This window comes from Bartonella birtlesii IBS 325 (assembly GCF_000273375.1).
In the GTDB taxonomy this organism is placed as follows: domain Bacteria; phylum Pseudomonadota; class Alphaproteobacteria; order Rhizobiales; family Rhizobiaceae; genus Bartonella; species Bartonella birtlesii.
This window is the reverse complement of record NZ_CM001557.1, coordinates 81,069-138,739: the sequence shown is the minus strand read 5'-3', so window position 1 is coordinate 138,739 and position 57,671 is coordinate 81,069. Positions and strand designations below refer to the sequence as shown.

Sequence of the window (57,671 nt, the reverse complement as noted above, 5' to 3'; positions counted from 1 at the left end):
GATGTTTGTCTGCTGATGAGCGTTTAGGATGTTGAGGAGGTTTTGAGAGGCTTTGCTGTCTTTGCATGCTTTTCTCTTGTTCTGGAGATTGTATATTGCGTTTTTGTTCTGTGTGAGAAGTAGGTAAAATGCTCTCTTGTGTCTGTTGGGTAGGTCTTTGGGGTGTTGTTAATGTGCGTGGTTTAGCACCAAGCTTCTCCCATTCAGTTTGCATGACAGTTTCAACAGCTTCCTGATGTTTGTCTGCTGATGGGCGTTTAGGATGTTGAGGAGGTTTTGAGAGGCTTTGCTGTCTTTGCATGCTTTTCTCTTGTTCTGGAGATTGTATATTGCGTTTTTGTTTTTCTTCTTGGCTTTGTAAGATGTGCTCTTTTGCATGTTTTACCGCCTCGGCATAACCTTCAATAGCTTCACCCAGACGTGTAAGAGCATTTTCAGCCTCTTTTCGGGCTTGATTTTTTATGCCAGAAAAATTGCGACCAGCAAGTTTCCCAAACGTGTGAGGGTGTGTTGTCACTTGCCATGAGAGCTCTTCTCCCATGGCAGGAGATTTGTGCACTTCTTCAAGTCTATACTGCAAAATACGTGGATCACCAAAAGCAATTGTGCACCAATAGACGATTTCTGCGTGACAATATTGGACTGCTGTATTGCTTTTGACTCTACGTACAATTTCTTTGTGTGAAAGAGTTGTCTCTTCTTGTTCAGCTTTGCGTGGCTTTTGTAGATCTTTAGCTATTTGCTTGAGATCGAGCGAATTCTTATGGTGTACCTGTCCTGCCAGATGTCCATGCAAAATGTTTTCTTTTGCCTGCTTTACAACCGCAGCATAATTTTCAAGAGCAAGACACAGGGATGATATGTTTTCTTCAGCCTCTTTGCGTGTTTGATCTTTTATGCCGAAAATTTTTTTCCCAGCAAAATTTGCAACGAGTTTAGGATTTGCTGCAACTTGCCATGAAAGACTTTCTCCGAGGATAGGATTTTTTTCAATTTCTTCAAGTTTTTTCTGAAAAATATCTTGGTCGCCATAAACAGTTTGAGATAAAGTTCTGATTTCGTCTTTACAGGTTTGGACCAACGGATTATTTCTAATTTTTAAGATTATTTCTTCTTTCGAGAAAGCTGTGCTTATTCTTGCTGAAGCAACCGTTGTGTATATAGTTTCCTCTTTTTGAGTGATCGTACCACGTCTTTCTCTTTTTTTTGTGGGAAGCGGTGTTTTTATGGTCATTTCTGCATATATGGGTTCGCTCTCCTGTGGTGCTGCATTGTTTTGCGTCCTGTTTTTTGCCTGCGTTGGTTGTTGTCTTTGTAGCGCAGGTTTATCGTAGAGAGATGCTTCTGGTTGTTTTTGCTTTACAGAATTGCCTCTCATACGTGGTGGTTTTTGCGGAGCAGGTATTGCGTATACTCCTTCTCCCTCTTGTGTTGTTGTAGGGTTTTGCGCCCTGTTTTTTGCCTGCGTTGGTTGTTGTCTTTGTAGCGTAGGTTTATCGTAGAGAGATGCTTCTGGTTGTTTTTGCTTCACAGAATTGCCTCTCATACGTGGAGGTTTTTGCGGAGCAGGTATTGCGTATACTCCTTCTCCCTCTTGTGTTGTTGCTTTGTTGAGTAATTCTCTATCTCTTGCACGTGGTGGTCTTTGTGGGGCAACTCTTACCTGAGCTGTTTGGTTCTCTTTTGTTGTTGTGTTACTTTGTTGCCTTTCTCTTGCACGTGGTGGTCTTTGTGGAGTAACGCTTATCTGAGCTGCTTGGCTTTCTTGGGTTGTTGTATTGCTTTGTGTTGTATTGCTTATGTGAGACGTTTTTGGTGGAGTAACTCTTGCATGGGTGATATTTTCTGGACGTTTGGGAAGAGGTGGTTTTTGAGTGTTTCTAGCGGGAGGTGTTGCTGTAGATTGTTCATGTTTTTTTTGAAATTCTTCTACCATGCGTGCTACAGAAGGGGAGAGTTGTCTTTTTTTCATGCAAGTTTCCTTTCAAGCTATCTCAAATATTTGCTTTGAAAATCTTTTTGTGCATTCCGCACCTTTAATTTTTTTAGAGAATGTCTCATTGAATGATTTCAAAAGGCTTTGTGTTGTTTGTATAGTCCATGATTGATATTTGTTTTCAATCATTTAAGGTGATTATTGGTTATAATGATTATTGAAAGATTTTTGATACAATCTTCCACTCTCTTAGTATGAACTCTTTTGCTTTTTTGTGATAACTGCACAAAGAAACAAAATGAAAAACTCAAACTTATGCATTTTTAGCTGGCAAAGGCCATTGCTTTTGATGTTGCAGCTTTGCGCAATCGCGTGTCTTGCGCTTTTTCAGGCGTCTGTGTAGAAGCTTCAGTGGTTTCGGGATGCTTGATTGCCGCTAAACCTTCAGACAGTTCAGAAGACCGTGATAAGTTTTGCGCTAATTCAGCAGATGATTCACTGTGTTCTTGTGATATGGATTGGACTTGTAAAAAGCTTTCTTTTACTCGTTGTATAGTGTTTGCATAATTGTCAACGGCATCAAGCAGATGTGAAAGACCTGATTCAGCATGTTTGCGTGCTTTGTTTTTTAAACCACACATATTGACACCGGCATAACGCCCAATAGATTGCGGATAGGCCGCAAGTTGCCATGTGAGCTCTTCTGCCATAGCTGGATTTATAAGCAACGCTTCAGTTTGTGATTGCAAAATATCAGATTTGCTAAAGACTATATCGCACCAATGGTCAATTTGTGCTTTGTGTCTTTTGACCATAGGATGTTGTCGCGTTTTGTCAGCAATTTCATCATTTGAGAGGGCTTCTTTCCTTAAATAAGGGTGATATGGTCTTTGTAAAATGGTGGCTACTGCATCACTACCCAGTGCTTTTTCATAAAAATTGAGCTCTGCTTGTGGAGTTATAGAGAAATTCTCTCTTGAATTCTTTATAGCCTCTACATAACAATTAACAAGGCCACAAAGAGTAGAAAGACCTTCTTCGGCATGTTTGCGTGCGCTACTTTTCATACCAAAAGCTTGCATGCCAGCAAATTTATGAATGCTTTCAGGATTTGTTGCAATTTGTGATGATAAGCCTTCTCCTATAGAGGGATCTCTTTGAATTTCTTCAGTTTTCTTCTGTAAAGCATGTGGATTGCCATAAACAATTCCGCACCAATGTTGAATTTCTTCTTTATATGAGGTTATTAATCGGCTGTGTTGTAATAATCTTGTAATTTCTTCCTCTGAGAGAGTTATGGTTGTTTGGGATATAGTTGTTGTTGCAGAGGGGCCTTCTTTTTCGAGAGAGGAAGGGGAATGTTTTGTTTTTTGTGAGGAAACTACGGTGTGTCTTTCAGAAGTATTCTTTACAGACAATCCTTGTTCGACCTCTCTCCTGTTAAAAGAGGCTGTTTTATCTCTTGGCGTGGATTTTGTGGAAAGGTTTTCTGGGGATACCACTTTTGTGGTGGCTTCTTCATAGGGGTTTATCTGTTCTTGTACTGAAGGGGAGGGAAAAGAAGAGGGTTTATTTTTTTTCATGCACATTTCCTTTCAATATTTTGAGAAAATCTCTTTGGTGCATTCTCCACCTTTCATTTTTTATTAAGGAAAGATATTAATTTGAATGGCCTCCAAAGATTTATACTATTCATAACTCATGTAATTGATATTTATGTCTTTTATACAGTTTTTTTGTGAAATTTTATCAATAAGTTATACAAAATTTCTGAAGCTTTTTTGATGTTTTTTTGTTGCATCTCATAACAGCTCTTGGCGCAATTGCTTTGTTACAATCGCGCCAAGAAATTAGCTGAAAGGCAAAAATTTATGTGTTTTTACATACACATGCTTACATCGCAAACGCCATTCCTTTTTCGGTTTTGGGGCTATGTCTGCGCTGTGTTTCCTGCTCTGGAGAACCCTGTTCTCTTTCTTTTCCACGACGGTGATGGTGATGATGTTTATGTTCCTGCTTTTCTGGGCTTGCTTCTCTTTCAGGACCACGTTGTCTTTCCTGCTCACGGGTAAAAGCCTTGTGTAGCTTTTGTGCAGTAACTACATGTCTTTCGAAGGCTGAACAAAGATGTTGAAATTCTTCTTCAGCTTCTTTGCGACCTGAGCTTTTTACCCCAAGTAGTTTGTGACCGGCAAGTTTCCCAGGACCTTCTGGATTTTCTGCAAGGTCCCATAAAATTCTATCTCCAGCTTGAGGATTTTCTAGAACTTTAGAGAGTTGCCCATTTAAAGCATGTCGGTTACCATAAACAACTTGACATCGTTCTTGAATTTCCATGACACCATACTGAAAATTTTGGTCTTTCAAAAGCTTCGAAGTAACTTCATCTTTTGGGGTTTGTGGAGGAGGTGTCGTTCTTCCTGCGCCACTAACCCCTTGGTAGATGAGATTTTCTTGTTGTAAGGGACCGTGCTCATCCCGTGCACCTAAGCCAACGGTTGCATAGATAGATTCTACCGGTTTTTGTGGGGAACGCCCACCTTGTGCACCAAAATCAATCTCTGCATAGGCGGACTCCATCTGTTTTTGGGGATTTCGTCCATCCTGTGCTCCATTACCTACCATGTCGTATTCTGGCCATTGGCGTTGCGTTACATCACTTACTGCATAAGGACTTACCAGTGGTTTTTGATTGGGCCTATGCGGTGGTGTTGCATAGGCACTTTCTGCAGCACCTTCTGGTGGCCTTTGCGGTGCATAGACGGCTTCTGGTTTGGTTCTAGGGGATGCATAAACAGTTTCTTCTTGTTGAGAAGGGCGCTGTTCTTTGGGGGGTTTATTCACTTTTGCGTAGAGGGCTTCTGTCTCAGATTCTCCTAGATTTTGTTGTTCAAAACGTCTTCTTAGTTCATCTACATTGGTAGAAGGGGATGGCTGGTGTTTTTTCATGCACGTTTCCTTTCAATATTTTGAGAAAACCTCTTTGGTGCACTCTCCCCCTTTATATTGTGCTCGCTCTATACAAAGGAAGATATCCATTGAATGACCTCCAAAGATTTGCGCTATTCATAAAGCAGGGTAATCGATATTTATGTCTTTTCTACAGTTTTTTTGTGAAATTTTATCAATAAGTTAAATAAAATTTTCAAAGCTCTTTAGGATGATTTTTTGTAACGTTTTAGAACAATTTTGGCGCGATCGCGATGAAAGCGCCAAAGAATAGAAAAAGTCAAAGCGGTTTTTTGTTTAACCGGTAAGAGCCATTGATGAAGAGCGACTCATTTTAAGGGATCGTACCTGACATTGTGCTTCTTTGGTGAGCTGTAAGGTGTTTGCAATCTCTTTTGCTTTGCTTTCTGATACACCAATTAGGTAAGAAAGTTTTGTGTGGTCTTTTTGCTGTATGGCTTGACGTTCTTCTGCTGATAAACGATTTTGTAGTTGGCGCGCATAAACATGGAGTTGTCTTTGCAGTGTAGGAGAATGAGACAAGGCCTCTCTTTGTTGTTCTGGTGGTAAGGCAAAAAGGTTTTGTAAGTCTTTATTTGGTTTTTCAATAGATTGGCCTACACGATTTTGTTCTTTTGTGTGTTTTTCTAAAAGTGTATCCTGTGTTTGTCGTACTGTCATCGCATAGTTTTTAAACATTTCACAAAGCTGTGAAATATGTTCTTCAGCTTGTCTGCGCTCTGGACTCTTTATGCCAAGCATTTTGAACCCTGCAAATTTACAGATTGATTGGGGATGCTGGGCAATGTGCTCAGCAAATACACGACCCAAGCTTGGATCCGCATTTACTAACTCTATTTTCATGTTTAAAACTTTAGGATTGCCGTAAACTTTTTTTGATAAATGTTCAACGTTTTTTTTACTGGCTTCAATAAGGGGGGCAGCAGAAACTTTTGCAAACAATTCTTCTTGACTGAGAGGTGCTAATGTTTCTTTTGGAATGAGTATGTCTTTTAAATTTTGTACATTTGATTTTTCAAAGCAGATAGATGCACCGTTTTGTAATGTCTTTATTTGTTCTGGTGAGAGATCATTTTTGTCGCCGACGACAAAAACACCATCAACCTCGATGATAAAGCCCTCTTTTGTCATGCCTCTATAGATGCCATTATAGGTTTCACCTTCTTTTGCTGCAATCACAATGTGGTTATTGATTTCTTCAAGTCCAGCATTTTTCATATGAGAGATAAATTCTTTTAAAAGTAATGCTTTTTGAGGATTGGTCACATCCTCAAAAAGATGCCGCATTGGTTGCGGATTATTTTGTTGCATTGCGGCAACACAGGCATGTGTTAAGCGTTCTTTTGTTGTAAAAGAAAAGTCAATTTGATGGCCAGCGGCCTGTCCAAGTTTTTCCATAAACGTTCGCTGTACACGTCCGTTGCCTTTTCTAAAAGGATGTGCATGGTTGAGAATCATAAAGACTTCAGCAGCATTTTCAGCAAATTCTTGGCGTGATAAACCGCGTAAATTATTCTTTGTATGCAGCATTCGTTCTAATTGTTTAAGCTCTCTTTGAATCTGTGGACCGATGGCAAAAGGAACTTCATGACCTTTAGGGCGCATTGCTGGCATACGGGCGATGGTCCCATCTTCAAATGTAAAGGACTGTTCGCGAGTTTTGCCTGCCCACTCAAAACTTTTGTAGAAGAGACTCCAGTGAATTGTTTTCAGATAAGCAGTATCAAATTTTTGTGGTAGGGGTTCATAACGAAAATTCACAGCTGCTCTTGCTGCATCATGGGCACAGCGTGTATACAGTTTTTGGGGATCTTTTATACCATATTTATTTTTTAATGTGTTGCTATTTTTATATAGATAATTTTGCTCTAACATATATTCTCTCCTTATAGGATAGGGTGATTGATGAAAGTGTGCTGAACTTTTTGTTTGAAAATCCCCCTCACATATTCTTTTGAGATCTTGAGCATTGGATGAGGGAAAAGAGTTGTCTTCAAAAGCTTTTTGATAGAGTTCTTAAGACATAGATATGATTGATATGCATTGTTTGGTGGTGAAGAGAGCGTTTGATAAAGAATATTGAGCTTGGTAAACACAAATATAATAATACCATTCAAGGACTTTTTCCCCCCACATTTTTCTTTTTGGATCATGCGGAAATTCCTTGCTTATGGGGTTTTATGAAACAGAATTTTTGCTCTTACCCTTTGATGTTGTTGTTCTTGTTTTGATGCATAGTCTCCATAGGGAGATAGTTTTTAATTTTTCTGTGCTTTAGGAGCAAAACGGTCCTTTTCAGTAGCCCTAGCATCCTTTTCCCTCCTAAAATAGATCACTCGACTACATCGTAAAGGGGGTGTCTTTGCATGAGAATCATTTATTCATCTTGGCACATCTCTTGCACAATTTCGTTGGGTAAAATGAGCGCTCTTTATATAACCATAACCCAAAGGTCTACTTTATTTAAGACAAACAAAACATGTTTTTATAGTTACTGTCAGCTGTAATCGTGGCGTTTAAAAGAGCACTAATAATTACTTGTTCAATTATTTTAGAGATGGCATGCATGTTCTGTGCAAAATTACTGGTAGGGCACTTAAGTGATCTATTTTTGCATGGATGATAAGAATATGAAAACATTTCTTCTACATGGATGTTCAGATCAAGATGGGTGTTCAAATTAAATATAAGGTTGCATATTTTTTAACTGGCAATAGAGAGCGTATTTGAGCGAGCGGTTGCATATGTGTGGGCTTGTTGATGGGTTTCTTTGGCTTTTTGAACAGTGTTGGTAATTTCTCGTGCTTTCTGTTCTGATACGCCAATATTTTGGGCAAGTGTTTCATAATCTTTATTTGTGATCGCACTCCATTCGTTTGATGAAAGACGATATTCTAAACTGCGTATAAAAGTGCGAAGTTCTTGGTATAACTGAGAAGATTGAGACAAGGCTTCTCTTTGTTGTTCGGGTGGTAAGGCAAAAAGGTTTTGCAAATTTTGACTGGGATTTTCTACCGTTTTTCCAAGACGTTCTTGTTCAATTTTATGGTTTCGAGTGATTATATTATAGGTAGCTTCTACAGTGTAGACATAATTCTCAACGGCAAGAGAGAGCCCATCAAGATAATTTCGAGCGTGTATACGTGCGGGATTTTGTAGACCGCATATACTGAAACCTGCAAGAGGCAAAACAGAGCGCGGTGCCTGTTTAATTTGATGGGCAAATTGTCGGCCTAATTCTGGATTTTTAATAATCTCTTCTATCTGTTCGTTTAATGCGTTTGCATTACCATAAACGGCTTTTGCGTGTTCTCGGACTTGCTTTTGAGCTTTAAGGACATAGCTATTCAATGCAACTGTTCTGGCACATTCACTTTTTGTGAGAGGCGCTAATGTTTCTTTTGGAATAAGCGTGTTTTCAAGCTCTTTGTTTTTGGGGGTGGTAAAGGTAATGATATCGCCGGATTTTAATGATTTTAATCGTTCTGGTGTGAGATCATCTTTGTTACCAATGATGTAAGTCCCTTGCACATCGAGCACAAAACCTTCTGAATAACAACCTTTATAGGTTCCCATATAGGTTTCTCCTGCTTTTGTTGCCATAACAAGGCGATTATTCACATCGCGTCCTGTATTGTTGATGTGGTCCATAAACTCTTTTAAAAGACGTATTTTTTCTGGATTGGATATATCTTCAAAAAGGTCTTTCAATAGTTGTGTATTGCCATATTGTATTGCTTCGGTACACACAGCCACCATGCGTTTTTGTGTGGCAAGTGAAAAGTCAAGCTGATATCCTGCGGCTTTGGCGAGATTTTCAAAAAAAACTTGTTCTGTGTGTTCATTGCCATCTATAAATGGATGAATTTTGTAAAGAGAATGAAATAAGCTCGTTGCCTCCACGATAAATTCTTCGCGCGTTAGACCTTGTAAATTATCTTTTTCGGCAAGGGTTTGCTCTAATTTTTGTAAGAGTTTGGGGATCTCTTCACTGGTTGCAAAATCATTGCCCCATTCCATTCTTTTCATTTCTGGCATGGCGGCAACGCTACCATCTGCAAATGTGAAAGGAATATGGCGCAGATGTCCAGCCCATTCGAAAGTATTTTTAAACAATTCTTGATGGATATGACATAGATAAGCACCATCAAAATATTCTGGTAGCGGCTCTTCACGCAAACTGATTTTGGCTTGTTCTATGTCATGGGAGGATTTTTCCAGAAAGCGTTTTAAATCCGTTTCTCCATATTTATTTTTGAGTATTTGGGTACCGGGATAGATATAATGATGGGGTGAGGAAGAAAGTGTATTTTTTGTTTTTGCTTTTGGCATTGTTACATTCCTTATAATGTTACACTTTTCATGAGAGTGTGTAGAACTTTTTGTTTGAAAATCCCCCTCGCATATTCTTTTGAAATCTTGAGCATTGGATAAGGGAAAAGAGTCGCCTTCAAAAACTTCTTGATAGGGTTCTTAAGACATAGATATGATTGATATGCATTATTTGGTGGTGAAGAGAGCGTTTGATAAAGAATATTGAGCTTGGTAAACACAAATATAACAATACCATTCAAGGACTTTTTCCCCCCACATTTTTCTTTCTGGATCATGCGGAAATTCCTTATTTGTGAGGTTTTATGAAACAGAATTTTTGCTTTTACCCTTTGATGTTGTTGTTCTTGTTTTGATGTATAGTCTCCATAGGGAGATAGTTTTTAATTTTTCTGTGCTTTAGGAGCAAATCGGTTCTTTTCAGTAGCTGCTAACATTTCTTTTCTTCTAAAGTAAACCGCTCGACCACATCGTAAAGGGCGCTGTCCTTGCATAAGAATAATTTGTTCATCTTGGCGCATTTCTTGAATAATCTCATGGGGTAAAATCAACGCTCTTTGTTGAGAATTAATATTGTAAGAGCTTTTTCCCAAAGACAAACCTCTTGATTTACTTGTTCCGGTTACTTCAACTGTCATTTGACCACAGCGCTCTGAAATATCTTTGGCTGTTTGGAGATCTTTGATGGCGGCATAACTTACAAAGGAGCAACTTTCAAACCATGATCGTGCTCCTGCTTCTCCAAAGTGATTGACTAACTGACCAGAGGATTGATAAAAGAGCATCAAGGATGTGCCATATTTACGACCGCGATCGCGTGCTTCTTCTAAAATGTTCATATAACCAAGAAGATCCACTTCATCCAAGACAAACAAAACACGCTTTTTGTAATTTCCGTCAGCTGTAACCATTGCATTGAGAAAGGCACCAATAATCACCCGTCCAATTGCTGGGTAACTGTTCAAAATGCTTGCGGGAAGGTTGAGAAAAACATCTGTATTGCCATTTGCAAGATCCGATGATGAAAAGTCATCTCCACAAACAAGATCAGCGTAATTGGATAAAGAAAGCCACTGGGTGTCTTTTGACGCAGTTGTGTAGACTCCTGAAAAAGTTTGGTCTGCCATTTCTGTAAAAATACCAACCATTTCACGAATGAAAAGAGAAGGTGTTGTTTCCTGAATCATGCGCAATTGATTTACAACAGCCGTTTCTGACTGAGAGAGGATGGTGCGCAAAGTTTTTAAATTGCGTTCACTTTCTTCATATTCATCAGAAAATATAACATGTGCAAGAAGAGCGGTTAAAAGATTATGCGCTTGTGTTGAAAAATATTCTGCTGAAGAATTCTCTGATTTTTTATCTGTAATAAGTAATTTGGCAAAACCCACAATATTTGCTTCACGCTTTGTGCGTGGTACGCTATCATCTAAAAGCCAATCGAGTACATTAAAATTTTTTGTTAGAATAGAATTGGGGTCGAGAACAATAACATTTCTATTATTCATTTTTTTCCGCGCAAATCTGACCATTGGTGCAATTTCTGTTGAAGGGTCAAGACAAACAATAGAGCCTGGATAGGTTAAACATGTTGGAACGACTGTACTTGTCGTTTTATATCCACCAGAACCGGCAAAAAAGATCATGTGCGTTGAACCAAAATCAAGATTAAAGCTGAGCAAAGGTGCTTTTCCACCTTTCCCCCATGTTGTTTTATCACCAGGTGCAAACGGAATATTGCGTACGCTATCTTGATCAACACGGTATCTTTCACCAACAACAATTTGACCGTTGGCAGGAAAGATTTTCGCCGCATCTTTTAAAGACATCCATGAAGCATCACCCAAAACACCTTTTTTTGCACGTTTGACTTTGCTTGCACGCGGAGAGATTGTTATGAGCTGAACTGCTAAAAGAGTAACGCCGATAATAGTACCAAAGACAACCATTGGATCCATGAACTTTAGAGCATAGCCCCAACTTATCCCTTGTTGGCCAACATAGGGGCTTAAACGTTTTATTTCACCGCCAATATGATAGAGGGCAGTGATGCCAAAAAAGAGAGCTGAGATAAAGGTAATCCCTTTACGTAGATGCAGTTTTTGTGAGAAGCTATAAAGCAGTGATACGGTAGCAACCAGTACCAGTACCAATAAGGGCTCTGAGCGAAGATACCAATAAAGTTGCTTGGTTTGCAATCCATTTGTGACAAATAACAACAAATGAGGGACGAGAAATATTACTAGAGTGCCTAGAGCAATTGGCGCTAAAATAGTTGCCAGTTGTGTCTTTGTGTATTTCATTCTTGTCTTACTTTCGATTTTCTCTAGAAATGACGTGTGCTCTTTGCAAAATTACTGGTAGGACCCTAAAATCGCTTTTTTCATGAGTGGTGAAGTATCAAAATATTTCCACTCATGAATAATGTAAATGAAGGTAAAATGTCTTATAGTTTTAGCTAGCCATAGCAAGCACATTTGAATGATTGAGTTTACGTTCTTGGGTTTGCTGGTAGACTTCTTTGATTTTTTGAATAGTGTGTGTAATTTCTTCTGCTTTCTTGACCGATGTGCCGAGAGTTCGCGCGAGCGTTTCACAGTCACCATTTCTGATCGCTTTATGCTCTTGTGAGGAAAGACGCACATTAACGTTTTTTATAAGATTGCTAAGTTCTTTTTGAAGAAGAGGATTATGCGTTAAAGCCTCTTGCTGCAATTCTTCTGGTAGACCAAAGAGATTTTGCAGCTCTTGGCTCGGCATTTCTACCGATTTTGCACGGCAATTTTGTTGTTCTTGATGTTCTTGGGTGATTTCTTTTTTAGCATGTTTTACCGCATATGTAAAATTTACAATTGCATTACAAAGAACATCAATATGATTTTTAGCGTTTGCACGTGCTTGATTTTGAAAGCAAAAAAGGTCGATCCCTGCAAGACGAGAAACAGAGTGAGGAGCTTTTTCAATCTGATTGGCAAGGTTTTGGCCAAAGTTTGGATTTTTAATAATCTCCACCATCTTTTCGTTTAATGCTTTTGAGTTACCATAGACAATTTTTGCACATTTCTGGATTTGGTCTCGAGCAGTGTGGACACAGGCATCTTCAGCAATCTTTTCGGCAAGCTCATTTGCTGTCAAAGGGGCTATTGTTTCTTTTGGAATGAGCGTGTTTTTTAACTCTTGTTTTTGTGGGACGGTGAAGGTAAATCTATCACCGGGTTTTAATGTTTTAAGTTGTTCTGGTGTGAGATGTTCTTTATTGCCGATGATGTAAGCCCCCTTCACATTGCAAGCAAAGCTATTAAAACCAGCACCTCTGTATGTCCCTGTGTAAGTTTCACCTTCCTTTGTTACCATAACAGGACGATCATTCACATTGCGTCCAAGCGCTTTCATGTTGTCTGTAAATTCCTTTAAAAGGTGAATTTTTTCTGGATTGGAGATATCTTCAAACAGATGTTGCATAGGTTCTAGATCGCCTTTTTCTGCTACTGCAATACTGGCGAGCATCATGCGTTCTTTGGTGACAAGCGAAAATTCAAGTTGATGGCCTGCGGCTTTGGCAAGATTTTCAAAAAATGCTCGTTGTGTGCGTCCATTGCCTTCTCTAAAAGGGTGAAGTTGATTGAGAGAGTTAAATAAGCTTATTGCTTGAAAGTTAAATTCTTCACGCGTTAAACCTCGCAAATTATTTTTTTCTACAAGCGTTTTATCTAATTTTTGTAGACCTTCTTGGATTTCATCACCCAGTGCAAAAGCATTTTCCCATCCTGTTCTTTTCATTTCTGGCATGGCGGCTGTGGTGCCATCTTCAAATGTAAAGGGGACATGGCGAAAATGTCCTGCCCATTCAAATGTATCTTTAAATAACTGGGAATGAATATGGCATAGATAAGAACTATTAAACTGTTCTGGCAGAGGAGATTCACGCAGATTAACCATTGCTTTTGCTGAATCATGCGAGGTTTTCTCTAGAAAGGCTTTGAAGTCTTTTATTCCATATTTGTTTTTGAGTGTCGTGGTATTTGGATAGACATAATGATGAGGAGAAGTTATTTGTATATTTTTTGTTTTTGCTTTTGCTTTTGGCATTGTTACCTCTTTATAATATTGCGCTGTCCATGAGAGTGTTAAATTCTTCTAGTGAAATATTTCCTTTGGCATATTCTTCCAAAATTTTGAGCGTTTTGGAATGAAGCATTATTCCTTCAAGCGCATGGCTGTTTATGGTGGCGTCAACAGTTTCACGGCGCTGCTGTAGTTCTTCTGCTGTTATCGATAAAAGATTTTCTGTTGTCTTTGTTGGCATTTATTCTTCCTTTCTAGCTTTTCAAGGACTGCCTTTAAAAAGCCTTTTTAGTAGACCTTATTTCTCTTTAGTTACCACCAAAGATGTTGCGTTGTTTGAATGGATCATAATAGATTTCCGTGACTTTAAATTTTCCTTCAATCCGTTTACATTGAATGATAATATCAATCATTGAAATCAATAGACCGCGAATATCATCACGTTCTAAATCGCTTCCTCCCTCACTTTCTTTGACCAAAAGAGTCATTTGTTCAAAGGCAGCAAGAGCTGTTGAGGCATGAACCGTGGTAATTGAACCAGGGTGTCCTGAATTGACATTGCGGATATAATAAAAAGCTGTACCATCTCGAAGTTCTTGTAAAAGAATGCGGTCAGGGCGCATGCGTAAAGCAGATTCAAGCAATTCTTTGGGGCCAACAGAGGCTAAGCCTTGCCGGTCTTTTGAATAAATCATAGAAACATGATTGGGTTGAGAGACAACCAATTCTTGCGTATCTTCAATGGTGATAATACGCTCATCATGAGGAATTTTGGCGATTAATGCTTTGGATAATGTTGTTTTGCCAGAACCGGTTTTTCCAGCAATTAAAATATTTTTTTGGCATTTTACAGCCTGATTTAAAAAGGAGACAAAATCCTTATTACAATAGGCAGTTGCTAATTCATATTCGGTGTTTTTGAGCTCGTTAAAACGTGAAGGGTAATCATTTAACGGTGTAAATGACACTTGTTCACACAGGGAAAAGAGATCTTTGTTGGCAAGATCTTCAAGAGAAAAACTTTGCGAGGAGGGTTTGCGAATTGTCATACTAATCGTATCTTTTTCTACCGCTGGTGGAATGACAATTTGAATACGCTCATTTCCTGGAAGAGTCGCAGATAATATGGGATTTTTGTCCGATATATTTTGCTTAGAATAAGACGCAACAACTTTAGCAATCCCCATAAGTTCATGAAAGGAGAGAGATGGTGCTTCTATGGTTTCCCATCCCTTAACCCCTTCAATCATCACTTGATAGGGACGATTGATAACAATTTCAAAAAGACTATCGTCTTTTAAAAAAGCACTGAGTGGTTCGAGTTTTGTTAAAACAATTGCAATGGTTTCATCGTTCAAGCTGTGCAAGTTCTGATTCATTTTAGCGTCACTGCAGAATTTTTATAAAAGTTTTTTGAAAGGGCACGATTGGTAATCTGTTGTTTTTTTCGATGATTTTCAATTTATAAACATTGGAAAAATCTAAATCGCGGGCAACAAAAACATTAACCATTTCTCCTTGGTTTTTGGTCAATGTTGGAGGAATATTGGCGTAATTTTCTGTGAGAATATTTGCAATATTTTCTCCCGAAGAGGCTGTTTCAGCAGAGCTTTTTTCTGGACCTTTTAAGAAACGGCCTCTTACATAGCTGGTTGCATCTTTTACAATCGATACAAGAAGCGCAGAACCAATCCTCTCGAACCAATGATTATCAATATCTCCATCCATACCAGAACGCCCTAAAGCGTCTGTTGCTGGTGAAGCAAGTGTGATAATGATACCATTTGGTGTTTTGGCTCTATTCCAGAGCACAAAGAGACGATTTTGCCCCCTTTTTAATCCAGCACGATATTCACCAATAATTTGTGTACCTTTATCAAGGAGAACAACGCGTCCGTTATCTGACAAAATATCTCTAGAAACAATACAACTGGTAAATCCTGGTTGATCACTGCTGATTGCCGTTTCTAAGATACAAGGGATAGAAGCGCCCATGGCAATAATGTAATTACGATCGCCGAGGATGGACGCGCGAATACCGCTAAGGGTGGTGGGCTTGAGAAGATGATTAAACTGCTGTGCTGTTTTATCAGGTTTGTTTTCTTCTTGATTCAGTAAAGCATCCTTATTTGCTGCTGTGGTTGTGGTGGTTTGATGGGGGGTTGCATAGGCGAGTACAGGAGCACGTTGTGCAGCTTCTAAGAGTTTATCATCATCGGATTTTGGTGATTTATTTTTGGTGTTGGTAATTCAACTTTGGGTAATAAAGCGTTATTTTGTGAGGGCTGTTCAAGAGCTATAGGCTTTGGCTCTGCTGGGCGAAAAAATTCTGTTTGCTTAATAATTCCTTCTTTAGGAGGTTCAATAGCTTGTTTTTTATCTGTTGCAAGCGTTGAATATGCTAAATAAAGGCAGACACTGAAAAGAATTACAAGAGCTATTGCTTTGCCCACATTGCCTTGTTGTTTTTTGCCTTGCAAATTTGTTATCGTATCGCGATCATTGATGCTTTTTTCATCCATTGTATTATTCATGGCTGTTTCCTATGTTCACTTTACGTTGTACGGATGGGGATGTTGTACCGGTTTCGGGGTTAATCCCTGCAGGCACAAAATTTTTATTGAAGATACACAATACGTCATTGCCACGGCGCAAAGTGAATTGCGCAGCTGTAGCATGAACTATGACCTGATTTCCTTTAATCGATTTTGGAACGAGAGCTTCTTGCCCATCACGTGAGACAAGATAAATAGCAGGGATTTCAGTATTGCCTAGAAATGTAAATGTTGTTGTTTTACCGTTGTCATAGACAGAAGTAGGTTCAATGAGGGGTGAGCCTTGTGCCTCATAAGCCCAATTTCGTGGTCCAAAATTTTCATGAATATTTAAAACGTCATTAACAACATTTTTCTCGCGCTGTGCGGCTTTTTCTGCTTCTGCTAATTTTCGACGCAAGGCTTCATCTTCTGGATAGCGAAACTTTACCAAAAAATATGTCTCATTACCTGCTGAAACATCTCCTTCACGCACTTGTAGTTCAAATTGGTAGGAGCGTTTTGTCGCATCTTGGCGGGTTGTGACAATTTGTAAATTGGTAACAGGTTGAACTTCGCGCGGTTTGAGAAAAACAAAGTGGCCGGCTGGTGCAACTTGCCAAGCAACAGAATTACCAATTCCCACATAAGTCACTTCTTCATCATCGGCAAATTCCAATTGGACCGAAGAACGAATAGAACCAATGATTTTTGTGACATTGTATGGGTCATAATTGATAAATCTAATGCGATTGTCTTTGCGTGCACTCACAGGCGCAGTTTCTGCAAATGAGAAAGCTGTATGATAGCTTATCGCGATAATGAATGCTAAGATTATATGAGAGAATCTGATCATTTTATCACCTCTGGATCGGAGCGATATTCCGATACTTGAAAGCCAAGTGGGTTGATTAAGCGGTCTTTTGTTGAAATGCGTGCATTAATGTAGGAAAAATTTAAGATCGAAACCCAATGGGAAATATTCTCTTTGCCATTTAGTTCTCTGACCGTTTTATAATAACGTACTTGAATAAGATCTTTGCTTAAGAAGGAAATTGATTTTATTGCAACCGTGACGGTCATGTTTTGATAGATATTTTGCGGACTTTCTGGATTGTTGCCTGCATACCATCTTGCAAAACGGTTTTGTTCTTCTGGTGAAGATAAAAGAGAGATCAAGCGAAAATTGTTTTCTGCCTCTGCGGTTTGAAAGCCTTCACGTGCACGAACATATTTGCTAGCAAAATAGCGCGTTATCGCTTCATCATAGTTATTGGGAGATTCCTTTAATGCACTAACCGTATCAACAATGCCTGTTGAATTATCAATACGAATAACAAAAGGCTCTACAGTTTTTAAAGGTGCTAATGCTGCTACAGCCAAGGCTAAAGCAATTGTCATTAAGCCAAAAAGTATTGTCAAAGCCATAGAAACTTTCATCCGTACACGCATGCTATGCATGCGATCAATGTCGAATGAGCGTGCTTCTTTTATATATTCATCAAATTCATTACTTTTCACGCGCGACCTCCAAGGTTCTATGAGAGAATGTTTCTTGGTTTATGGAATTTAATGAGGCTGCTTTTAGTGTCACGTCTGCTGTCGCTTGTTCACTTTCCAGTGTGTTGAGGATAATTGGTGTCGTAACAGGCTTTGCGATTTTTTCTGACAGAATTATACCTTTATTCTCCCAATCCCATTTATCCTTATTTAAAGCACGGGTTTGTTTGCCATTACAGCGTGGTGGTTTTTTGGGGCCACTTAGAGAAGCACAGCCAGTAAGGGCGATTGTAAGGATTACAAAAAAAGTTATTTTTCGCTTCATTTTTTGAACTCACAAATACTTTGGAATGCAATGCATGGATGCTTTCGTTTTGAATGATTTCAAAAAGCCATGCGATGAAAGAGTTTGATTGGTTTCATGAAATCAAGCACATCAATTGTTGTATGCAATATGAGCATGGGGCGTGCGCTTTTTAGCGCACGCAAGGTAAAAACAAGAATTTTGCTTTCTTTTAGGAAGCTCTGATTAAAATCCACCACGACCTCCAGCTCCCATTTTCGCCGCCTTTGCAGCACCTGCAGAACTTGCCGCTTTGCCTGCGTAACCTTTTGCACCAGAGAGGTATGAAAGTGCGCTTTTTGCTGCATTTCCACCAGATTTAGCGCTATTGCTAATCATGTTGACAATTTGTCCACCTGAAGAGACACCAGCAGTAAAGTATGGTCCACCAGCAGCGAGAGCAGAGGCAATGCCAGGAAGTGTACGGAAGAGAATCGCTCCTACGATTGAGATCACAACAACAGGAGGGAAAAGGTAATAGATTGAATCATATGAGTCTTTGAGAACGTGTAGAATAACTTTGCACATAATGGTTCCAAGCATGATTACCAGAACCTGCAAAACGGTAAAGTTAATCAATGTTGTAATCCATGCATCGGTGAATTTTCTGGTTGCATTGAACAAATAGAGGCTAATAAAGAGAGGGCCAAGACCTATAATCATGACAAGTGCAACCTGTGCAAAAATTTGCACAATAAAACCACCTATACAAAAGATAATAACAGCTAAAATCATTAAAGAACCAAGGATGCCGACAAGTATCTTTTCCAGGAACCAAGCTTTCGATAAGACTTCTTGATAACGTGTAGTTGCCTGTAACAAAATGTAATCAAAAACATTAGAACCAGTAGAATTGCTGTTGAGTGCATTTCCAATAGCGTTCACTAAATCATTGAAGAAAATATCTTTGACATAGATATTGAATGTGTCTGCGTTGGTTGCCATGGTTGTTACCACAATGATTTTAACAACGTTATTGAGAAGGCTATGCATAGAAAGAGCAACCCGACCAGTCATAACATTATAGCCATACAGAAAGATAAAAATGATCGAAGCGAGATTCAGTGGAGCTGAAATAGCAGAAGATAAATTACTCACTGTCGAGTTCATTACATTATCAAGTGGAGCTAAAATATATCCAGAAATGTTTTCAAAGGGGGCTAAACTAAAGTTTGACATTAGAATTCTCGAGTTTTTCTCTTAATTTTTCTACCATTTCTTCATGTTTTTTCTGTGCTTGTTCTTCATGGATCTCCTCTATTGTTTTTTTATTTTTTGTTTCAATCATAGAAAGAGATTGGAGTTTTACGATATCTGTCTGAAGCCTTGCTTGAAGAAGGGAGAGCCTTATTTGAAGTGCTTGAAATTCTTCAGGTTTAGTTTCCGCTTTTGATTTAATATTTTCAAGTTGTTGATTTATATTTTCAATTTCTTTTATGTTTTCAGCTGTAGACGTATAAATTGATTCAGCTGTTTCTGATCTTGTGGTGTCTGATTTTTGTGTGCTTTCTAATGCATCTTTATAATAGCCATCAGCAATTGGTGCTGTTTGTGACGTTGCATGAGAGATGAAAGATAAAGATAATAGTGTAATTAAGCCATATTTTTTCATTGTTTTTCTCTCCTTTTATGAAAAATGGGCAGCCATTTTTGGGGATCTGTTCCATATTCGCTGATGATTTGGTTCATGAGTTCGATATTTTTGGTTGTGCCGCTTAAAACGGCGATCTCATCATCCATTCCGCGTAAGTTAAGTTCTGCAACGACGGAATTTTGTCCCTGTTTGATAAGAAAACGACGGGATTCTCTGCTTAATTCTGACTGTATCAGTTCAAATTCACGCTCAGTTAGTTTGAAATCTTCAACATAGTCACGATAATTTGCTTTTTGATTGGGAAAAAATATTTGCGTGGGACATTGCTCGATGATCGTGTGAGCAATTGTTGAATTTAAAGCATCTTTAGGACTTTGTGTAGCAAACAGCATCATGCCATTTTGTTTACGGATTGTTTTGAGACGATCTTGTGCAAAAGCTTTGAAGGAATCATCTTCAAGTGCTTTCCAGAATTCATCAATGACAATAATAATGCGCCGCCCATCGATAAGATCAAGGATACGGTGAAATAGATACATCATTAAAGGGCGACGAATTTCCTCATTATCTAAGAAATCAGTCATGTCATAACCAATAAATTGGGCATCTAAATTGAGATCATCTTGATCGTTATCAAAAACCCAACCTAATGCCTCACCTTTAATCCAAGGTTGTAACCGTATAGCAATCCCTTCTTTTGAAGTGTTATCAAAAAACAATTGGAGAGCAGCAAGAGAACGTTGCGCCCGGGGCAAGCTTTCTAAGGAATCGATAGCGTTGCTGATATCTTGTCGCTCTTCTTCTGTTACTGTTTGTCCTTCAGCTGTGACGAGCTTTAAGATCCAATTACGAAGAAAGATTTTATTTTTTTCTGTGTATTTCAAGCCTTTTAAGGGTGCGATACCGGTGGGTTGCCCGTTTTTTAATGGTTTATATTTTCCACCTCCTGCACGCACAAAAATCTCTGCACCTTGATCTTTGTCAAAAAAAACCATTGTTGGATTGTGTTTTTGTAATTGTGCGAGAAGAAAATTCACAATTACTGTTTTACCAGATCCTGATGGACCGCATACAAAGGTGTTACCAAGATCACCATAATGAAAATTAAAATAATAAGGTGAACCAGCTTGGGTTTTCAGTAATGCTACAGCAGATCCCCAAACATTACCTTCTAATTTGCCAATAGGAAAGGAATGAAAGGGTGATAGGGCAGCAAAATTCCTGCTGGTAATGGCTCCAGAGCGTGCTCGATAGCTGAAATTTCCAGGTAGTTGTGCCCACCATGCAGCTTCTAGTCCTAAATCCTCTCTAGCAATAACAGCACCACCATTGGTTAAATGCGAACGTGCTTTGGAAAGATTTTCTGCTAATATTTTAGGATGATTTGCAAAAACAGCCAAAGAGAGATGATGTTCTCCCAAAACAAAACGATTTGACTCTAAATCATCTAAAGCTTCATTAAGCGCTTCAATTTGTGAGCTGGCACGATCAGCCGTATTAATCATTTGATTTTGTTTGCGGCCCATAATGGTGCTGGCAGCTGCTTTGCTTTTAAAGACAAAAGATTGTGTTAAAATAAATTCAAAAGGGGCTGTCAGCAATTCATCGGTCATGCCAGGGCGGGTTCTTGAGGGATATTCTTTCCAGCCAAATATGCCAACAAAGCGTTCATTGCTTTCATGGCGAATTTCTATGATCTCTTTACCGAAAATAACACGATCTGAATAAATCGTTGAGGCAATAGTACCAAATGTAAGGGGGATACGCTCCCTTCTACCACCTACTAACTGATGAAGAAATTCACTTTGTTCAGAAAATAAAATACCTTCATGTTCATAAATGGACAGCATTCGTGCATCATAGGCTTCTAAACCGTGTATAAAATCTTGGCTTAACTCTTCAATTTTGTGAATAGCATCCTGATCTGGTTCAGATTGCGTCTTTTTAGCTTTTGCTAAACGCTGGAAAAATAAAGCAAGTTGTTCGGTTTTATCTGATGCCGGATTCCAAAGCAGTGAAACGAACAGATCATTTCTATAAAGCTCTTGCGAAATCATTTTCTCTTTATATTTTTTATCTAATGTTGCTGCAAAAGATGAAAAAAAACGCCCCTCTGGATAAATTGTTTCACGACGGCGAATAATATGAGAATATAAAGCAACACGTTCATCAGCAATATTCTTTAAGAGCGTGTTTAATTGATTGTGTAAAGAATTCAATTGATCGATATCTGCAGTGTCAAAATTTACGCCTTCAATGGCAATCACTGTCATTAAACAACGTGAATTTAATGCAACAACGTGTTGATTGATATGGCGTATATAGGGAATATAATCTTCAGGCAAAGTTTCCCGTTTCATGATTGACGACTGTTTCATCTGCTCAATTCCTTATAAGTACGAATAAGGCGTAAGGGGGACGTTGATCCTCCTCCCCATCTATTGACATTTTTTTGTTTTCCTCTTGTATTGAGCCAGGCAAATAACACACGAAACTGATTGTGATCGTATTTTGTTACTTCACGCAAAACAAAGTGCATGCCAACACCAAGACCAAGCATGGAAAAACCGCTTGTGAGAATAAAAAGAATGGTGGTTGCCATAACATTTAATGCCATCGCTTCTATTGTGACACCGGCAAACATGGCAGGTCTTGTACAGGCAAGGAAAAGAGGATCTTCATTCATTTATGTCGTACCTCCTCCTATTAATTTTCCAACGAGAGCAGGTGCTCCAAAAACAATGCCAATGCCGATAATAACAAAAGCTGCTTTGCGCAAATCAAAAAAACCGTACATCCAAGCAATACCCACGGCAGCAACACATAGAATGGCAATGAGCTTTGCTGTTGCTCCTGTCATCATATCAACAATGGTTTGCAAAACATTATCGATGTTCCCCAGCCCACTCGTAGTGGAAGCTGCATAAGACGGATTTGAGATAACGAACGCTGTTAAAAGCAACATGATAACGATAAGGATGCTGTTTTTGGATAGAGTGTTTGTCATTTTACCTCTCTTTAAAAAAATTGTTTATCTTCTCGTCTCTTGTGGGCGCAGAATTTTTCTTCCTTATGATTTGCAGCCCAAATCCTCCCTCAATTATTTTTTAAAAAGTTTTGATAGTGGTTATTGCTCACTCTCAAAATCTTCTTCTTAAGAGACAGAAGATTTTTTTATGTTTTGATTGTGTTGCACAAAAATGGCAATTTTAAGTTGTATTCTCTTTCTTAAGATGGCAAATAGCCAATCGTATGAGAATAATATTTTTTATTTACATAATGGAGTTAACACTCAACATATTTTGCTTAGAGTTTTCTCTTTTAAAGGTAGGTAAATCATTGATAGAAATATGAAAAGGCAAATAAATAATGAATTTTTTAAGTGAATGTATGAATCTAGGGCGATTTAAACTGATCGTTATTATTTACATTGTGGGTTCTATATTATGGGGGATGAGCAAATACAAAGAGAAAACCGATTTGAGTGTTCTCAAAACATATACGATGCGTAATGTCCAAGATATTATGGATATACGTTTGGCAGAGAAAAAGCCAACGGCGCTCGTTATCAAGCAGCAATTAGCAAAAAATAAACAAGCTGTTGATTCACAAGAAACTGTTTCATTGGGTAATGGGGCTGTTTTTCAGGGGAAGGCATCGGTTACCAGCGGTGTTACATTTAAATTGCTTACCTCTGTTGCGCAATCGTGGCGTAAGCATATCACGCGCAATATTCATCTTTATGGAGTGGATAGTTGTGCGCCACGTCAGAAGGCAAAATTAAATGATCAGGAGTGGCCTTGTGGCGCGGTTACTATGGCTTGGTTGGTTACCAAAACACTTGGTCAGAATTTGTCTTGTAAGCAGGCTCTGATGCACAATGGTATTTCTTATGCGCAATGTTTTGTAGGTGGTGTTGACTTGGCTGAAGCAGGTCTTGCGGAGGGTATGTTGGTGCTTGCAAAAGAAAATAAAAATCCTATTCCAACACAGTATCGTCATGCAGAAGAAATCGCACGCAACAACAAAATTGGTCTTTGGTCCAGTGATTTTATCGAACCTTTACAATGGCGGAGGGATAATGGCTCTTATAATCCTTTTGGCAATTAATCCCTTTAGCGATTTATGATTGGTGTTACGAACATATTTATTTGATAGTTTTTATCAAAAAATTTACAAAGTAAATGAAAACAGACCATAGGAAAAATGGAAATAAGTTCTAAAATTATGCTTATGTTTTCATAGCCGTAGACTTATGGCAAGCTATTTTCAAGGTCTGTTTGTTGTTAGAATATTCGCTTTAGTTTTCAAGGGCGATTTGTCTGCAATAATCGTATCAATGTAGTGTATAAAATTATTTGTTTTTTAAGAAAATCTTCCGTTTAATATTGAGCTTGAAGTTTTTACGAAGAAATCTCCATGCTTGCATTCTTTATTATTTTATTTATATCTTAAAATAGTTAAGTATAAAAAATGAAACGACAGTTATCGTATAAAGGGGAAATTAATAATAAAAATATAAAGGAGCAAAAAAAGATTGATCCTTTTTTATAGTGCATTTTGTATTATGGTAAATATTTTTGTGTTACTTGACTATCGTGCTCATTTTAAAAAATAAGAAGTGGTGATCACTAAAGCTGTATTTTAAAACAGTATAAAATAAGAACCTCAGCTTGGGGGGGATATTAAAAGAGGGATAAAATGAAAAAAATTATTTTATTATGTATGGCTCTATTATTTGTAGTGGGATGTGAGAAAACTTATAGTGTGGAAGATTTTAAAAAAGATGCAAAATTGAGAGAAGAATGGGGGAAAAAATGTTTCCTTGGGTTTTCTGTAAAGGAATCTAAAAATTGTCAAAATTTATTACAAGCAGATAATGAAATGTTTTACTCGCCAAAGTCTGATTCTACAGATCGTGGTCATGCATTTTAGTAAATATATACTCCAATAGTAAAGTGTTATACATAAATCCCGAAATAAAGTGGTTGCTGTTCAACGGATCGTTTCTTTTTTAATTTTTATAGCAGGTATTTTTATCATTTTTCCATTTCAGACGAGCTCCTCAAATTATATTCGCAATCGTATTGTTTGTTTCATCTTTAATCAGATTGAGGATTATGATCATGAGAGAATTGCATATTGTTATTTTTTTGTGAAGTTGGTAAAGTGTTGAGATTTTGGATACAAAAACATGTCTTTAGGGAATTTGTAACAGATGCCAAGTATTGATGCAGATCTATTAAGCACACCATTTATAATTAAAGAGAGCGGTCTATAATAAAAAGAGAGTCTCTACAGTGAAGAGAGAAGATGCTTTTTTAAAAATACGCATGAATACTTATCTTGTTGTTGTACCAACACCATTTTTAGGGTGTTGATGCACGGCACAAACTTTATCATGTGGTGTTTTATGAAAGAGTATGGTGGACCCTCAGGGGAGGGGGTGTTTATAGAATTTTCTGGAAAGAACCATATGAAATGGAAGCTAAATGGGATGAGCTCTAATGAGAAGTTAGATTATTTAGCAACTGATTTTGGGAGAAATTCGCATCCTTTGAGGTAGGGGGAGGAAGTCAAGAACAGAGGAGTTTAGCAACCCTATACCCATATTTTAAAAGTTTTTATTTTGATCAGAGATCAATTGTAAGATTGCTTTTCGTTTTACCGTGGTGAGCACTCCAAAATTTTTTGAGTAGCAGGTATTCTTCTCTGTTTGAGGCGATTTCATCATGAGGGTGGGGAGCATGCAGTTTTGTGGAGATATCGGCTTAAAAAGGGTAAGTGGAACATTCAAAATACCGGCAAAATACCGGCAAAATACCGTCAAAATATCGGGAATTTCTTTTAACTCCCCTGCTCCAAAACGGTTTAAGCCTTTTTCATAGTTTGGAATCTGTTGGAAACTTATCTCTAGAGACTGTTTTCAGGTTTAAGACATTTTTAGCATATTTCGTCTCAAGAAAATTTTTTTACCAATGAATTTGCCAACAAAAATGTCGTTATAAGGATTTTTTTGGTATTCTACCACTGGGAAAGTGCGCTTTTGCATTGAATTTCCGGGAGCTTTGAAAGTACTGAACTCAGATCAGCATTTTGCTTTAGTGCAGGAAGCACCTGGACATGGCAAAATCTTCCGTAAGTTTTAAGGGTCTGAGGTGCATTTTCGTGTTCAAACCTTAGGATTTTAAGATCTCTGCTGATTTTTTTCTATATAATCAAAATATTTGGCTCGAGTGTAAAGTTATTGCAGGAGACTGCAATGAAACAGTTTGTCTTAATTTATCATTTTTTAAAGTGAGAGGTAGCGTACTTTTCAAGCTTTTATATCAGCGCATCAATATTATGATGATAGGGGAGATTTTATAGGGGCATCTAACTGCGCCTTATACTGTGGAAAAAATGAGAAAAACATCCGAATTTTTAACAACTTTCTTTATTTTATTGATGATGTTGAAATGCTGCTGGCATTATGCTGATTTTATTTCATCCTCCTAGCCCATTAAATTGACGGATTGATTTTTTATAGATCACAAAAGTTATAGTCATGGACAAAATAGTACTTAACAGAAGATAGCCAATATGCCATTCATTTTTACTAAGCAGGAGTGACACAGGTAGGGAAGCAGAAAAAGCTAAGGGCAGTAAAAATAAAAGCCATTTCACAAGATTTAAGGGATAAATTGCTATGGGGACAAAGGAAAGCTGGTAGAGCATTGCATGAAAATAGGCAACGGGCATTTTACGGTTGGTTATGAATGTTATAAAGTTGAACATCATGAAAAAGCATAAGTTAACGATAAAGATACAAGCAATTGCAACGATAAAGGAAAGCCATTTCAGCTTTATCTCTGACATATCCGGTAATGAGACAAATGAATAAGCACTCACGCAAAGAACAAAGAGCTTGATCAGATAGAGAGGTTTACACCAGCCGAACAGCATTAATAGCCAAATTGAAACAGGCTTTGTCAGATATCCTTCAATTTTCCCCTCCGCAACGTTTTCAAAAAATGCTTCAATAGAATAGGTAAAAATATTCAAAAATATCCCAAGCAAAATGAAAACAACAAAAATAAGGTGAATTTCATCTCTGCTATAGTTCCCAATGTTTCCTGAAAAAGAAGAGATTTTATCAATAAAGATGAATTGAATAAAATAATAGCACAGAGAAAGAATAAATTCTCCAGTGAAATTTTTACCGTAAACAATTTGTCGGCGTATATTCATGCTGATAAAGTAAAGGATTGTTTTCAGTTTATCCTCCCGCTCCATGATATGCTTTCATTCCTTTTTCCCAAGCAATATGAATGAAGAATAAAAGACACAAAATATAAAAAACACTGCCCAACATAAATTTTTGAAATACTTTCAGATCATGCGTTGAAAGAAATTCGGCAGGAGCTGATATCGTAAAACGATAAGGATTAAACTGCATCAATGGAATGAGCCATGTTGGCCAAAAAGAGGGAGGTAGAAGAGTGCCACCAAGAAGCGCTGAACTGAGAATACCGAAAGAAAGCAATATATTGGATTCAATCACCCAGAAACTCAATAAGGCAATGGCAAAGGAAAGGAAAAAACACAGCAATTGCGAGAGAATAACAATGAGGAAAAACAACATAAAAACTATGACCAATCCTGAAATATTTTCGTATGATAAAATAAGCTTTATAGCAAAAATAGCCAGTAAGGGCATGGCATATAACACACTTTCACCCAAAAAGGTAAATAGCATTTGTGTCATATAGCTGAAGGGTTTGGTAAGTGTGACTTCTAATTTGCCTTCTTTAACATGCTTAGAGAAAGATTGCATTACGTTATAACCATTATTTAAGCGTGAGAAAATTAAGGCAAAGGCATAATAATACATCATATCATGAAAGCTAAAACCGTTTATGCTGTGGCTCGTGTCAGAAAAAAGCGCATTCCACAACAGAAGTTGAATCACGAAGGGTGATAGTGTCCCCATAACAATATCGGTAAAAAACATTGCCCTATCACTGAGGATTGTGAGTAATCCATTTTTGGCAAAGAGAAAGAGAGCAAAGCAATGGTTAGAGAAATTCTTTGAATTTAACACGGAGTATCTCTTCAAGTGAGGGAGTGGATACAGAGAATGGACAGTCAAGTTCTGTTGCGATTTCTCTTATGAAACGTGGCACATCTTCACGTGGGAGTGAAATTTCCAGTGTACATTTTTCATCATTAAAGTGTTTCTCTGTTAAAGGAACAGATAATTTTAATGCAAATTCATCAATGTCCTTTATAAGAGTTGAAGCTGTTGGTAAGTGTTCACAAAAAAATGTTATTTTTACATATGAGGGGATCATCTGTTTAAGCGTATCAATATCGCCATGAAACTGCTTTTTTCCTTTATGTAAAAGAATAATATCATCGACGTAACCATCAATATCCCCCATGTCATGACTGGTGATGATATATCCTATACCTTGCTCTTTTTTTAGTTTTTTAAGCAGCTCTCTGATTTCATGTTTAGAAGTAATATCAAGACCAATAGTTGGCTCATCTAGAAACAATAATTTAGGTCTAAAGGACAAGTTAAATGCTAATTCGCTTTTTACTCTCTCACCAAGGCTTAGCATACGCACGGGTTTATCCATGATATGCTCAATGTTTAATAACTCCGTAATTTCTTTAAGATCGCGGTTAAAAGCATCCTTTTCAAGATCATATAAAGGGCGAGTCATGTCTAGACTGTAGTGCAGGGGTAAATCCCACCATAAGCAACTTTTGTGACCAAATACTACACCCAGAGATTTAAACAGACTTTTTTTGGCTTTATAGGGATGAAATCCTAGGACTTTAACATCTCCCTCATCAGCAGCTTGTATACCAGAAAGTATTTTAATCAATGTTGATTTGCCCGCTCCGTTGGGACCAACTATTGCGAGTGATTGCCCCGAAAATAAAGTAAAACTGATCTCTTTCAGCGCATGATAACTTGAATAGGTAGGTTTGAAAAGAGAAACCACTTTGTTGGTAAAACCAGTGGTACTGTTTATGTTACGGTATGTTTTTGAGACGTTATTGACATCAATCAACAATGAACCCATTTATCTCCCTCCAGTTCAATGTATATTTTCTGTAAAACTTTGCTCTTCACACTGGAAAAAAGAAATCTACTCTTAGATCTTTATGGCAAATGTTTCTCACATTTTCTTAATTTTAAATAGGGTGCATTTCTTTAACATAGTAGGTTCACTTTAGCTAGGTCTTCATATGTCTCAAGCGTTGTTTTTTGGTAAGCGTTTTGAGAAAGATTAAGGAGCTCAGACAGGGAGTTTTAAGAGAGGCACTTCATGTAAACGGCTCATTGTGCTGCCAAAATTATGACCCTAGATTTATATCAGATTGTGTCGGCGTTAGAAGTACTTTTGAGATGATAGAAAATTTCGAAGTGTTCTCTTTTTTGTGCGGGGGTACAGTGCTGCAATGGGGAATGCATCAGAAAAAATAACAGCTGTTTTTACTCTTTTGATAAATACTCCAAAATTTTTGTAACAGCAACAAGTACAAAATCAAAACCATGCTGCAACATGCCTAAAATCATAGGATGTTTTGCTCAATAAACGTAAAATATTTTGTTTCTGTAGCTCAATTATGTTATAGTAATAAGCAAGTAAAAGAGGATTTTATATGTTGAGTGAAGAGGAAATTAAGCTGCGTCGCTTTGCTGCTAAAAATGCATTGGCAAGTCAACATTTAGAGGGGTTGGAGCCAGATTCACAGGTCGTTTCTCAGATGGAGCGTGTTATTATTGGAGAGCTTGAAATAAGTGATATTATCAAGGATCTTATGGAAAGGATAAAACGTGGAGAAGTATAAGGGAAACGGTGATCCTTATACCGATCCTAAAACCGGTGTGCTGTATAATCGGTTTAGAATTAACGATAAAACCACATTAGAGCGTGTAGAATCTACTTTTTCTTATCTGCGAGCTTTTGAACTTATGCATGTTCCTGTTCGTGGTAAGTTTGATCTCAATCACATGAAAGAGATTCATAAAAAGCTGTTTGGTGACGTATATGAATGGGCGGGGCAAATTCGTTCAGTGGATATCGCCAAAGGCAATAGTATGTTTGCTAGCTATAATCGGATTGAAGGTTATGCACCGAAGATTACGCAACAGCTTGAAAAAGAGCTCTATCTGCATGGTCTTGACGCTGATGAATTTAGCCAAAGGGCTGGATATTATATGGGTGAGGTGAATGCCTTGCATCCGTTTCGGGAGGGGAATGGGCGTACTCAACGTGAATTTATAGGGCAGCTTGCTTGTGAAGCTGGACACCCTATCAATTGGGAGGGTGTTAAGCAACAAGAAATGATAGAGGCATCAATTGCGGCACATTTTGGTAATTCTGAATTACTTTCTGTATTGATCCGTAAGAACATCACTGAATTTAAAGAAAATAGCAGAGTTGATGTTGTTTAAAGTATTGGAAAGAAATTGTCCTCTTATATTGAGATAAATAAAGAGTTCTCTAAACAACAAAGAGAAAAGATTTAAATCCTTTCGGACAGGACAAAGACAGCTTCTGATAAATTTCAAAAAGAAGAACTCGAAGTTGAATAATTGCAAAAAGATTTGAATTTTGTCTCAAAAACAACAAAACAAGCTCCATACCTTGCTGCTTATATAGATAACTCTAATCTAGAATAGAAGGCGTTAAGCGCTCTTAGAAACGAAAAATCTTACATTGATATGTTTAAAGAGTTGAACAATCGTTTAGCATCTATCTATAAAGACCTGCAAGCGGTCGCGCTCAATATTGAGCAAATAATTTTAGCAGGCAAAGGTGATAAATTGTCTGATATTTTGGATATTTCCTGATAAAATTGCGGAACTGCGTGGGTCAAATTGTTTCATAGATTCGTTTAAAACAGCGGGACAAGAACGTGAAGAGGCAATTTATAATATTTCGCTTGCAATTTCTTCTCTTAAGAAGCTTCAATCCTTTTATAAAAATTTTTATGAACAAAAGATAGATAAATTTATCTGTAAATGTAAAAGATTAAAAGTTGAAGTACTGTCTCTTTCAAAAGAAGCTATTACACGGGTATGGCAAGGAATAAAAGCTTATTTTTATCACCTCATTAAGCTATGTGGCAAAGAGGTAACCAAAGGGGGGACTATGAATGTAGAAAAAGATATTGCGCGTGCACGCATAGATTTAAGAATTTAAAAAAAGTACATGAAATATTAGCTACTCTAGGACTTACCGTGTCTGATTTTATACGGATTGCTTTCACTAAAGTTATTAATGAAAGAAGATTGCCATTTGAGATGTATGCTTCTTATGCGAAACGCTTGAAACTTTTGAGAAGAGTGACAAAAGGGAAGATATATACGTTGCTAAAGACATGAAGGATTTGTTTTGTAATTTGGGGATTTCATGTTTCAGGTTCTTCACGCAAACCAATTTAAACGCAACCTTAAAGTCATTGCTAAGCCTAGGAAAGATTTGAGAAAAAAGAGAGCTATTACTTTGCGTTATAGACGCTTACTTAGAACAAATTCATGGTTTGAGAAATATACATATCGAGCCAGATCGGCTTTTTGAATATACAGGGACGCATTCTGATTTGTTTTATTAACTTAGACCGTTTTTAAAAAGCATCTCGACGTTTAAAAGGGTCGTAGTAAACTTCTGTGACACGAAATTTGCCTTCAAGGCGTTTACATTGGATGATGACGTCAATCATAGAAATTAATAAACCACGGATATCTTCTCGTGCTAAATTTCCACCTCCATCACTTTCTTTGACAAGCAGTGTCATTTGTTCAAAGGCTGAAAGTGCTGTGGAGGCGTGAACTGTGGTGATGGAGCCTGGGTGACCAGAATTGACATTGCGGATATAATAGAAAGCTGTGCCATCACGCAGTTCTTGCAAAAGTATTCGGTCGGGGCGCATGCGTAGTCCCGATTCAAGTAACTCTTTTGCGCCTGCTTTTGCCAGTCCTTGATTGTCTTTTGAGTAAAAAAGTTGCACTTTGTTTGAATGAGGAACGACAAGTTCTGGAGTATCTTCAATGGTGAGAATGCGTTCATCTTCAGGGATTTTGGCAATTAAAGCTTTGGAGAGGGTGGTTTTTCCCGAACCGGTTTTGCCAGAGATTAAGATATTTTGTTGTGTAATAACGGCTTTTTCTAAGAAATGACAAAAGTCTTTGGCCATAAAGAGATCGGTTAATTCTTGTTCTGTGTCAGAAAGTTCATCTGCTCGCTTTTTCATTTGTTCAAGGGGGGTGAAACTGACATTTCTTGTTACAGAAAACAATTGATTTTTGTGTAAACTTTCAAGGGAAAAAGTGCGTGATGAAGGTTTGCGAATTGTCATGCTGATGGTATTGGGGGCGACGGCTGGGGGCATGACAATTTGTATGCGTTCATTGTTGGGGAGTGTTGCGGAGAGAACAGGATTTTCTACATTAATCTTTTGTGTTGTATAGGCAGCAACGACTTTTGCAATTCCTTCTAATTCACTATAGGTCAATTCTTGTATAGTGTGGGTTTGCCAACCATTGGGACCTTCAACAATCACTTCACCAGGGCGATTGATGACAATTTCAAATAAATTATCATTATTGAGATAATCATCTAAGATCTTTAACTTGGTTAAGACGATAGAGGCGCGTTCTGAATTTTTTGCTGTTGCCATAATTTATTTTTACTGCATTTGAGAATGGTAAAAGAAATCTCTTGGAATAGAGCGTGGAAAAATTTTGTTTCTTCTTGTTGTAATGGTAAGTTTATACACGGAAGAAAAATCCAAATCTCTTGCCACAAAAATGTTGACCAGTTCACCTTGATATTTTTCTAAAGTAGGGGGGATGTTGATTTGGTTTTCAAGAGCTACACTTGCCGCATCTTTTCCAGCATTGTTTGCTCCTCCAAAATCACTACCGTCGTTTCCACCTCCAGAGTTGTTTGCGCCTGCTGTATTGGAATTGTTTTTCATTTTATTCGTGAGGGTTGTTGTGGCACTATCAATAACGCTAAGCAACAAGGAAGAACCAAAGCGCTCCCACCAATGGGTGTTGATATTGCCATCAAAACCAGCTCTTCCTAAACTATCGGTTGCTGGTGAAGCAAGGGGAATGATGACACCCGTGGGGGTTTTTGCTCTGGTCCAAAGGACAAAGAGGCGAGATTGCCCTTGTTTTATACCGCCTCGGTATTCGCCAATCACTTGGGTTCCTTTGTCAAGCAGAACAACGCGCCCGTTGTCAGAGAGGATATCGCGGTTGATAACACAGCTTGCAAAGCCAGGTTGGTCACTGTTTAATGCCGTTTCTAAGATACAGGGAATAGATGTTCCCATGGCGATGATAAAGTTTCTATTGCCTATGAAACTTGCTTTTGTCTCTTCTGTTTTGGTTGGTTTTAACAGGGTTACAAAATTTTTAGTGTCTTGAAGGGCAGAAGAATTTTGTATATTGGTGAGATTTTCAAGGGCATTAAATTTTTCAAAGGCATTGGTAAGACCATTGTTGACGATATCTTTTAACTGAGATTTAGAACCTTTGGCAAAAGCGAGAACAGGGGCGCGTCTTGCGGCATCAAGTAAGGGATCATCTTTTTTGGGTTCTGGTGCGAGTGGTTGTGGTGGTGGTAGAGTTATTGGGCCAATTTTTGCACGCGGGTCAGTGGGGGCTAGTTCTAAAGGTGCCAGTGAATTGTGAAAATTTTGTGCTTGTTTTTTATGAGGTTTTGCTGTGTCTTTTTGTTCTGTGGGGGTGGAGAGGATATTCCAGAGTGCATAGGCACAAAATCCTATACAGGCTAGAGCGATGACAATTTTTTTGCCAAGGCTTTGTGAGGTATTGTTGCGTTCATCGCCAATTGCACCACGATCTTCGATGGTTGTTTTATCACTCATAGCTGAGCCCCCTTTATTCCCGCTTGCTTTAAAGATCTGATGCGATTTTGCGTTCAACAGATGGTGAGGTTGTTCCGGTTCCTGGATTTATGCCTTTTTGTTGATAGGCTTCATTAAAGATGCATAAAACATTTCTGCCATTTCTTAAGGTGAATTTGGCGCTAATGGCATGGACAATCACCATATTGCCTTTGGTGGTTTTGGGAACGAGGGATTCTGTTCCGTCACTGCCAACAATATAAATAGCAGGAATTTCTTGATTATCGGGAAAGGTAAAAGTTGTGGTTTTTCCGTTGTCATAAACGGAGGATGGTTCAAGATTGCTCGACCCTTGTGCACTATAAGCCCAATTGCGTGGTCCGTAGGTTTCATAACTATCAAAAAGACCATCAATTTGTCTAGCTTGTTTTTTTTCTTGTCGCAGAAGTGCTGCTAGTCTTCTTCGTTCTGCTTCGTCTTGCGGGTAGCGAAATTTCACGAGGAAATATGTTTCTTGTGCAGTTGAAATTTCTCCATCTTTAACCATGAGTTCAAATTGATAGGAGCGTTTTGAGCCATCACGACGGGTGGTAACCACTTGCAGATTGGTAATAGGTTGCACTTCTCGTGCTTTGAGGAACAGAATATTGCCAGCGGGAGCAACTTCCCATGCAATGCTGTTGCCGATAGCCACATGAGCAATTTCTTCATCGGCAGAAAATTCTATTTGCACTGATGAGCGTATGGAGCCAATAATTTTTGTGACATTATAAGCATCATAATTGACGAAGCGAATACGACTGTCGCTGGGAGCGCGGGTAGGAAAAACACTGGCTTTGCTCCAAGGTACAGGAGAAAAGGCGATGGTGCTTAGAAAAAGAATAAGGAATTTTTTTTTCATGGATCAGTTGACCACTTCTGGATCTGTTCTATATTCATTAACAATAAAGCCGAGAGGATTTATCAAACGGTTTTGTACAGAGATAGGAGCGTTGATATATTCAAAAGTGAGTGTTGCAACCCAGTGGGTGATGAGTTCTTTATTGGTTTCATCGTCTCGTATTGTTCTGTAATAGCGCACTTGGGCAACATCTTGATTGATGAAGGAGATTGATTTTATCGTGATTGTAACGCTTGCGTGTTTGTAGAGGATTTGTGGACTTTGTGGATTTTTTGCTCCATACCAGCTGGCAAATCTTTCTTGTTCTTCTGGAGAAGAGAGCAGAGAGACGGTTTGGAAGTTGTGTTGTATCTCTTCGGCTTCAAAGCCTTCACGGGAGCGGACATATTTTGCGGCGAAATAGCGGGTGATCGCTTCGTCGACATTTGTTGGGCCTTCTTTTAAGGCTTCCACCACTTCGACAATGCCGGTTGAGTTGTCTACACGGATGACGAAGGGTTCAACGGTTTTGAGCGGGGTGAGGGTGATGACCGCGATGGAGGACAGTGTCGCGACAATAACGGCTATCGCAGCAATGGTGAGTGAGGCGCGGGTGATGCGGCGTGAGGCGAGTATACGGTCTTGATCAAACAGGCGCGCTTCAGCGATGTATTGTTCTACGTCTTTTTCTTTCATGCTTTTTGCCCGCAATCTTTGTAGGATTTCATTTCTTCATCAGTTAATTTTTGCGCGAGAAGCGTTTCGAATTTGCCCTCTTTGACTGATGCTTTTATGTCTTTATTGTTGCTGATGATGATGGGAGTGGAAGAGGGCGTTTTCCCTTCCCAATTCCACATTGATTTGTTTAATGGTCGCTTAGAATATCCATCGCATTTTGGTAATGACTTCAGGGCGTTTGATGAAGACATACAACCGCTCAAGAGGATCAGCGATAAAATTACCCCAATTTTTTTAAATTCCCGCATTTGAACTTAGTGCCCCCGTATTTTTGTGATGAGTTTTTGTAGACCATGAAGAACAGCTCGCCCACCTGCCTTAGCCCCTGCTTCAGCAGCTTTCCCAAACGGTTTTGCTGAGTCTGCACCTAATTTCGCTGCTCCTGTAAGAGAGGCTCCACCAGCAGCTAAAGTTGATGCAATGCCGGGTAAGTTAATGAAGAGGTAACCGCCACAAAAACTAATAACAAGAATTCGAAGTAAGGTTAGGAGAATTTCTCCAAAACTTTCTTTAAGGATACTCATTGCAATATCAATATATAAACTGCCTAGTAGAACTATCAAAATTTGTAGAATGATAAAATTAGCAACTTGTCCTAACCATGCTTCTGTAAATCTTTTTGTTGTTGAAAACATATACAGGCTTATAAAGAGTGGACCTACTGATAGGACAAGAAATAAACCAATTTTAGCAAATGTTGATATAATAAAACCAATACCACAAAATATAGTAATAATTACCGTACAGATTGCTCCACCTATCCATATGCCAATAGTATCAAGAATTCCTGCATTTTCTACTTGTTTAAAAATTTTTCCAGCCGCATTGTGAAGCATACTATCCCATATACTGGGTTCTAGCTTTGATGTGTGTACAAGATGTGTAATAGCATTAGGCAAATCATGGAAAAATATATCTCTGACCCATGTATTATAGCTAGAAGCATTTGTGGTTAGTGTAACAATGATACCAAGTTTGAAAGCTGTTGCTATAAAATCCCATAATGGTACAGAATAACGACCGTAGATAACATTATAACCAAGAAAAATGATATAAATTGTGGCAGAGAGTTTAATTGGAGCATTTAAACCAGCTGCAAGACCGCCAATACTTTGATCCATTAGCTTTACAAGGGGATCCATGACAGCTTTGTCCATCCGAGTAAAGAAAAATAGTGCGCTAAGTGCCATTATTAGTCCCTTTGTAATATGTAGTGCTCCAATTTCTTGGAAAACTCTTCCTCTTTTTTCTATAGTTTATTTTTCTGTTTTTTCAGATTTTTTTTGTTCTTGATTATCTTCAAGAAGTTCATTTGCAAGGTTATGGTAATATTCTTTACGAAGTTCAGCTGCTGCTAATCGTGCATTTTCACAATTTTTTGAATTACCTGAGACTCCACATTTCACAACCCATTCTTCCATCAATTTTTTATCTTTTTTAAATTCTGCGACGCTATAGGTTTTTTCACAACCAGCGGTGATGAGCCCTGTGCAAAGTAGCAATGTTGTTATGAGAACTTTATTCATAGATATTTCCCCTTCTTTCTTTCTGTTTTGAGGTTTGAGCACAATCTTTAAATTCTGCTATGTTCTGGTTTTTTATAACCAGTGATGATAAATCTAGAGCGCAGACATAATCTTGCCATAAATATATTATAAAATGCGTGAAGGTGTTTAAGTTGAGAAGATAAAGCGCAATAGAGATGTGTAATGACGCCACTCATTGTATTTGTAAGGGGCTCCATCAATCCGTTGTCCATCTTGGTAAATATATCATACGCTGCCATTGTCTTTTTTCTACTCCTTATCAATGGGTTTCGTGTTCCATACGAAGCCAAATTTTTATGATTTAATTACTGTCCTCTTTCTTTTCAGATTGTTCTTTCGTTTTTTTCTTATCGTCATTTTTACGATATTTATTTAGATAGTTTTGAAAGGATTCCTCACTAAGTTCGTCTAGTGCTTTTCCTAAGTTTTCACAATTTTGAGGAGATTCTGTTTTAGAAGGTTTTTTCCACATACATTTAGGTGTCCACTCATTGCGTAATTTTTCGTCTTTCTTAAATTCCTCTACACTGTGAATTTTTTCACACCCAGCGGTGATGAGTCCTGTGCAAAGTAGCAATGTTGTTACGAGAACTTTATTCACGATTAATTCCCCTTCTTTCTTTCAATTTTTGAGGTTTGAGCACAATTTTAAAATTCTGCTATGTTCTGGTTTTTTATAACCAGTGATGATAAATCTAGAGCGCAGACATAATGTTGCCATAAATATATTATAAAGTGCATAGAGCTTTTTAAGTTGAGCAGCTAAAGCGCAATAGTGATGTGTAGTGGTGCTATCCATTGCATTTGTAAGGGGGATCGTCAACATATTGTCTGTTTCAGTAAATACGCCTTTGGTTATTATTGCCATTTAGATGCTCCGCTCTGTCTAATTTTTGCGAATATGGTTATTTCCGGTTGTGGCCGTAGTTTTATTTATGGGTCAAAATTGTTATCCTGTTTTTGTTTAGCGTTCCATTTTTCATATTCAGCTTTCTCTTCTTTTTGCTTTTTCTCTCGCTCCTCTCTACGTTTACGAGCTCTTTCTTCAGCGTTTTGCTTATATTCTTTCTCAAGTTCATCTTCTGCTAATCTTAGGGTTTCACAATTTTTTGAAGTCCCTGCGAATCCACATTTAGCATTCCACTCTTCCATCAATTTTTTATCTTTCTTAAACTCTGCGACGCTATAGGTTTTTTCACATCCAGCGGTGATGAGCCCTGTGCAAAGTAGCAATGTTGTTATGAGAACTTTATTCATTATTTATTGTCCTGTTTCTTTTCAGATTCTTGTTTATCGTCATTTGTCGAGCCAAAGCCTCCCCATTTTTTACGGGTTTCAAGTTCAGCTTTCTCTGCATTTTTACAATTTTTCGAATTCAAATCCCCTGACATCAAACATTTCAGTAATACTTCTTCCATCAATTTTTTATCTTTTTTAAATTCTTCTACGCTATAGGTTTTTTCACATCCAGTTGTGATGAGCCCTGTGCAAAGCAGTAGTGTGGTGATGATGATCTTGTTCATGGTTTATTCTCCCATTAATTTTTTTGCATAATCTGCATACTCAGCTTTAATTTCTTCTTGCCGACGGATTTTAGCAGCTTCAATTTCCGCTTGTTGAATCATCGCGGCGGCTTGCATTTGGAGAACTTGTGTTTGGAGTTTTGCTTGTATCGCTGCTAATTTTGCTTGAATGCCTTGAATTTTACCCGCATCTTCAGTACTTCCAAGTTCGTCAAGGAGCTTGGTAATGTTTTTTTGTGTTTCACTGGCTTCTTCGTAGACGTCTTGGCCTTTTGCCGCTTGTCCTATCGTGTTCTGTTGTGCTTTTTTCACTTCCTGTGCGTAAAAAGCATCTGCCGCCTCTTTTGAGCCTGCTCCGCCTGAGGGCTCTTTGTATAAGAGTTCTTCTTGCCATTTTTGCGTGTTTTTGCTGCCACCGCCACCGCCACCGCCACTGCCCATCGATTGTTGAAAGTGGTTAAAATCAGAAGGGAGGGCGCCACTGCTCCCTTGCTTGTTAAACATTTCTTTCAATCCCGAGATGTCAGGCTTGACATTTAAGGAGTTATATAATTGTTTTGCTTGATCGAGTTGGCTCTTTAATTGCTCAAGCTGTTGTTTGCCTTGTTCGAATTGTTTCCTCAATTCGTCAAGTTGCTTTCCCCCTTGCATAAAAGATTTTAAATCGAATGTAGGCATTTGTGCGAAGGCATTTGTTTGAAAGCCAAATGAAGTTGCATAGATGGCTGTTGCCAATAAAAGTTTTTTCATTGTTTTGACCTTTCTTGAAAAATAGGAAGCCATTTTTCTGGAGATTCACCAACTTCATCCATAATGGTTTCTAGGAGTTCAATATTCTTGGTGGTGCCGCTTAAGATCGCTATTTCATCATCAAAACCACGTAGATTCAGCTCTGCTACAACTGAACTTTGACCTTGTTTGACAAGAAAACGCCGTGACTCTCGGCTTAATTCTGTTTGTATCAGGTTAAATTCCCTGTCTGATAATTTAAAACCCTCTACATAATCCCCATGATTGCCCTTTTGATTGGGAAAATAAATCTGTGTTGGGCATTGTTCTATAATGGTGTGGGCAATTGTCGAGTTGATTGCATCTTTGGGGCTTTGCGTTGCAAACAACATCAAGCCATTTTGTTTACGAATTGTTTTCAGCCTATCTTGCGCAAAGGCTTTAAAGGAATCATCTTCTAAGGCTTTCCAAAATTCATCAATGACAATGATAATGCGACGCCCATCAATGAGAGAAAGAATTCTATGAAAAAGATACATCATTAAGGGAGGACGAATTTCTTCATTGTCCAAAAAGTCCGTCATATCATAACCGATAAATTTTGCATCAATGCCTATGTCATCATCAGGATTGTCAAAAACCCACCCCAAGGCATTGCCTTTACACCATCTCTCTAAACGCCCAGAGATGCCTTCTCTATGCGTGGTGTCAAAAAACATTTGTAGGGCAGAAATTGTCCGTTGTTCCTTGGGCAATAGGGCAAGTTGGTCAACCGCCGCAGCAATATCTTGCCTTTCCGATTCACTAATTTTTTGACCCTCAGCAGAAACAAGTTTGGTAATCCATTGCCGTAAAAACACTCTATCTGCTGGATTGTCATAATCTAAGCCTTTTAGCGGTGCTATCCCTGTCGGCTTGCCATTTTTTAGCGGCATATAGGTGCCACCGCCCGCTCTGACAAAAAGTTCTGCACCACGGTCTTTGTCAAAAAAGACCATATTCGGATCATGCTTTTGAAGTTGTGCTAAGAGAAAATTGACAATCACCGTTTTTCCAGAACCCGACGGTCCACACACAAAAGTATTGCCTAAATCACCAAAGTGAAAGTTAAAATAAAAGGGTGAGCCGGCAGAGGTTTTCATCAAGGCTACCGCTGGTCCCCACACATTGCCATCTATTTTTCCAACCGGAAAAGAATGAAATGGAGAAAGGGCTGCATAGTTGCGGCTTGTTATCGCACCAGAGCGTGTGCGATAGGCATAATTGCCAGGTAATTGTGCCCACCAAGCAGCAGCAAGCCCTAAATCTTCCCGTGCAATAACGGCGCCACCATCTGTAAGACGAGAACGCGCCTTGGCAAGATTATCTGCAAGCTCTTGCGGTGTATCAGCAAAGACCGCCAAGGATAAGTGATGTTCGCCTAAAACAAAACGGTTGGATTCAAGATCATCAAGTGCATCATCCAATTCCATAATTTGTGAGCCCGCACGGTCTCCGGAATTGACCATTTGGTTTTGTTTGCGCCCCATAATCTGCTTGGCAATGTTTTTGCTTTTGAAAACAAAAGATTGGGTGAAAATAAATTCAAAGGGAAGAGTCAGCAAACCATCTGCCATGCCTACTCTGGTTTTTGCTGGATATTCTTTCCAACCAAACATGCCCGCAAAACGCTGTCCCGCCTCGGTGCGTATTTCTATGACTTCTTTCCCAAAAATGAGACGATCTGTATAGACAGAAGATGCTATCGTTCCCCATGTGAGGGGGATACGTTCACGACGACCTCCCACCAATTGGTGGATAAACTCACTTTGCTGCGAAAAAATATTGCCTTCATGTTCATAAAGGCCAAGCCTTTTTGCACCATAGCGCTCTAAATTTTGAATAATGTCTGTGGTAACATCTTCAAGTTTGCGAATGGATTCTGCATCAGCTTCTGTCTTTTCTGCTTTTGCTTTGCCTAAACGCTTAAAAAACTCCGCTAATTTATCGGCTTTGTCAATATGGGGATTCCACAAGATGGAAAGATAAAGCTCATTGCGATAAAGCTCTTGAGAAACCATCCGTTCACGGTATTTGTCATCCAATTGTTTGGCAAATACTGATCTAAAAGTGCCATCCGGATAGACTGTTTCGCGCTTTCTGATAATATGGCTATAAAGGGCGATGCGTTCATCAGCGATATTCTTAAACAGGTTGTTTAATTGTTCATGAAGCACGTTGAGATCAATAATATCGGCGGTTTCAAAGTTAATCCCTTCAAGCTTAACAACCATCATGAGCGCGCGGGAATCCAATGCGATGACATGTTTGTTGACATGGCGCACGTAAGGGATGATGGATTCCGGCTGTTGTTCACGCTTGCGCTCTCTTGTTTTCATCGCAGTTCCTCATAATTACGAACTAACCGTAATGGAGAAAGACTTGCCCCGCCCCATAGATGCGCGTTTCTAGCAAATAGGCGTGTTTTTTGCCATGTTAGGAGGATACGAAATTTATTATGGTCGTGCTTGAGAATTTCCTTGAAGATGAAGTGTATAGTAACACCAAAGGTTATAAGAAAAAAATTGCCTGCCATAATAAACAATATCATTGTTCCCATGGCATTTAATCCCATAGCTTCCACTGTTACGCCTGCAATCATTGCAGGGCGTGTGCAGGCAAGAAATAACGTATCTTCCGTTAGCCTATTGCGCTCTTCCATGATTTTTGCAAATGTTGTGGTTAGCAAATTAATTGGAAAGCATTGATACGATTTGCGTTGCACCCATAACAATGCCGATACCAACACAAACGAAGAAAGCTTTGCGCATTTCAACATAACCAGCCATCCATGCAAGTCCAACACCAGCAACCGCAATTGTGGCAATAGATTTTGCAATGGTTCCTGTTAAGGCTTTGACTATTTTTTGAAGCAGATCGTCAATTTTTCCGAAGCCCTCTGCAAATGCTGGTTCGCTTAGTGCTATAAAGGCAATGAACAACATAAGGATTGTTGTTAACCATTTCTTTTGTGTGTTTGAAAAGGCTAATTTTGATAAAGCACGACTCTGCGTAAAATGATTGTTTGTTTTTAACATCGAAATGTCCCCGCATATTAGAATAAATTGCTTAATATTAATTTACTGTAATGTATAATATAAAAAAATAAAAAATACTATTGTTTTAGTTATAGTATTTTCTTTTTTAATGAAATAGACAAAATTTTTTATAATATACAAAATGATACTTTTTAGAAAACCTTTTCGATTATTATTTAAATATCTGATTTTTATTTATATTATTATTTTTATTGTTTTGTATTTTCGTCAAAATGCTACAGATTTTATGCAAAATACTGTTGTGCAAAAAATACAGAAAACAGTGGAAAAACAGTTTCAAGAATCAGATCTAAAAATGTATGATCACAAACAAGAAATGCCTTTACCTTTAGAGTCATTGCCAAAACAGTTTTATGAAGAAAATGTTCCTGTTTATTCTGGTGCTATACAAGTGACAAGCGGCGTTACTTTTAAAATGATCACGTCCATGGATGAGGGGTGGAGAAAAAAAATCATTCGCAATATCCGATTATATGGTGTTGAGTCTTGTGAAATGCGGCAATTCGCTTCACGCCATGGAATTAAATGGCCATGTGGAGCTTTTGTTACGGCATGGCTTGTGACAAAAACAATCGATAAAAATGTTACTTGTCGGCAAACGCGTGTTGTTCAACAGGTTTATTATGCACAATGTTTTGTTGATGGGGTTGATTTGGCACGCTTGGGACTTTCAGAAGGCATGATGGTATTGACAAACGATCAGCATCATTTTCCCTCACCAGCGGATTATAAAAACTTACAATCAGTTGCGCAAAAAGCACAGGTGGGATTGTGGTCTAGCGAATTTGAACCGCCAGAAGAATGGAGAAGAGATCATGGAAGCTATAATCCCATTGATCCTTAAAGATTTTCAAGAAAATTGAAAAGTAAGAAAAATAACAGCACGGTTAAGTCGTTTTCTGTTAACCGCGCTGTGTATGAGTACGTTGAGGGTATGCTTTGTTGCGTAATTTTAATCAGAGAGAAAAAAACGAATATTTGGTGGTGACAGACGAAATAAAAGGATGTCATAAAACCAACTGAGAGCTACAGAAGAACAAAATAGAATAATAAAGATAATTGTTGTGATTATGAAAGGTCCTCTAAACTCTACCGTCCTAGGTCCCGGCATTTCTAACCAGTATACTAGAATACTCATACCGAGCATAACAAAACTTATTCCCTGTATGATGTTTAGTATGCGCTTAACCAGTCCACGAATAGTATAGAGAAAAAGAAAAATGGAGTAGAGCAGTACGTTATGCCTTTTTCTGTATATACGGCGTAAAATCTCTCGTTCTGGTTCTGAATTTATTTCTTCTACTTCTTCTTCAATTTCTTGACGAGTGATCAAATCATCCATTATGTCCCCCTTAATTTCTCCATTCAATAGGCACGGCTTTGTTTGTCTCTCACTGCATTTTTCATTACATGGCAGAAATAAAATATGCAACTGTTACTTTAATTTATTGGTATAAAAGCCAAGGTTTGGTGGTGTAAAAGGAGGTTATAGCCTGCATAAGAAGAAATCTGCTGCTTATCATAAAAATTGATGACTGATACTTCTCGTATTTTTTTCCTCTTTGAGAGAGCTTAAGTGGAGCAGAGGGAAGGGCGTATTTATCATTTCTTTTCTCTTTTATTGTAAAAAAATAAAAGTACGTGAAAAAACCATTCTTTATATTATTTTTTAGTATAGAGATAACTTTTCTAAAAGATATTTAGAATCTCTGCATTAAGTTATTTTAAACAATAAATTTTAAATATTCTTAGATAATCTATGGTGCGTTTACTGAAAAGTTATTATTTTATATAAACAATGTTGCAGAATTTATAGGCTCAATATGCTGTTTCTCCTCAAGAAAATGCATTTTAGAAAAGCGGAACTTTTTCTTTTTTTGCAGTTTTCTTATACAATTATTTATTCGTTGATTGTTAAAATAAAAACTTGAGTGTTTTGGAGCAAAAACTGTAGACAGTCATTTTGAGAATGAAGGTTTTTATAAGAAGAAGGTAGATTGTACAATTCCTCATTTTGCTATGAGGTGTTTTAGAATTTTGCACTTGGTTTCCTAGAGGCTGTGCTTCGTTTGGTGCGGGGAAAATACAGTGTTGAGACAGCAGATGATAGAAGAATGCTCTTTTAATAAGAAATTTTAACGCAAAAAACAGTTTGATAAATGGCAAGAATATAAATAGGTGCAAGATGAATGAACTTACCCATATTGAGACTGTTATAGCGCATTACGAAGCTGTTTTTTGCGATGTGTGGGGTGTTGTGCATAATGGTGTGCATGCATTTGAACCAGCATTGGAAGTGCTGTACAAAATTCGACAGATGGGTAAAAATGTCATTTTCTTAACCAATTCACCCCGACCGCGGGAAGATGTCATTGTTCAGTTACAAAATATGAATGTTCATAGTGATTATTATGATGCCATTATTACTTCAGGAGATGTAACGCGTGATCTTATTTGTGCTGCCCCGCGTAAAGTTTTTTTTATTGGTCAACAACGTGATTTGGTGTTGTTTGAAGGATTGGATTGTGAATTGGTGGAAGAACGAGACGCTTCTGTTGTGGTTTGTAGTGGCTTTCTTGAAGAGCTTGATGAAGAACCAGCTGCCTATAAAGAGATGTTTTTGCGTATGCGTGGGCGGAATTTGCCTTTTATTTGCGCCAATCCCGATGTAATTGTTCATTATGGAAATCAAGAATTTTGGTGCGCTGGTGCATTGGCGCGTCTTTACCAACAATTGGGAGGCGAAGTGCGTGTTGCCGGAAAACCCCACGCGCCTATTTATGAATGTGCCTTTGAACATTTAAAAAAAATTCGTGGAAGAGTGGTGAAAAGTCAAGTTTTGGCTATTGGTGATGGTCTTTTAACCGATGTCAAAGGTGCTGTCCATTTTGGTCTCGATGTTCTTTATATTATGGGTGGTATTCACCGTTATGATTATATGCAAAACGGTGTGTTGGATAAGCAAGCTTTGCAATCTTTTCTTGAGCGTCATGGTTATGAACCACAAGCAATCATGTGGGCTCTTCAGTAATGTCTGAATTTTTGCGTCTTCAGGGGATTGATAGACTTCCTATAACTTGGCGGGGAGCGGTGTTAGCACTTGGAAATTTTGATGGTGTCCATCGTGGACATCAGGTGGTGCTCCAAAAAGCGCTTGATATAGCGCGTATAAAAAATAAACCTGCTGTTGTTTTAACCTTTGAACCCCATCCAAGGAGTTTTTTTCAGCCCTCAGCGCCTGTTGATCGCTTGACAGAAGCTGCTGAAAAAGCAGAAATTTTAAAAATCCTTGGGTTTAATGGAGTGATTGAACAGCCCTTTGATGCAGATTTTGCAGCTCTTTCAGCAGATCAATTTATTCATGCCATTTTAAAAGAAGCTTTTGATGTTTATGTAGTGGTAACGGGTGAAAATTTTCGATTTGGTTACAAAAAAAGTGGAAATTCACAGCTACTTTGTCAAAGAGGAAAAGAATATGGATTTGAGGTTGTACAGATGCCTTGCTTATCCACCACGCAGGATGCACAGCAATTGATTGTTTCTTCTAGTTCTGTTCGTAAACTTCTCTCTCAGGGACAAGTGGAAAAGGCAGCCCATTTGTTGGGCACGCGTTACCGTGTGCGTTCAGATGTTATTCAAGGTGAGCAACTTGGCCGTCTTTTGGGGTTTCCGACTGCTAACCAAGCGCTTCCTCTCCAAGTCAGTTTGGCACATGGGGTTTATGCCGTACGATTGCGCCGTGCTAACGGTATTTTACATGATGGGGTAGCAAGTTTTGGTTGTCGCCCAACGGTTGTTAAAGATGGTGCTCCGTTGTTGGAAACTTATTTGTTTGATTTTAACGATGATCTTTATGGGGAAAGTTGCACCGTTTCTTTTTTTCAGTTTTTACGTGGGCAAAAAAAATTTGATGGGCTAGAGCCTTTGATTGCACAAATGCAACGTGATGAAAAAGCCGCAAAGGCAATTTTAGCAAAAGTACAACCCTTATCACAATTGGATGAGCTGCTTACTTTTAAAAATATGTCTTAAGTTGATCTGCAAAAGAGATAATGGTAGCAAAAATAGCACTTAAACTGACTATGATCACGAAGATATATTCTAAAACGTTATGCAATATATGCTTTTTGCGTTGGTGAGAGGCGGCATCTAATAGATGCAGATCAGATTTAAGTATTGTCTTTATCTTTTTCATAACTTTATGAAATTTTATGATTCTTCTATGAAACTTTACTGCTTGTTTCTTTCTGATCTGTTAAAATTTATGATGAAAGATGCTCGAACCAATAAAGGTGTAGAAAACTTATTCTGTGATCGCGATAGGCAAAAAATGCTGTTTTTTAATTGTTTGTGGTCAAGCAATCAACATCTTTTCTTTGTACCTTGTAAGCAAGGTTGGTTTATGAGGAATAAAGTGTTTGGAAAAAAATAAGAATACCTGTTATGAATGCTCTCAAGTGTCAAGGAGGGATGGCAGCATTTTGTGCTGGTAGAATGTGTGATGGTGCCGGTTTGTATCTTCATGGGTGTGGGGCGTTGGTGCATAATGTTTTTATCGTGATATGGAGCTTTTACCACCCATGGATGGGCTGGGGAGTATGAGGGATGTCTCTTTAAAATAAGCCTATGGATATACAATATCATGGCACGTGGAGAGCATTTGTGGGGTATGATCTCCATTAAGGCAAGTTTAAAGGCAGGCTAATTGATAAAGATATCTTGAGCGTGTTCCGTGATGACAATAGGCGAGTAGGGGTCTGGGGGCTTTTTTTAAAATTGTTTTCATGGCTTCAATATCTGATTGTTTTATGGAAGGTGGTACGATAGGAATATAGTGGGCTGTTATGCCATATTCGTCTGCTGTTGCTTTAATGGTGCAAAAATCAGGTTGGTGAGGCTCTTCTTGATCGGGACGGTTACAGATAATCGTTTTAAAGCCTGCTTGTGCTAATATTTTGATATTTTCCACGCTGATTTGACTACTAATAAAAATATCGTGGTCAATTTTTTGTATGTGCATTTTGTTTTTCTCCCATACTGCTCTCTTCATAATATTTTTTGCTATACTCAAAAAAGATGCTGAAGAGAAATATTATGAAAGATGAGCGTTTGTTCATATTTTTAAAAAAACTCTCCTTTGCTGAGAAAAAGACTTGTTTTTGAAACAGTGGATTGCATTGTGATAAATTTTATTTACTGCATTTTCGTTAATGCTTTGATTTATAATTACATCTTCTATCATTTTTTCTCATATAACCTTAGATCCCTAATAGAGACAATATTTTTGCTTTCATCCCTTTTATATCAAGGGAAAAACTTTGGCTGTTTCTTTATCATGGAATAGGGGAGATGCGTTTTTTGCACGTGTGAGGTGCTTGCCTCCTTTATCGTTTTCTGTATAATCGTAAAAACGATAAAGCTGAAAGGCGTAATGAATGATTATTGGAATCTTGAATCAAAAGGGAGGGGTAGGAAAAACCACTTTGAGTGTGAATCTTGCTGCTAATTTTGCGTACTCTGGAGCACGTGTATTGCTTATTGATGGTGATCCGCAGGGGAGCGCATTGGATTGGGCTGCTGCGCGTGAAGAGGCCCCCTTGTTTCCAGTGCTCGGTTTGCCGCGTGCAACGATTCATAAAGAGATTACACAGATTTGTCATGATTATGATCATATCATTATTGATGGGCCTCCACGCGTAACTGATCTTGCTCGCAGTGCTCTTATGGCTTCGGATTTTGTGCTCATTCCTGTGCAGCCTAGTCCATATGATATTTGGGCAGCCGATGGTATTGTAAAGCTTATTGATGAAGCACGGGTTTATAAAGAAAATCTTAAATCTGCTTTTGTTATTAATCGTAAAATAGTTAATACAGCGATTGGGCGTGATGTGGGAGAAGCTCTTGGAGTATATCCCCTGCATGTTCTTTCTGCAACCATTGCTCAGCGTGTAATTTTTGCGGAAGCTGCAGCACAGGGAAAGGCCGTCTATGAAATCGATAAACATGGACCAGCGGCAGCAGAAATTGAAGCTGTTGCACTGGAAATCAAGGAGTTCGTATGATGAGTAAAAAAATTAAGATCGGGACAAAGCCAACTAATAAATCAATTCCTTTAACAGCTGATGCATGGGTGGGAAATCATAAAGGCAATGATGGCGGTATGAAGCGCCTCACAATCGATGTGCCGGAAAATTTGCATCGCTTGATTAAGGTGAGTTGTGCAAGTCGCGGGACAAAAATAGCAGATGAGGTGCGCGAATTGCTTTCAAAGAAATATGGAAAAGTGTAAAAAATAATACAATTCCATTGGTTTAGAGTTTTTTTCTAACAGGTAGATATTATAGATACATACTGAGCGGTGATGTCTTATGATTATACATTATCTGGTTTCTCTGTTGTTTTGCGTTCTTTTAACAAGGCTTGGTTGAATCAATTTGAATATAAATCACTAGAGAATAAATGCGAGCTGGTATGAAAGAGAATGCGCACTTTTTATAAGTGATATCTTCTTATAGTAATGAGAAAGAAGGGCGGTTGTGATGGTCAAACAGATAAAAGTACCATATTTGATATGCGTTTATCTGGAGAAATGTTAGCATATCTACTCGTACTATGGTTAAGAAAATTACTGTATTTTACAGCATTTAACATTCTATAATTGAATATAAGGATAGTTTTTTCTCCATTCCTCGTCTATAGGTATGATCATCCGTAAGCTTATTTGCGCCAGAGTAGTTGAAGAAACGCATAGATTTTCTTTAAGAATTGTGTTGATAACGTTTTTTAATTTGAAGTTAGCGCTTGTTTACTTTATTATGAAAAGCTAGTGGTGTTGATTATTTTCTTAACTATAGTTTTATTATTAAACTTTATTGAAGTTCGGAGGGAGGCTGAAAATAAGTTTTTTATTCACTAATAGGGTTGCTTAGTAAAATTTGCCTTCCGCTTAAAATCTACAAAAGAAATCTCCTTTCATTTGCTTGATATTGTTTTATGGCTCCACATTCTTTGATGGACTGTGATGTTTTTTTGAGGGAATGGAACCCGATTTCTTTGTTTTTCTGAGACATGTAAGGTTGTTTTGGAATATTGCTTACAGTATTGTTGTAAGGATATAGGAAATTATATCAAAACTTTTTTTCCGGCAATATAGATATGGTGGATGAAATTCGTGCATGAGAGATGTTGTTTTTGTTTGCGAGAAAATAGCAATGATGACAGATATTGCAAGTGTTTCATGGGGTATTTGTGATATTTTGTTTTTGTAACCAAGTATTTTTTTGAAAAAAGGAAGTGGTTAAAAAGCTTTTTGAACAAGGCAAAGATGTCTCAATTGCTGCTGAGGTTTGAGGACTTCAATCACGATGAACAATTGTGCTGGGAGTGTTGCAAATGTAAGCTGCTCTTATAATTCAGTATGTTTGTGTTGCAGCTATGAGCATTTCTCAAAGAGATATATTGCAGGTGTAATAAAAAATGATGGAATACAACCCTATAGCCATTAAAGTGTAAAACAAAAGAGGGGTAAAATTATGAACAAAGTCATTATTACAGCACTGCTGCTTTGTACTGGATTTGTTGCTGTTGGTTGCAAAAGGGACTACAGCGTGGAGGATTTTAAGAAAGATAAGGAATTAATGAAAGAATGGCAAAAGAAATGTACGGAGATGGGGCTATCTTCACTCGTGAAATCCAAAAATTGTCAGAATGTCGTACAAGCTGGTATGGAGCTTTTTCGAGAATATTATAAAAATCTTGCAAAGGAACTTCTTGACGATCACAAAGAGAAAAATGAAACTGGAAAATAACAAGACAACAAGTAAATTATAAACAATATATGAGGGCACGATTTTTTTATATTTTGTTTAGGGTTATAAAAAGTTACGTACAGAGGAGGGATAGAATTTTTGAACATGCACAATGAACTAAATGTACAATTTTAATGGGATTTGTGCTAAAATTTTGTAAATCTAAAAGAAGGGGAATTTATTTATGAACAAAGTTATCATCACAGCATTGCTATTTTGTACTGGGCTTGCGGTAGTTGGTTGTGAAGAAAAGGTCTATAGCGTAGAAGATTTTAAGAAAGATGGAGAGTTACTCGATAAATGGTATAAGAAATGCGCGTCTGCAGGCCCGTCTTTTCAGGCATCTGAGAATTGTAAAAATGTTTTGAAAGCAACTCTTGGATATGGTATGTGAATTTTTAATGTGAAGTTGAAAAACTTTACTTAAAATCTCCTGAATCTGAAAAATAATAGTATAAAAGTGAAGTTTTAGACAAAAATAAGTGTCTTGTTTTTTCTGCTTTAAGTGAAAGATCATCTTAACTTGAAAAGTAAAAAGAGAAAGGCTTTAAATAAGAAACTCTGCTTTATGCAGAGTTTCTTATTTTTCTGGATGCTAAGTTTTTAGCAGTTATAAAAGAATTAGATTTGTATCTAAAATATCAGTGCAAGTTGCATTACGGTGATAGTGTCTATCATACAGAGCAAAAAACAATGTTATCTCTCTGATTTCAATTTTCTTCCAATCAATGGACAAAAGCATAAAGTTGAACAAAATAGAGAGTTTGTCTGGTGCATTTGGAAAGATGGCATATGTTTGGTTGTTAAGTGAATGCTTTCCAGCAAAAGTAATTTTGTTACAGATTGGTGAGAAGGGTAAGAGCTTTTGTTTTTGGGGGGTGGAAGTGCTCCTTTTAAAAGCGAATTGAGAAAAGAATAAATATTCTCTTGGGTTGTTAAAAATGCACATAAAAAATAAAGATTAACACAAGAATAATTAAAGACAGCAACTGAAATTAATGCCTGGGAGATTTGGTTGTCTTAACATTCATATCTTCAAATGTTACAAAAATTCGTAGTACTTATTTGTTCAGATTATACAAAAACTTGGGAAGGTACAGCTATTGTGTTTTTCTTAACAGAGCTAGCGCGACGAGAGCATTGATGGTAACAATCAGGGTTAAATAAAGCATAGCAGATTTTATCATATCAACCATAAAAACCTCTTGCTGTTCTTTTTTGTTCATAACAGTATGTTACAGTTATAATATATGCTGATTAACATATGCGGCAAGCTTAAATTTTTTCTTATGAGAATAGTGTTTTTATACTGTGAAGTATGAAAAAGATGAAGTTTTACTGTTTAGGAACTTCTTGTTTTGATGATTTTTACGTATGGGGTTTAAATGTAACAAAGCGGCATTAGCAGCAAACCTACACAATATTTAATGCAGTGATATGGATTTAATGCAGTGACATGGATTTAATGCAGTGATATGAAGAAGATGATGTCATACAGAAATGCTGTAAACTTCAAAATGAGACAATTTAAAACTCTCGAAAGCTTAATAAGACTGTATGTTTTTAAGAACTCTTGAAAGGGAAGCAAAAATCCTATATAGTCTTTTATTGCAAAGAAAAGCTAATAATTTTTAAAAAAGGCAGATTTGTAGTGAGTTAGCTATTTAAGGTGTCTTTTTTGAGAGTGCCGTGTGGCTGATCTGTTCAAAAGATTGCTCTTTTTGGATTTTATGCAAAATGCTATGTATGCAGAAAATAGCATGGGAGAGTCAATTTTTCTGGATGTGTGTAAGCCGGATTTGTTTGTGTGCTAAAAAGTATACAGCATCGGGTGCATAAAAAGCCAAAGGCTATGGAGGGTGAAATGCTAAAACCTTTAACTTGCTGAAATTTTTAATGCGTTTAAGTTTTTATGTGCTATGGATTTTATCGGCATATGAGCGTGTTAACACATTATCGTTTTTTGTCTAAGTCGATATAGATAATACAGGCAAAAGATTTGCGGCAGAGTAAATTTGGAGCTTTCTGACATATACAGAGCGATATGATGATTTGCGGCCTTTTGGTGAATTTTTATCACGCTAAGAGTAAGGGGAGCAAAGAAAATATTCCACATAATGCGTTAAAAGTCTAATAGCTGTTATGCTTTTTGAGATTATCATGTTGTGTTGGAGCAATATTAGCACAATGAATTTATGCACAATGGAGTGCAATTAAATGTATGAGTACGATTTGGGTGTATCAGCATTTAAAGAGAAGGTCGTTTAATCTTCCTTATTTGCTATTTGAGAGCAAAATTGAGTGATATGAAGGGGAAATAGAATGTCGGTCATGCAATATGGTGATGATAGCTTTGCAGCAAAAGCAAAAGTCCTTGATAATAATCTTATCGATCGGGATTGGGCTATGACAAAATTTGTTGCTGCTGTTAAAGGATTGGCACAAGTTGTCGATTATGAAAGCAATATGTTAGAGAGCAATGGTGTTCCAGATTATGAAGAAATAAATTTATGTAAAATACGTGGCTTACGTGATCTTAATAAGTCTATAAGTGATGTAAAACGCTATATGAATGAAGATATTGAAAATGAGGTTGAAAATTTACTAGCGGGTTTACAGAGAAAACTACATCGTAATAGTGAGTTGCTTCAAACACATTTGGATGCTGTCAATGATCTTTCACAAGTGATGCAAGTTGTTGCACGTACGAAAGAAACAGAGGAGCGGTGAACAAAATTCAGTTCATAGAGGAGATTCTTGGTAGAAAAGTGAGAGGATTAGGATTTGTTTAGCGGGCATATACCCGTAGGTGTGTCGTAATTAGATAAATTTGATGCGTATAGCAAAGATCTGCTCTTTAACTAGAGAGAATGGTATTAGTGAAGAAGAGATGTCATTTTTTTTAATGATTGGAAAAGGTTTTCCTGCCTATTGAATGACATTTTAGCATGTTCTCGTAAGATTTTATGCAAAACAAAATAGAAATTATAAAAGGCAGCACTTTTAGCTGCCTTTATTAAAATTAATACCGACTTTGCTTTAGAAATGATAGCGTATTCCACCAGAAAAATTGATTCCAGATACACCAGCTTTTTGCAGTTTTTGCCGATAACTAATATCACCATGGAGAGCAATATTTTGAGAGAGGAAGGCATTAACACCAACACCACCTTCAATAGAAGAACCGGTAGGATCAAGATAAAAACTGTCGACAATTTTTATTGTTTTACCATCAGCAAAAGCTTTGGTCACATTTAGTTTACCATAGAAAGAAACAGCATGACCTTCTTCCATAGTTTTAAGAGTTTGTGTTAAACGTCCACCAATGCGTACCAACCATTGATGCGGATTGCCCATATCAACTTCAAAATTATTTGCATCTGAAAGTGTATCAAACATAAGATTTTGATAAATAAACTGCGCTTGTGGCTCAAATATGAGTCCTTCCATACCTGTTGCTAATTTTTGGCCAATAGTTGCAGATATATTGAATGTTTCAGTGCCATCTAATTTTGCAGCATTGCCAATAAGAGCTGTAGTAATATTTCCTTTTAAAGCTCCGTAAGAAAGAAGCGCATTTACGTACATACCGTTGCTATGTCTTATATCACTGTAAGCTGTAAGAGACCACTTATCAAGAATTGTCTTTTCAGAATCTTCCATATCTTTTGGCGTAAAGGCAAGTTTCCCGTAGGTTCCTAAAAGACCAAAATGTGTATTGATATCTTTCGCTTCTAATGCTGCTAATACGACACCTATTTGCAGCGCACCATAATTTACATCAGCACCGTAACCATAATGTAGAGGATCACGATTGGAAGATAAGGTAACTTTTTCACCATAGGAGGATAAAAAGAGAGCTTTTTTCTTCTTATTTTCTGCTTCAAACATTGTTGTATATATATTGTCTAACAATGCGTTTTGGTTTTTTACATCAGTAAATCCAGCAGAAAATAAAACACCAGGTGCGACCAAATAATTCGCTACTTGTGGTACAAGAGCCCTGATCTTCTTGTCTTTATCAAGATAGGCATTTTGCAAGCGGAAATCCCAGAAATCACGGTTATTCTTACCAAAGAGATTTTGGCTTTCATGGGATGTTCCTGGTGCGTAGGCGTTGAGTGTATATTTATAAGGTAACCCACCCATCGTTATATATTTTCCTGCTAATGTAAAGGAACTTTGATCTGCTTTTCCAGAAACTTGAATGACTGAAATTCCATGAGTCTCTGAAGGGAGTGAAGCCATATGTTCACCCCAAACAGAACTGCTATCGGCTATTCTTTTCTCCTTTTCTAGAAGATTGATGTGAACTACGGTACTGCCAGAGACATCACCATTGATGACAAGGCGATCGGTTTTTTGTTCCATTAATGGAGAATGACTGCTCCAGCGAGAGTTAAAATGAATTTCTGCAGAACCTTTTGCACTATAGGCAATTGTTGTATTTTGTTCTTTATTCTCTTGATGCGGATTAGGTCCTACCAATAAAGTTTGGTATTGTTCCTCTACAGGTTTGTCAAACACAATAACGCTGTTTGTGAGGCTTAGTTCAGAAAGGTTGGAATATGAATTTTCACTAACAGTAAATCGGGTATAGTCAGATGAATCCACATCACTATCTAGAGCACTCTTGCTTGGTTTTAAAAGCCATTTTGTGTTGTTTGTAAGATCAAAAATAGTCTTATTTTCTCCTAATGTTCTTGCTCGACCTTCTAAATAGGAATGATTGGTTGTTAATGTAAAGTTCTGTGGATTAATTTGCTCTTTTTTCATATTTTTTAATAAAATATCAGCATGAATTTCTGAATCTTTAAGATTAACTTCAGCATCTTTATCTAACCCATAAATGCTAATGCCTGAGCTATTTTCAACGAAAAGCTTGGTATTTTCGAAGACCACTTTATTGGAAGGATCTCGTTCTTGGATGGCATCCGCTCTTTTTTCAGCACTGTGTACATGGCGTTTTTCAGGCACATGATATGGATCATTCCGATGATATGGATCATTCCGAAACAAAATGCCATGTGCTTCATAAGCACCTGTGACATGTATGGTTGAATCCTTAAGGCTGATTTTACCATTAATGTTTACCAAACCAGCTGTTTCCGTTGTTACAACAACTGTTGTGGCGTCAATTACTCCCTCATTTGAGGTACTGAGTGCAACAAAATTTCCAATAACTGTACCTCCTTGGATTTTGACAAGAGAATTTTTTCCTTCTGCATGCACAGCAAAAGATCTGTCTTGAATGTTAACATCTTGCAAAATAACAGTTTTACCATCTTCTACTGCGATTCCAGATTTGATATTTTCACCTTGTCCTAGTTTTCCAGGCGGTATAGATGCTGACCGCACAGGGATTGGCTGTATTCCTCCTGCTGATTTTATAGTTTCAGCTTTTGCAAAAACTGGTAACGCTCCAGCTATGGGGCGTAATGCACTAATTTGTGCAGATATTGATGACTCTTCTACGGGTTTTGCAATTTCAGATCTTGTAGATGCTGTTAGAACTTCTGTTGCTGGTCTTGTAGCTAGAGTTTCTTTTGTGGTGTTTGGGCTAGAGGACGCAGGTGAATGTCTTCTAGATTTAGCGCCTGTTCCTACCGTTGCATCACCTGCTGTAGATTGAGGATTTGCCGGTGAAGATTGAACAGTTTCGGTATTTGATGTTTGTGTACTTTCTCGAGTACGTCTCGAGAGAAAAGTTGTATTTCCACTCGTTAGACTTGAAGATGGCACTTTTTCTTTAGAATTTTGAGAAGAAATTTCGACTGTTTCTGTAGGAGAAGGAGTTATGGTTGTTACGTAAGCCAGTTGTGAATATGGGAGATCTACGGCTGGTGTTCGTAAAGTATGTCTTTCACTATGTGCATAGGATAAATTAGAAGAAGAACAAAACAGAACTCCAGAAATGGTATATAGTAAAACGCTTTTTTTCATATAGATATTCCTAAATATTTTCTCCCCCTCCTTTCAGAAAAAATGGGAATTTCACCCCATTATGTTTTTTTGTAAAATACAAAATAAAACATATGGGACAGGTTTTACGTTTCAAGGTATGAAGTAAAGATTTTTAAAAGCGATAGCGCATTCCACCAGAGAGGTGTATTCCAGATATACCAACTTTTTTGAGTTTGTGTTGATAACTGATATCCCCATGAAGGTTGATATTTGGCGATAAATTTGCATTGACACCTAAACCGCCTTCAAGGCAAGTTTGCAGAGGAGAAAATTGAAAGCTCTTTTTACCAATCTGTAGGGTACTATTTTTACCGAAAGTGTTTATAATGTTCAATTTACCATAGAAGGAAACAGCATGGCCTTTATTTTGTGTCAAACGTCCACCAATACGCAACAGCCATTGATAAGGATGCCCCATATTCACTTTAAAGTTTTCTGCATTTGAAAGAATACCAAGCATGAGACGCTGATAAGAAAGTTGTGCTTGTGGTTCAAGTATTATTCTCTTAACAATAATTGGCACTTTCTGACCAATGGTGGCAGAGGCTCCCAATGTTTTTATACCACTTACTTTTTTGCTATTTTGAGTGAGAGCGGTGGCGATATCTTCTTTGAAAATTCCGTAAGAAAGCAATGTACTTGCATAGACGCCACTGTCATGCTGAATGTTGCCATATGCGGTGAGAGACCATTTATCTAGCGTATTTTTCTGAGAGCTTTGTGTGTTTTTTGGGGTGAAAGCTAATTTGCCATATGTCCCCAAAAGACCAAAATTTGTGCTGGTATTTTGATTTTTCAAAGCGATTAAAGTGAGACCTGCTTGCAATGCAGCGTAGCGAATATCTGCACCAGTACTGTGTGGTGGTGAAGGAGGATTAGAAGACAAGGTCATTCTCTCACCATAAGTAGAAAAGAAAAAACCCGTTTCCTTATTATCCTTTGGCTCAAACATCGTTATTTGCATATTGTCTAACAAGATATTTTGATTATGTATATCCGCAATTCCAGTAGCTAATAGGGCATGGGGCATTGTCAAGTAGCTTGTTATTTGTGGCGTAAGAGATTCCGTTTTTGCTTTAGAACTGATCAAGGCTTGAGATAAAGCTGTGGTTTCTTTATCATTTGCAAGCTGTATTCCACTCTCAGTTTTAGTTGCAGTTTTGCTGGCAGCATCAATTTTTGCTAGCAAATCTTTATAGCTTTTAAGTTGCAGAGTAACTTCACGATTTGTTATTGCGGATGCATTGTTTTTATCTTTTGCAATAGCAGGAGCAAATGCATTTTGTAAAGCATTGGTGGCGGTATTGCTTTGTCTTTGTAAGGCTCTATTCGTTTCGTTTAATTGATATTGGTTATATTTTTCAAGCACAGCATTAGCCAGCAGCATGTGGTTTATATCATGATTGTATTGGTTTGCCATAGCGTGGGTGTATACGCTATTATAGTGAGAATTTTCTGAGGAAGAGCTTTTAATGATATCTGTTTGCACATGATTTAAACCCTCTCTAAGTTTTTGAGAAAAATACGAACCTTCTCCTATCATGCCACCGGAAGCTATTGTTTTTAGCATTTCAAGGTCTTTGTCTTTCATTGTTGTTGTTTGGGCGGCTGTTTGGATTCTCATTAAAACATCGCGATTGTATTGATCAGCTAAGGCATTTGCATACATATGGCCGAGCCTCTCCACCAATTCGTTTTGATTTGCACTAGACCCACTACGACCAGTAATTGAAAAAAAACCGTTAATTCTAGATTTTTCACGTTCTAAAGCATCTTGAAGCGCTTGATTGAAATGTGGATTTTCTCCGACTGTACCAAAGGCACTCATCGTTTTATGGTTGTTTGTTTTCACAGTTGGGGTATTGATAAAGTTCTCTTGAGAATGACGATGAAAACCTTCAAGTGCACGGTGTGTTTGAAGGGGTAAACCAGAAGCGTTGCTTATATAAGTTGCATTAAAATAAGAAAAAAACAAAGTACAAGCGGTTGTGCATAATAATAAACGTTTTTTATGCATAGAAATGTTCCTGATATATTTCTTTTTTTGATAAAAACTTATCCATTTTTTAATGGAGGATATTTTTGTGATTTATATAAGCTAAGCAGCGCTGTTGATATTTCAGCGCTGTATATATTTTAAAAATAAAAATTAAAGCTTTTTAAAAGCGATAACGCATTCCACCAGAAACATTTATCCAGTAGACACCTGCTTTTTGAAGTTTATGT

Annotated in this window: 53 protein-coding genes and 3 pseudogenes (1 of these 56 only partly in view); 14 read left to right on the top strand and 42 right to left on the bottom strand. The window is 37.8% G+C overall.

What is annotated here, in order from left to right:
* From QWU_RS00660 to QWU_RS00550, 19 genes and pseudogenes are all read right to left on the bottom strand, one after another.
* A protein-coding gene (locus QWU_RS00660; RefSeq protein WP_017195958.1) for a BID domain-containing T4SS effector crosses the window boundary here: on the bottom strand, window positions 1-1,972 show its 5' portion. Its footprint begins 734 nt before the window's first position; the window shows 1,972 of its 2,706 coding nt (coding positions 1-1,972); its start codon is at window positions 1,970-1,972; its stop codon lies beyond the left edge, outside the window.
* 287 nt (window positions 1,973-2,259) lie between these two features.
* A complete protein-coding gene (locus tag QWU_RS00650; protein ID WP_017195956.1) occupies window positions 2,260-3,519 on the bottom strand; it encodes a BID domain-containing T4SS effector in 1,260 nt (419 codons plus the stop codon).
* Window positions 3,520-3,829: 310 nt separating this feature from the next.
* Entirely contained in the window at window positions 3,830-4,885 is a 1,056-nt protein-coding gene (locus QWU_RS00645) for a BID domain-containing T4SS effector (protein WP_017195955.1), read from the bottom strand.
* Between the two features lie 297 nt (window positions 4,886-5,182).
* Window positions 5,183-6,781 (bottom strand): BID domain-containing T4SS effector, encoded by a 1,599-nt coding sequence (locus QWU_RS00640; protein ID WP_017195954.1) that lies wholly within the window; start codon window positions 6,779-6,781, stop codon window positions 5,183-5,185.
* A gap of 383 nt (window positions 6,782-7,164) precedes the next feature.
* Window positions 7,165-7,337 (bottom strand): annotated as a pseudogene (locus QWU_RS10520) (type IV secretory system conjugative DNA transfer family protein); the annotation flags it as partial.
* 272 nt (window positions 7,338-7,609) lie between these two features.
* Entirely contained in the window at window positions 7,610-9,238 is a 1,629-nt protein-coding gene (locus QWU_RS00625) for a BID domain-containing T4SS effector (protein WP_017195951.1), read from the bottom strand.
* 383 nt (window positions 9,239-9,621) lie between these two features.
* Entirely contained in the window at window positions 9,622-11,541 is a 1,920-nt protein-coding gene (gene traG / locus QWU_RS00615; protein ID WP_006590465.1) for a Ti-type conjugative transfer system protein TraG, read from the bottom strand.
* 151 nt (window positions 11,542-11,692) lie between these two features.
* Window positions 11,693-13,327 carry a BID domain-containing T4SS effector gene (locus QWU_RS00610; RefSeq protein ID WP_017195950.1) on the bottom strand — a complete coding sequence of 545 codons (1,635 nt, stop codon included), beginning with the start codon at window positions 13,325-13,327 and terminating at the stop codon, window positions 11,693-11,695.
* A gap of 10 nt (window positions 13,328-13,337) precedes the next feature.
* On the bottom strand, window positions 13,338-13,544 hold the full coding sequence (locus QWU_RS00605; protein WP_006590463.1) for an antitoxin VbhA family protein: 207 nt from the start codon (window positions 13,542-13,544) through the stop codon (window positions 13,338-13,340).
* Window positions 13,545-13,611: 67 nt separating this feature from the next.
* Window positions 13,612-14,682 carry a P-type DNA transfer ATPase VirB11 gene (gene virB11, locus QWU_RS00600; protein WP_006590462.1) on the bottom strand — a complete coding sequence of 357 codons (1,071 nt, stop codon included), beginning with the start codon at window positions 14,680-14,682 and terminating at the stop codon, window positions 13,612-13,614.
* Window positions 14,679-15,837: pseudogene (virB10, locus tag QWU_RS08815) on the bottom strand (type IV secretion system protein VirB10). The gene virB11 (QWU_RS00600) and the pseudogene virB10 (QWU_RS08815) overlap by 4 nt, the downstream one beginning before the upstream one ends.
* A complete protein-coding gene (gene virB9, locus QWU_RS00590; protein WP_006590460.1) occupies window positions 15,830-16,693 on the bottom strand; it encodes a P-type conjugative transfer protein VirB9 in 864 nt (287 codons plus the stop codon). Before virB9 (QWU_RS00590) ends, virB10 (QWU_RS08815) begins: the two are co-directional and overlap by 8 nt.
* Complete coding sequence (locus QWU_RS00585; protein ID WP_006590459.1) at window positions 16,690-17,358, bottom strand: VirB8 family type IV secretion system protein; 669 nt, start codon at window positions 17,356-17,358, stop codon at window positions 16,690-16,692. The genes virB9 (QWU_RS00590) and QWU_RS00585 overlap by 4 nt, the downstream gene beginning before the upstream one ends.
* Window positions 17,348-17,662, bottom strand: coding sequence for a hypothetical protein (locus QWU_RS00580; RefSeq protein WP_017195949.1), 315 nt, complete (start codon window positions 17,660-17,662; stop codon window positions 17,348-17,350). Before QWU_RS00580 ends, QWU_RS00585 begins: the two co-directional genes overlap by 11 nt.
* Before the next feature lie 204 nt (window positions 17,663-17,866).
* Window positions 17,867-18,859: a TrbL/VirB6 family protein gene (locus QWU_RS00570; protein ID WP_006590457.1), complete on the bottom strand. Its 993-nt coding sequence runs from the start codon at window positions 18,857-18,859 to the stop codon at window positions 17,867-17,869.
* Complete coding sequence (locus QWU_RS00565) at window positions 18,846-19,292, bottom strand: TrbJ/VirB5 family protein (RefSeq protein WP_006590456.1); 447 nt, start codon at window positions 19,290-19,292, stop codon at window positions 18,846-18,848. Before QWU_RS00565 ends, QWU_RS00570 begins: the two co-directional genes overlap by 14 nt.
* Complete coding sequence (locus QWU_RS00560; RefSeq protein ID WP_006590455.1) at window positions 19,289-21,652, bottom strand: VirB4 family type IV secretion/conjugal transfer ATPase; 2,364 nt, start codon at window positions 21,650-21,652, stop codon at window positions 19,289-19,291. Before QWU_RS00560 ends, QWU_RS00565 begins: the two co-directional genes overlap by 4 nt.
* Complete coding sequence (locus QWU_RS00555) at window positions 21,649-21,960, bottom strand: VirB3 family type IV secretion system protein (protein WP_006590454.1); 312 nt, start codon at window positions 21,958-21,960, stop codon at window positions 21,649-21,651. The genes QWU_RS00560 and QWU_RS00555 overlap by 4 nt, the downstream gene beginning before the upstream one ends.
* Window positions 21,961-22,281, bottom strand: coding sequence for a TrbC/VirB2 family protein (locus QWU_RS00550; protein ID WP_006590453.1), 321 nt, complete (start codon window positions 22,279-22,281; stop codon window positions 21,961-21,963).
* Window positions 22,282-22,643: 362 nt separating this feature from the next.
* Here QWU_RS00550 and QWU_RS00545 point away from each other — a divergent pair, with 362 nt between their 5' ends.
* Window positions 22,644-23,384 carry a hypothetical protein gene (locus QWU_RS00545; protein ID WP_006590452.1) on the top strand — a complete coding sequence of 247 codons (741 nt, stop codon included), beginning with the start codon at window positions 22,644-22,646 and terminating at the stop codon, window positions 23,382-23,384.
* A 591-nt stretch (window positions 23,385-23,975) separates the two neighbouring features.
* Window positions 23,976-24,209 carry an EexN family lipoprotein gene (locus tag QWU_RS00540; protein WP_006590451.1) on the top strand — a complete coding sequence of 78 codons (234 nt, stop codon included), beginning with the start codon at window positions 23,976-23,978 and terminating at the stop codon, window positions 24,207-24,209.
* Between the two features lie 679 nt (window positions 24,210-24,888).
* Here the strand turns inward: QWU_RS00540 and QWU_RS10220 are convergent.
* The 4 genes and pseudogenes from QWU_RS10220 to QWU_RS00515 form a co-directional block, all read right to left on the bottom strand.
* Window positions 24,889-25,326, bottom strand: a pseudogene (locus QWU_RS10220) (helix-turn-helix domain-containing protein).
* A gap of 434 nt (window positions 25,327-25,760) precedes the next feature.
* Window positions 25,761-26,549, bottom strand: coding sequence for an ABC-2 family transporter protein (locus tag QWU_RS00525; protein ID WP_006590449.1), 789 nt, complete (start codon window positions 26,547-26,549; stop codon window positions 25,761-25,763).
* Window positions 26,533-27,246 carry an ABC-2 family transporter protein gene (locus tag QWU_RS00520; protein ID WP_240532129.1) on the bottom strand — a complete coding sequence of 238 codons (714 nt, stop codon included), beginning with the start codon at window positions 27,244-27,246 and terminating at the stop codon, window positions 26,533-26,535. The genes QWU_RS00525 and QWU_RS00520 overlap by 17 nt, the downstream gene beginning before the upstream one ends.
* A gap of 85 nt (window positions 27,247-27,331) precedes the next feature.
* Window positions 27,332-28,351 carry an ATP-binding cassette domain-containing protein gene (locus QWU_RS00515; RefSeq protein ID WP_006590447.1) on the bottom strand — a complete coding sequence of 340 codons (1,020 nt, stop codon included), beginning with the start codon at window positions 28,349-28,351 and terminating at the stop codon, window positions 27,332-27,334.
* A gap of 583 nt (window positions 28,352-28,934) precedes the next feature.
* Between QWU_RS00515 and QWU_RS00510 the strand changes: the two genes are divergently transcribed.
* From QWU_RS00510 to QWU_RS09585, 4 genes are all read left to right on the top strand, one after another.
* Entirely contained in the window at window positions 28,935-29,123 is a 189-nt protein-coding gene (locus tag QWU_RS00510) for an antitoxin VbhA family protein (RefSeq protein WP_006590446.1), read from the top strand.
* Entirely contained in the window at window positions 29,110-29,730 is a 621-nt protein-coding gene (locus QWU_RS00505) for a Fic/DOC family protein (RefSeq protein WP_006590445.1), read from the top strand. The genes QWU_RS00510 and QWU_RS00505 overlap by 14 nt, the downstream gene beginning before the upstream one ends.
* Before the next feature lie 364 nt (window positions 29,731-30,094).
* Complete coding sequence (locus QWU_RS10215; RefSeq protein WP_006590444.1) at window positions 30,095-30,481, top strand: hypothetical protein; 387 nt, start codon at window positions 30,095-30,097, stop codon at window positions 30,479-30,481.
* Window positions 30,400-30,663 carry a type II toxin-antitoxin system RelB/DinJ family antitoxin gene (locus QWU_RS09585; protein ID WP_244428387.1) on the top strand — a complete coding sequence of 88 codons (264 nt, stop codon included), beginning with the start codon at window positions 30,400-30,402 and terminating at the stop codon, window positions 30,661-30,663. The genes QWU_RS10215 and QWU_RS09585 overlap by 82 nt, the downstream gene beginning before the upstream one ends.
* A gap of 242 nt (window positions 30,664-30,905) precedes the next feature.
* Here the strand turns inward: QWU_RS09585 and virB11 (QWU_RS00490) are convergent, their stop codons facing one another.
* The 15 genes from virB11 (QWU_RS00490) to QWU_RS00415 form a co-directional block, all read right to left on the bottom strand.
* On the bottom strand, window positions 30,906-31,958 hold the full coding sequence (gene virB11, locus QWU_RS00490) for a P-type DNA transfer ATPase VirB11 (RefSeq protein ID WP_006590443.1): 1,053 nt from the start codon (window positions 31,956-31,958) through the stop codon (window positions 30,906-30,908).
* A 9-nt stretch (window positions 31,959-31,967) separates the two neighbouring features.
* The gene (gene virB10, locus QWU_RS00485) at window positions 31,968-33,179 is read right to left on the bottom strand and encodes a type IV secretion system protein VirB10 (protein ID WP_006590442.1); all 1,212 of its coding nucleotides are present in this window, start codon (window positions 33,177-33,179) and stop codon (window positions 31,968-31,970) included.
* 28 nt (window positions 33,180-33,207) lie between these two features.
* Window positions 33,208-34,059, bottom strand: a complete 852-nt coding sequence (virB9, locus tag QWU_RS00480; protein WP_006590441.1) for a P-type conjugative transfer protein VirB9 — start codon at window positions 34,057-34,059, stop codon at window positions 33,208-33,210.
* A 3-nt stretch (window positions 34,060-34,062) separates the two neighbouring features.
* Window positions 34,063-34,734 (bottom strand): VirB8 family type IV secretion system protein, encoded by a 672-nt coding sequence (locus QWU_RS00475; protein WP_017195945.1) that lies wholly within the window; start codon window positions 34,732-34,734, stop codon window positions 34,063-34,065.
* Complete coding sequence (locus QWU_RS00470; RefSeq protein WP_017195944.1) at window positions 34,731-35,024, bottom strand: hypothetical protein; 294 nt, start codon at window positions 35,022-35,024, stop codon at window positions 34,731-34,733. Before QWU_RS00470 ends, QWU_RS00475 begins: the two co-directional genes overlap by 4 nt.
* Before the next feature lie 6 nt (window positions 35,025-35,030).
* A complete protein-coding gene (locus QWU_RS00465; RefSeq protein WP_017195943.1) occupies window positions 35,031-35,966 on the bottom strand; it encodes a TrbL/VirB6 family protein in 936 nt (311 codons plus the stop codon).
* Between the two features lie 66 nt (window positions 35,967-36,032).
* Window positions 36,033-36,302, bottom strand: coding sequence for an EexN family lipoprotein (locus QWU_RS00460; RefSeq protein ID WP_006590436.1), 270 nt, complete (start codon window positions 36,300-36,302; stop codon window positions 36,033-36,035).
* A 322-nt stretch (window positions 36,303-36,624) separates the two neighbouring features.
* Window positions 36,625-36,924 (bottom strand): EexN family lipoprotein, encoded by a 300-nt coding sequence (locus QWU_RS00450; RefSeq protein WP_017195941.1) that lies wholly within the window; start codon window positions 36,922-36,924, stop codon window positions 36,625-36,627.
* Between the two features lie 21 nt (window positions 36,925-36,945).
* A complete protein-coding gene (locus QWU_RS00445; RefSeq protein WP_017195940.1) occupies window positions 36,946-37,191 on the bottom strand; it encodes a hypothetical protein in 246 nt (81 codons plus the stop codon).
* A gap of 65 nt (window positions 37,192-37,256) precedes the next feature.
* Window positions 37,257-37,580 carry an EexN family lipoprotein gene (locus QWU_RS00440; protein ID WP_017195939.1) on the bottom strand — a complete coding sequence of 108 codons (324 nt, stop codon included), beginning with the start codon at window positions 37,578-37,580 and terminating at the stop codon, window positions 37,257-37,259.
* Window positions 37,580-37,846 (bottom strand): EexN family lipoprotein, encoded by a 267-nt coding sequence (locus tag QWU_RS00435; protein ID WP_017195938.1) that lies wholly within the window; start codon window positions 37,844-37,846, stop codon window positions 37,580-37,582. The genes QWU_RS00440 and QWU_RS00435 overlap by 1 nt, the downstream gene beginning before the upstream one ends.
* A gap of 3 nt (window positions 37,847-37,849) precedes the next feature.
* The gene (locus QWU_RS00430; RefSeq protein WP_017195937.1) at window positions 37,850-38,596 is read right to left on the bottom strand and encodes a TrbJ/VirB5 family protein; all 747 of its coding nucleotides are present in this window, start codon (window positions 38,594-38,596) and stop codon (window positions 37,850-37,852) included.
* Window positions 38,593-40,953 (bottom strand): VirB4 family type IV secretion/conjugal transfer ATPase, encoded by a 2,361-nt coding sequence (locus QWU_RS00425; RefSeq protein ID WP_017195936.1) that lies wholly within the window; start codon window positions 40,951-40,953, stop codon window positions 38,593-38,595. Before QWU_RS00425 ends, QWU_RS00430 begins: the two co-directional genes overlap by 4 nt.
* Window positions 40,950-41,276: a VirB3 family type IV secretion system protein gene (locus QWU_RS00420; protein WP_006590429.1), complete on the bottom strand. Its 327-nt coding sequence runs from the start codon at window positions 41,274-41,276 to the stop codon at window positions 40,950-40,952. Before QWU_RS00420 ends, QWU_RS00425 begins: the two co-directional genes overlap by 4 nt.
* A gap of 28 nt (window positions 41,277-41,304) precedes the next feature.
* A complete protein-coding gene (locus QWU_RS00415) occupies window positions 41,305-41,652 on the bottom strand; it encodes a TrbC/VirB2 family protein (protein ID WP_006590428.1) in 348 nt (115 codons plus the stop codon).
* A 142-nt stretch (window positions 41,653-41,794) separates the two neighbouring features.
* Here QWU_RS00415 and QWU_RS00410 point away from each other — a divergent pair, with 142 nt between their 5' ends.
* Window positions 41,795-42,517 carry a nuclease gene (locus QWU_RS00410; RefSeq protein WP_006590427.1) on the top strand — a complete coding sequence of 241 codons (723 nt, stop codon included), beginning with the start codon at window positions 41,795-41,797 and terminating at the stop codon, window positions 42,515-42,517.
* A gap of 108 nt (window positions 42,518-42,625) precedes the next feature.
* Here QWU_RS00410 and QWU_RS00405 read toward each other — a convergent pair whose 3' ends face one another.
* On the bottom strand, window positions 42,626-43,015 hold the full coding sequence (locus tag QWU_RS00405) for a hypothetical protein (protein ID WP_017195933.1): 390 nt from the start codon (window positions 43,013-43,015) through the stop codon (window positions 42,626-42,628).
* 843 nt (window positions 43,016-43,858) lie between these two features.
* Between QWU_RS00405 and QWU_RS00400 the strand changes: the two genes are divergently transcribed.
* Together QWU_RS00400 and QWU_RS00395 are read left to right on the top strand one after the other, a co-directional pair.
* The gene (locus QWU_RS00400) at window positions 43,859-44,704 is read left to right on the top strand and encodes a TIGR01459 family HAD-type hydrolase (RefSeq protein ID WP_006590425.1); all 846 of its coding nucleotides are present in this window, start codon (window positions 43,859-43,861) and stop codon (window positions 44,702-44,704) included.
* The gene (locus QWU_RS00395; protein ID WP_017195932.1) at window positions 44,704-45,705 is read left to right on the top strand and encodes a bifunctional riboflavin kinase/FAD synthetase; all 1,002 of its coding nucleotides are present in this window, start codon (window positions 44,704-44,706) and stop codon (window positions 45,703-45,705) included. Before QWU_RS00400 ends, QWU_RS00395 begins: the two co-directional genes overlap by 1 nt.
* A 658-nt stretch (window positions 45,706-46,363) precedes the next feature.
* Here QWU_RS00395 and QWU_RS00380 read toward each other — a convergent pair.
* Window positions 46,364-46,693, bottom strand: coding sequence for a protein tyrosine phosphatase family protein (locus QWU_RS00380; RefSeq protein WP_006590422.1), 330 nt, complete (start codon window positions 46,691-46,693; stop codon window positions 46,364-46,366).
* A gap of 415 nt (window positions 46,694-47,108) precedes the next feature.
* Here QWU_RS00380 and parA point away from each other — a divergent pair, with 415 nt between their 5' ends.
* From parA to QWU_RS00340, 5 genes are all read left to right on the top strand, one after another.
* Window positions 47,109-47,735 (top strand): ParA family partition ATPase, encoded by a 627-nt coding sequence (gene parA / locus QWU_RS00375; RefSeq protein ID WP_006590421.1) that lies wholly within the window; start codon window positions 47,109-47,111, stop codon window positions 47,733-47,735.
* Window positions 47,735-47,962, top strand: a complete 228-nt coding sequence (locus QWU_RS00370) for a plasmid partition protein ParG (protein ID WP_017195929.1) — start codon at window positions 47,735-47,737, stop codon at window positions 47,960-47,962. The genes parA and QWU_RS00370 overlap by 1 nt, the downstream gene beginning before the upstream one ends.
* Before the next feature lie 1,243 nt (window positions 47,963-49,205).
* On the top strand, window positions 49,206-49,481 hold the full coding sequence (locus QWU_RS00360; protein WP_006590418.1) for an EexN family lipoprotein: 276 nt from the start codon (window positions 49,206-49,208) through the stop codon (window positions 49,479-49,481).
* Between the two features lie 184 nt (window positions 49,482-49,665).
* Complete coding sequence (locus tag QWU_RS00355; RefSeq protein WP_006590417.1) at window positions 49,666-49,875, top strand: EexN family lipoprotein; 210 nt, start codon at window positions 49,666-49,668, stop codon at window positions 49,873-49,875.
* Window positions 49,876-51,803: 1,928 nt separating this feature from the next.
* Window positions 51,804-52,211, top strand: coding sequence for a hypothetical protein (locus QWU_RS00340; protein WP_006590415.1), 408 nt, complete (start codon window positions 51,804-51,806; stop codon window positions 52,209-52,211).
* A gap of 309 nt (window positions 52,212-52,520) precedes the next feature.
* Here the strand turns inward: QWU_RS00340 and QWU_RS00335 are convergent, their stop codons facing one another.
* Together QWU_RS00335 and QWU_RS00330 are read right to left on the bottom strand one after the other, a co-directional pair.
* The gene (locus QWU_RS00335) at window positions 52,521-55,424 is read right to left on the bottom strand and encodes an autotransporter outer membrane beta-barrel domain-containing protein (protein ID WP_017195925.1); all 2,904 of its coding nucleotides are present in this window, start codon (window positions 55,422-55,424) and stop codon (window positions 52,521-52,523) included.
* Between the two features lie 133 nt (window positions 55,425-55,557).
* Window positions 55,558-57,462 (bottom strand): autotransporter outer membrane beta-barrel domain-containing protein, encoded by a 1,905-nt coding sequence (locus tag QWU_RS00330; protein WP_017195924.1) that lies wholly within the window; start codon window positions 57,460-57,462, stop codon window positions 55,558-55,560.
* Between the last annotated feature and the right edge of the window lie 209 nt (window positions 57,463-57,671).

What these genes read in the sequence shown, in the direction of transcription:
- QWU_RS00650 (WP_017195956.1), bottom strand. Translation starts at nt 3,519, where the DNA reads ATGAAAAAAAATAAACCCTCTTCTTTTCCCTCCCCTTCAGTACAAGAA.
- QWU_RS00645 (WP_017195955.1), bottom strand. Translation starts at nt 4,885, where the DNA reads ATGAAAAAACACCAGCCATCCCCTTCTACCAATGTAGATGAACTAAGA.
- QWU_RS00640 (WP_017195954.1), bottom strand. Translation starts at nt 6,781, where the DNA reads ATGTTAGAGCAAAATTATCTATATAAAAATAGCAACACATTAAAAAAT.
- QWU_RS00625 (WP_017195951.1), bottom strand. Translation starts at nt 9,238, where the DNA reads ATGCCAAAAGCAAAAACAAAAAATACACTTTCTTCCTCACCCCATCAT.
- traG (WP_006590465.1), bottom strand. Translation starts at nt 11,541, where the DNA reads ATGAAATACACAAAGACACAACTGGCAACTATTTTAGCGCCAATTGCT.
- QWU_RS00610 (WP_017195950.1), bottom strand. Translation starts at nt 13,327, where the DNA reads ATGCCAAAAGCAAAAGCAAAAACAAAAAATATACAAATAACTTCTCCT.
- QWU_RS00605 (WP_006590463.1), bottom strand. Translation starts at nt 13,544, where the DNA reads ATGCCAACAAAGACAACAGAAAATCTTTTATCGATAACAGCAGAAGAA.
- virB11 (WP_006590462.1), bottom strand. Translation starts at nt 14,682, where the DNA reads ATGAATCAGAACTTGCACAGCTTGAACGATGAAACCATTGCAATTGTT.
- virB9 (WP_006590460.1), bottom strand. Translation starts at nt 16,693, where the DNA reads ATGATCAGATTCTCTCATATAATCTTAGCATTCATTATCGCGATAAGC.
- QWU_RS00580 (WP_017195949.1), bottom strand. Translation starts at nt 17,662, where the DNA reads ATGAAGCGAAAAATAACTTTTTTTGTAATCCTTACAATCGCCCTTACT.
- QWU_RS00570 (WP_006590457.1), bottom strand. Translation starts at nt 18,859, where the DNA reads ATGTCAAACTTTAGTTTAGCCCCCTTTGAAAACATTTCTGGATATATT.
- QWU_RS00565 (WP_006590456.1), bottom strand. Translation starts at nt 19,292, where the DNA reads ATGAAAAAATATGGCTTAATTACACTATTATCTTTATCTTTCATCTCT.
- QWU_RS00560 (WP_006590455.1), bottom strand. Translation starts at nt 21,652, where the DNA reads ATGAAACAGTCGTCAATCATGAAACGGGAAACTTTGCCTGAAGATTAT.
- QWU_RS00555 (WP_006590454.1), bottom strand. Translation starts at nt 21,960, where the DNA reads ATGAATGAAGATCCTCTTTTCCTTGCCTGTACAAGACCTGCCATGTTT.
- QWU_RS00550 (WP_006590453.1), bottom strand. Translation starts at nt 22,281, where the DNA reads ATGACAAACACTCTATCCAAAAACAGCATCCTTATCGTTATCATGTTG.
- QWU_RS00545 (WP_006590452.1), top strand. Translation starts at nt 22,644, where the DNA reads ATGAATTTTTTAAGTGAATGTATGAATCTAGGGCGATTTAAACTGATC.
- QWU_RS00540 (WP_006590451.1), top strand. Translation starts at nt 23,976, where the DNA reads ATGAAAAAAATTATTTTATTATGTATGGCTCTATTATTTGTAGTGGGA.
- QWU_RS00525 (WP_006590449.1), bottom strand. Translation starts at nt 26,549, where the DNA reads ATGGAGCGGGAGGATAAACTGAAAACAATCCTTTACTTTATCAGCATG.
- QWU_RS00520 (WP_240532129.1), bottom strand. Translation starts at nt 27,246, where the DNA reads ATGGGGACACTATCACCCTTCGTGATTCAACTTCTGTTGTGGAATGCG.
- QWU_RS00515 (WP_006590447.1), bottom strand. Translation starts at nt 28,351, where the DNA reads ATGGGTTCATTGTTGATTGATGTCAATAACGTCTCAAAAACATACCGT.
- QWU_RS00510 (WP_006590446.1), top strand. Translation starts at nt 28,935, where the DNA reads ATGTTGAGTGAAGAGGAAATTAAGCTGCGTCGCTTTGCTGCTAAAAAT.
- QWU_RS09585 (WP_244428387.1), top strand. Translation starts at nt 30,400, where the DNA reads ATGTGGCAAAGAGGTAACCAAAGGGGGGACTATGAATGTAGAAAAAGA.
- virB11 (WP_006590443.1), bottom strand. Translation starts at nt 31,958, where the DNA reads ATGGCAACAGCAAAAAATTCAGAACGCGCCTCTATCGTCTTAACCAAG.
- virB10 (WP_006590442.1), bottom strand. Translation starts at nt 33,179, where the DNA reads ATGAGTGATAAAACAACCATCGAAGATCGTGGTGCAATTGGCGATGAA.
- virB9 (WP_006590441.1), bottom strand. Translation starts at nt 34,059, where the DNA reads ATGAAAAAAAAATTCCTTATTCTTTTTCTAAGCACCATCGCCTTTTCT.
- QWU_RS00475 (WP_017195945.1), bottom strand. Translation starts at nt 34,734, where the DNA reads ATGAAAGAAAAAGACGTAGAACAATACATCGCTGAAGCGCGCCTGTTT.
- QWU_RS00470 (WP_017195944.1), bottom strand. Translation starts at nt 35,024, where the DNA reads ATGCGGGAATTTAAAAAAATTGGGGTAATTTTATCGCTGATCCTCTTG.
- QWU_RS00465 (WP_017195943.1), bottom strand. Translation starts at nt 35,966, where the DNA reads ATGGCACTTAGCGCACTATTTTTCTTTACTCGGATGGACAAAGCTGTC.
- QWU_RS00460 (WP_006590436.1), bottom strand. Translation starts at nt 36,302, where the DNA reads ATGAATAAAGTTCTCATAACAACATTGCTACTTTGCACAGGGCTCATC.
- QWU_RS00445 (WP_017195940.1), bottom strand. Translation starts at nt 37,191, where the DNA reads ATGGCAATAATAACCAAAGGCGTATTTACTGAAACAGACAATATGTTG.
- QWU_RS00440 (WP_017195939.1), bottom strand. Translation starts at nt 37,580, where the DNA reads ATGAATAAAGTTCTCATAACAACATTGCTACTTTGCACAGGGCTCATC.
- QWU_RS00435 (WP_017195938.1), bottom strand. Translation starts at nt 37,846, where the DNA reads ATGAACAAGATCATCATCACCACACTACTGCTTTGCACAGGGCTCATC.
- QWU_RS00430 (WP_017195937.1), bottom strand. Translation starts at nt 38,596, where the DNA reads ATGAAAAAACTTTTATTGGCAACAGCCATCTATGCAACTTCATTTGGC.
- QWU_RS00425 (WP_017195936.1), bottom strand. Translation starts at nt 40,953, where the DNA reads ATGAAAACAAGAGAGCGCAAGCGTGAACAACAGCCGGAATCCATCATC.
- QWU_RS00420 (WP_006590429.1), bottom strand. Translation starts at nt 41,276, where the DNA reads ATGGAAGAGCGCAATAGGCTAACGGAAGATACGTTATTTCTTGCCTGC.
- QWU_RS00415 (WP_006590428.1), bottom strand. Translation starts at nt 41,652, where the DNA reads ATGTTAAAAACAAACAATCATTTTACGCAGAGTCGTGCTTTATCAAAA.
- QWU_RS00410 (WP_006590427.1), top strand. Translation starts at nt 41,795, where the DNA reads ATGATACTTTTTAGAAAACCTTTTCGATTATTATTTAAATATCTGATT.
- QWU_RS00405 (WP_017195933.1), bottom strand. Translation starts at nt 43,015, where the DNA reads ATGGATGATTTGATCACTCGTCAAGAAATTGAAGAAGAAGTAGAAGAA.
- QWU_RS00400 (WP_006590425.1), top strand. Translation starts at nt 43,859, where the DNA reads ATGAATGAACTTACCCATATTGAGACTGTTATAGCGCATTACGAAGCT.
- QWU_RS00395 (WP_017195932.1), top strand. Translation starts at nt 44,704, where the DNA reads ATGTCTGAATTTTTGCGTCTTCAGGGGATTGATAGACTTCCTATAACT.
- QWU_RS00380 (WP_006590422.1), bottom strand. Translation starts at nt 46,693, where the DNA reads ATGCACATACAAAAAATTGACCACGATATTTTTATTAGTAGTCAAATC.
- parA (WP_006590421.1), top strand. Translation starts at nt 47,109, where the DNA reads ATGATTATTGGAATCTTGAATCAAAAGGGAGGGGTAGGAAAAACCACT.
- QWU_RS00370 (WP_017195929.1), top strand. Translation starts at nt 47,735, where the DNA reads ATGAGTAAAAAAATTAAGATCGGGACAAAGCCAACTAATAAATCAATT.
- QWU_RS00360 (WP_006590418.1), top strand. Translation starts at nt 49,206, where the DNA reads ATGAACAAAGTCATTATTACAGCACTGCTGCTTTGTACTGGATTTGTT.
- QWU_RS00355 (WP_006590417.1), top strand. Translation starts at nt 49,666, where the DNA reads ATGAACAAAGTTATCATCACAGCATTGCTATTTTGTACTGGGCTTGCG.
- QWU_RS00340 (WP_006590415.1), top strand. Translation starts at nt 51,804, where the DNA reads ATGTCGGTCATGCAATATGGTGATGATAGCTTTGCAGCAAAAGCAAAA.
- QWU_RS00335 (WP_017195925.1), bottom strand. Translation starts at nt 55,424, where the DNA reads ATGAAAAAAAGCGTTTTACTATATACCATTTCTGGAGTTCTGTTTTGT.
- QWU_RS00330 (WP_017195924.1), bottom strand. Translation starts at nt 57,462, where the DNA reads ATGCATAAAAAACGTTTATTATTATGCACAACCGCTTGTACTTTGTTT.